Here is a 57671-nt window from a genome sequence, read left to right on the forward strand (position 1 = left end):
GAGCCGTATTTCAAAGATTTTTCGGAAGTTCATCCGGGATGATTATTTCTTTCATTTGTCTTATCATCTGGATATTTATTCCTTTCTTTTTAAGCAGCAGGATTTTTAAAAAGAAAGATTTTTGATTATTTTTTTGCTGAAATTCAGGGATAATTGTATCTTGAACAGAGAATTTTATCTCATTAATTTTTTCTTTTTTTTACATCAACTCACTTAAACTTAATTACAGGAAAGTATGGAGTGGCTTAAAAATTTCACGTTACCTCAATCAACTGAACACATTGAATTGATCGGATATATGTTAGTAATTGTCATGATGCTGTTCATTGTATTCAGCAGTATAATTTTATGGGGAACTTTAATCTCAATTTATCTGAAGCGGAAAGCAAGCAAAGATCTGGATGTTAAATATGAACTACTTTCAAAAGATATTATGGATACAGTTCTGTTCAATAAAATGACAGGGATTATGTTTTGTATTCTTCCAGGCATCACTGTAATCCTTATTTTAGCACAACTATTTCAATCCCAGAATAATCCCAACCTTAATTTTCTTATTTATTCGCTGGTGCTGTTAGTAATTGGTTTGCTATTTATCTACAGTTATAAAAATTCGTTTTACATGTTCAAACAGGTTGATATTAATTCAGGATTGGCTGGTTCGATACTTTTGTTTTTCTCGTTATGGTTATTTAGTGCAGCAATGACAAGTTCTATATACACTGAGTCTTCTTTAGCTGCTGCTGAATCAATAAACCTGTTCTCTGGTGTTGTACTTTTCAGATTTTTATTGTTAATACTTATTTCGCTTGCTGTTACAGGAGCTATTTTATTATTTAGAAAATACAACATTAAAAAATCTAACGCGGATACCAATGAAGATTACTCGTCGTCTGCTGTACAACTCTATTTAAAGATTACATTCGCAGCAATAGTCAGCATACCATTATTGATATTTATTAACATGATATTGCTGCCCAAAACTTCATTATCAGGAGCTTTCTTCTTTTATTTAATTCTCAGTGTCGTGTTTTTATTCATAGCTTATCACTTACTTTATCAGTTGTACAAAAATGCAAACAAAACATTCGCAGCATATTTACTTGTGTTACTGGTACTTTTTGTATTAATCAATGCTTTGAGCGATCAAATGCTTATTGCAGGTTCAAACAAAGTTCAATACACAATGCTCGCAGCAAAGTATGATGATTACCTGGCTGAATTAAAAGGAAGCGATAAAGTTGTTACCATCAATGGTGAAGAACTTTACTCTGTCCGATGTGCATCTTGTCATACTTTTGATAAAAAATTAGTTGGTCCACCGCATGACGAAGTAATCCCAAAATATTTTGGAAAGGAAAATCAGCTAATAGCTTTTATTAGAAATCCTGTTAAAGTTAATCCTGATTATCCGCCGATGCCCAATCCAGGTTTAAAACCAGATGAAGCTAAAGCTGTTGCAGATTATTTATTATCAAAAGTAAAAAGTGATTTAGGAAAATAATCTTGATTTTTTTTGATGATAAGATTTTTCACATGAATAAATGCTATCATGATATCAGGTTAAAAAGTTTATTCATATTTTAAGAAATACTAATAAACATCTGAAATAATTTACGTCATAATATTAATATCCAAGAGTAAAAAATGGCATTCTTTGAAAAGCTTAAGTTGTGGTTAGATAAAAACAGTGATCTGGCGTACGGTCTGATCAGAATATTTTTAGGTGTTGCATTATTTGTTCGTGGATGGATACTTGCTTCAGATCCTGCAGCCATAACCAGGCTTGCTGAGGAAGATAGAATTTATTGGTGGTATTCGTACATAACTGTTGCGCATATTATTGGAGGATTTTCACTTGCAATTGGTTTGATAACCAGACTCGGATCGCTGCTTCAGATTCCGGTGCTTTTCGGTGCAGTATTTCTTGTTCATCTTAAACAAGGATTACTTTCGGTTGGTCAGTCGCTTGAACTTTCAGCGCTTGTGCTTGTTCTCTTACTTATATATTTTGTTTTCGGCTCTGGTGGCTTATCAGTTGACCGTAGAATTTCAAAAAGAAAATCGGGTGATAAACCTCTGCAGAGCAGCAGTTAAAATATAAGTTGAATATATATCTATAGAGAAATCAATAAAGATTCTAAAGAGACACTCAGAAAAATTTCAAAAACTAATACTAAATATTTTAACGACTGAACATTTCACAAATTGTTAAAATAAAAATTTAATGGATAGTGAATTAAAAAAAATAATATCTGAACTGAGTCAATGGGGGAATTTGAATTCAGCAAGTCAATTCCTTCTAAAGAATATATGCAAGCTGAACGATTGGGAGTATGGTGAAATCTGGCTTCCTTCAAAAGATGGAAAATTTATGGTCTGGACTGGCTTCTGGAGTAAACTTTCAAAACACTTTGAAAAATTCTCCAAGTTCAGTTCGGTTCACAAGTTTGCAAAAGGAATTGGATTAGTAGGCAGAACATGGCAGCAAAAAAAAGTAATGTGGATTGAAGATATTTTTTTAAATAATAATTTTCTCAGAACAGAGGTTGCTTCGAAGAGCGGATTAAATTCAGCAGTGAGTATTCCATTCCTGCAGAATAATAATGTGTTGTTTATTCTGTGTTTTTTTATCCGAAATCTTACACCTGCCGATCAGGAAAAAGCAATTAAAATATTTGAATATTCAGAGCAAATAGGAAATGAAATTTCTGGGTTGAGTTAATCTATTTGATTACCTTGCATTTATTCCTGAAGCATATCTTTCAACATCAATAATTCTGACCACTTCATTTGTAGCAGTTTCCACAAATGCCACATTTGAGATTCTTTGTTTTCCCACCGGATTATATCTTGGTTTATATCCATTCATCTCATTTGAACTTGTAGCAACAACATATTTGCCGTCAGATGTCAAATCAATTCCCCATAAATCATGAAAAGCATGATGCGAGATTTCATTTTCAATACTCCAGTTTGTTCCATCTTTCTTGATGACCTTAATTTTTCCTTCATGGAATACTGCAACATAAATTTTGGACCCGTCGGGTGTAATTGCCATCTGCATCGGATGATCGCCCATAGATAAACGTGCTGCTTCCTGACGCGATTGAACATCATAAATAATTACATAACCTGATCCCTTGCAGGAAACATACAAATATTTCCCATCGGGAGATATGTAGGCATGAATAGGTTCATGAAAGGGTGTTTGTCCGGGTGACATTAAAATTGGGTCACCATCGAAGTCATTTAAATTTGTGTCATATATATATATTCTGTCCCACTTCATATCTGCAATAAGCAGTTTGTCATCAGGTGTAATGGCAAGAGCGTGCGGTACACCGGCAATTGGCAAGCTTATTTCAGAAACCAGAGTCATAGTTGCCAGATCAATTTCGTACACACCTGTTATTGCACCTGGAGCGAGCGGAGATTTGGATACAAAAAGTTTTCTTCCATCACTACTGAAAACTATCATACCGGGGAATTCCAATCCACTTACAGTTCCGACTATTTGATAAGTGTTTATATCAATCTTAAGTATTTTACCTGCTGCAACAAGCCCGACATATAAAAATCCATCTTTTCTTGTGATGTGATCGGGATGATCAATGCTTGCCGGATTTAGATTAACATCAATCGTTCTTTTAACAAGTTTGTTTTGTAAATCAATAACTGACACTTCATCACCAGCCTGATTACAAACGAATATTTCATCATTTGAAGATAAGTATGGAACTTCACCTGAAAAAGATTTAGCGCCATTGTTTATCCAATCTCTGATTATGTTGATTTCATTGTCAGATAACTTTGGTTTGTTATAAGGCATTCGGAATGAAGAATTTTCAACATCTCCAATAACTAATCTATAAAGTAAACTACGCTCAGCATTAAATGGAATTACAGCCTCCCCTCCGTATTCATCAGCACCATGAAAAATATTTGATGATTTTTCATGCCCTGTTGTATCACCAAAGTGTCTTCCGGAGGAACCAAGTATCAACTTTGACCACGATTCAAATGAAAGATTGTGTTCCGGTTCAGTACCGGAATGACAGCCAGATTGCGCACAATTTTTTGCGAATATTTCTGCAACCTGGTATGTCTCAAATCCGTTAAAAGTATTGTCAACTATGGGTGGTGGATCAGAAACGGAATCACAACTTGAAAAAAATAATAAAAAAAAGACAATAAGTGCCGACAGTAGATAAAAATAATTATTTCGTTTCATCAGTAAATGCATTTAGATTATCGTCAATATGGTAATAATGACTAATTTGAATCAAGTCATTCTCTTGACGCAAATAAATTATTTTGGATTAATTATGAGCAATCGACAAGTGAAAATTAATTCAGTTGTCATAATTTTTCGGTGAGAGATCTTTTATTCTGAAAAATACATCTTCAAGTTCCTTATCGTCAACTGCATTATCAATCATTGGATAAAGTATGTTTTCCTCCTTAAGATTATGCTCGCTAAGGACTTCAAGTAATCCTTCTTCAAGTTCATCTGTTTGAGTATTACCATTTTTCAGATATGTGAAAATTTCATTTAAATAATTCTTTATTTCTCTGTGTTCCATTTTCATAACTGCGGTTGGACCTGTATCAGCCATTCCGGTTTTGCTTTCGAACAACGGAAATAAAATCTCCTCTTCCCATAAAATATGTTTTTGTAAATCTGTTTTAAATTCAGAAAAAATATCCATTGCTTTATTCTGATCGGAATCTCTCAGCTCTTTAAACTGAATATATATGTCATCCAATCTGTCGTGATCTTGTTCCATAAATTCTGAAATAGATTTCATTATTACTCCTTTGTTTTTGATTCTTATTAATTAACGATGCTGAAAAAATTCAGCTTGACAAATTCATTCTCCCTCTAACAAGTTCAAAGTCTTCAGGCTTATTCATATTTAGAAACATACCTTCTTCGTATCCGTCGTATTCATTAGCGATGTCTATAATTTCAGCATCAAGTTTTTGAACAAGCTGTAAAACTTTACATCCACACTTTTGAGAATTGTTAATCTCAAGTTTATCATCTTCAATAAGTTCAACTATTTCCTGTAAATCTTGTTTTGAATAGAGACCACACAACTGCTGAACGAATCCATCTGCTTTTGTAATCGTAATTGACTTATTGGTTTTATAATTGATGATGAATTCAATTACACCCTTATTCACAAACGGTATATCGCAGGAGATGATAAAATTCTTATCTGTAATCGAATGAGCTAATCCTGAATGTATGCCGGCGAGTGGACCAACATTTTTATAGATATCTTCAAACATTTCTATTCCAAGAAATTTGTATTCATCAGGAGTATTTGTTATGAGTATCACACGATCAAACAAACTCTTCATCAGTTCAGTAGTTCTTTCAATCATCGTCACTTCACCGACCTTAAGAAAAGATTTATTCAAACCCATTCGTTTGCTTTTTCCGCCGGCGAGAATTATTCCAGTTATATCTTTATACATTCTATCATTTCTCCTTTTTGGGGATTCATTCGCTCTTCTTCAATTATAATCAGACAATTTGCATTTGCAAGCTGCATCATATCAGCAGATGATTGTGCTTCTGAAGCTTTTACAAAGTATTTTCCTTTTTCTAAATTGAATCCCAAACGACCGCGAAAGAAATTTCTTTTATCATCTTTTTTAATAATTGATTCAGTTAATTCTGCCATAACAGAGTTGTCTGGAGTAATCCCAAAAAAATTCAGAATCGCAGGTTTGATAAAAATTAAAAAATTCACATAAGATGAAACCGGATTTCCGGGAAGTCCAAAAACCAATTTCGTCTTGTTTTCTTTTTCCCAAATACCAAATACGATCGGTTTGCCCGGTTTAATGTTAACTTTCCAGAATTTAACTTCGGTACCAAACTCGATTAATAATTCTTTAAGATAATCATACTTGCCAACGGAAACGCCGCCTGTTGTAACAAGGATATCAATATCGCTGTTAAACGCGTCTGCAAGTTTCTCACGGATTTTTGCTTTGTCATCTTTTACAAATCCAAAGTTTAACGTCTCCATATTACATTCATTCAATAAAGAAATAACCGAGTAAAGATTGGTCCCTCGAATTTTATCTTCAGTAACTTTACCATCAATATCAATAAGTTCATCACCGGTTGAAAACACTCCGAATTTAATTTTACGGTAAACTTTCACTTTCGATTTTCCGCATGCACCAAGTAATGAAATTTTATTGGAAGTGATTAATTGATTTTTTTTAAGTGCCAGTATTCCTTCTGATAAATCTTCTCCTTTTTTTCTGATATGTTGACTTTCCTTAATTGATTTTCCATCCGCAAGCATTACAAATCCGTTATTGGTAATTGCATCTTCAACGGGGAGAATTGCGGAAGTATTTTCAGGAATTTTGCCTCCAGTCATTATCAGAACAGCAGATTCATCATTCAGCGTGAATCGATTATAATTTCCGGCTGAAATTTCTCCAATGATTTTCCACTTTTTGATGTTAGGATTAAACCTGATTGCAAATCCATCCATTGCTGAGTTGTGAAAGGGAGGTTGGTTGATATCAGAATAAACATCATCAGCCAAAATTCTGTTGAGTGAATTCAGAAGATCAACTTCTTCAATTTCAAGTTTTAATTTTAGAAATTCATTTTTTACAATTTGATATGATTCTGTGTAAGAAATCATTTTAATCTGCTATATTAACTTCATCTGAAACGTAAATCGTACCACCTTTAATTACTTTTGCAAAAATACCTTCGGTTGGCATAACACAATCACCAACTTTAAAATAAATAGCACACTTTGTGTGGCATTCCTTTCCTATCTGCGTAACTTCAAGTTCAACTTCTTTTCCGATTTTAATTTTATTACCGACGTGTAAACCGGGAAGATTGATAAATTCTGTTGTAATATTTTCCGCAAAAGCACCGGGACGAAGTTTCGGTAAACCTTTTTCACGCATCGTAGTAATGCTTTCCATCGCAAGAAAACTTACCTGTCGATGCCAGTTTCCGGCGTGTGCATCTCCATCGATTCCATATTCTTCAATTAATTGTGCTGATGAAACATTTGATTTAGGTATTCCTTTCTTTTTACTTGTTGAGATAGCAACAATTCTTCCAGATTGAACATGATGTTTATTGAATAGTTTTTCATTTATGATGAAAGTTTCCACTCTTTCCTCCAGTCTTACTTAGTAATTTTATTTCCTTGATCGTAATTGATTTATCTAATGCTTTGCACATATCATAAATTGTTAAAGCTGAAATGCTGACAGCGGTCAGTGCTTCCATTTCTATTCCGGTTTGAGCTATAGTTTTAGCTAATGATTTAATTTCAACGGTATTTTTCTTCTCATTGAGATTTAATACAACATCTATAGAAGAAATGAAAATATTGTGGCAAAGTGGAATTAACTCAGATGTTTTTTTTGCAGCTTGTATGCCTGAAATTTTCGCAACTGCTAGTACGTCACCTTTTTGGATTTCATTGCTCTTTATTTTATCAAATACTTTTTTTGATACATGAACTTCAGCAGATGCTTCTGCTGTTCGCACAGTTTTTTCTTTTGATGAAACATCAACCATTTTTGCTTTGCCAGATTTATCTGTGTGAGAAAAGTTTTTCATCCACCAATGCTCATCATGTTGTTATAATTCATTTCTGCAAGTTCTTCTGCTTCGGGATGCTTGTACCATTTTTTCTTTAATGAATTTGAAATTACTTCTGCAATTATTTCATCTTCAATAGAATTATCACTCAGCATAATCTTTAAATCAATATCTTCCACAGAAGAAAACAGACAGAGTTTTATTTTTCCTGATGCGGTTATTCTCAAGCGATTACAACTATCGCAAAAGTGATTAGAAACTGAACTGATAAAACCAACTTTGCAATTCGTTCCTTCAACTGCATAATCTTTTGCAATTTTTCCTTCCTGAACCACACTCACTAATTTATATTTAGCTTCTATACGTGATTTCATTTTCTGCCACGGAAGGAACTTTTCATTATCCCAATTATTCCCGCTGAAGGGCATATATTCAATGAACCTGATATTAATATCGGTATCCTTAAAATAATCTATGAAATCAATAAGCTCATCATCATTTATGTTTCTGATAATAACAGAGTTTACTTTTACATTTTTGAAGCCTGTGTTCATTGCTATATTGATTGAGCGAAGTGTAGATTCAAACATGTCGCTCTCGGTAATCGCTATAAATTTTTGTCTGTTTAATGTATCAAGGCTGATATTCAGGGAATCCAATCCACATCTGTACAGAGATTCAATTTTATCTTCAAGGCAGGTTCCGTTAGTAGTAATTCCAACTTCAAAGGGATTTTCTTTTTTAAGAGAACACAACATATCAAAAAACTTGACTATATCTTTTCTGATTAATGGTTCTCCGCCTGTAAAACGAATTTTCTTTACTTCAAGATCTTTTACAAGAATTGTAATTAATCTTATTAATTCTTCATAACTAAGAATATCTTTTTTTGTTAATGAAGTATTAAACAACTTAACAGGATTACAGTAAATACAATTAAGATTGCATTTATCAATTAAAGAAATGCGGATGTAATCGTGGATCCTACCGAAGCTATCAACCAGTTTCATATTCTTAAAAAATTATTAGTCCAATAACAGCAGCAATGAGAACTACAAAAGCCGGATGCATTTTGAATGTAAGAATTAATGCTGCTCCGACGACGAGCATTAAATAAGCTCTCCAATCGGTTCCACTTTTAATTGCGTATTGATACATTATTGCAACAATCATTCCCACTATTGCATATTTAATCCCACTAAAAGCTTTATTAACGAATTCATTTTTTTCATATAATGAATAAAAATATGCAGTAAATAATATCATAATAGCGGGAGTAAACAGGTTACCTAAATTTGCTGCAACAGCACCGAGTATTCCACCGGTTTTGTAGCCTGTGTATGTGGCAAACTTAATTGAAATGGCTCCGGGGAAAATTTCGACCATACCAAGTACTCTTAAAAATTCTTCTTTTGAAAGCCAATGATTATTAGTTACAACTTCGCGTTCAATTAGTGGTAAAAGTGAATAAGCACCACCAAACGAAAAAGAACCAACTTTCAGAAACGAAAGGAAAAGTTGCAATAATGTTTCCATTATTTAATTCCAGTAATAATATCGTCAATCCAGCTTAATGCAGCCATCATAGATGGAAGCCCGATGGTAGGAAGAGATAGTAAAGCAACATGTCGCAATTCATCAGTAGAACAACCGGTAGCAATAGCTTTACGGGCATGCGAATGAACAGCGCCTTCGAGTCGTGCACCGGTTGAGATAGCAAGTTTTATTAATGCTCTCGTTTTTTCATCCAGTGGACCTGCGGCGTGAACTGCATCTCCCATTTTTTCATAAGCTTTTGCAACATCGGGATGATCTTCAGTAAACTTTTTAAATCGTTTTGGAATTTGCGACATTGTTAACCTCCTTCATCATTTATCTAAATATTATTTTTCGTTGTAATTTAAATGCAAAACTTTTTCATTTTCGTTTGTGATCGCATTCTTTGGAATCATTCTTAAGAAATCACCGTACTTCATTGGTTCTTCAAGTCTGCAGGACCAGACAAGCTGTTCTTTTCCGTCCTTATCTTTCCAGTAAGTAATGTCCGGGCATCCATCGCACATACTCTGATCACCATTAGCCATCAGATCAGGTGGTTGTATAATTAATATTGATTGCAGATGTGCTTTCTTAAAAATTCTGAACGGATTAACAGCAAGATATTTCAGATAATTTTTCAGAGCTTTCCTGACACCTTTATCGAAAAGTGATAACACAAACATTGTTGATCTTCCCATTGCCAATGTTTTTGGAGATGCATAGCTTAAGTATTTGTCATACTTAAAATGATAGACGGTCATTACCAGTTCCATAAACTTTTTACCAGTGTAGCCGAATATTTTATTTTTATTTCCGATTCTTTCAGAAAGAAGCCATTTGTAATCATCAGCTTTGTGAGTTCCATTTAAAAATGCGGATGGTGCAAAGTCAGGAAATCTTTCCCTGATTTTCTCCACAATCATCGGTGATTTTAAATCAACTACTTCTTCCTGCTCTGAATGATAATGTATGTCTGTCCAAACAATCCTTTGATCTCCAATATAAAAATTAAAGGGTGTATTTGGTGTAATATATCTGAACAGAATGAAGACCATTGTATCAACTATATCAATATGTTTTTGCGCCCAGGCAACCAGTTCAGGAACATACTGAAGTGTATCTCCATAAACAGTTGAGTTGAAAGAGCAGGCAATTCCTCCTTCGGCAGCAAGCATCTCAGCATAATAGAGACGAAGCTCGTTCAGTTCAACTTCATTTTTGTCTTTCCATTTCTCTTCTCTGCCTCTGCCTTGTTTTGAATCTATATGAAAAGTAAACCCGAACACGCCTGCTTTTTTAAGATTGTGAAGCAATTCTTTTGTAAGAGCAATTCCATTTGTATTTATTATTGGTTTGAGTCCTCTTGATTTTATATGCTTTACTAACTCAATTATGTGAGGATAGACTAACGGATCGCCACCGGCAATTGAGATACAATCTGATTTTCTTTGTGACTGGAAAAAATCAAGTTCGTGCTTTACCTGTTCCAAAGATTTATGAGAATTTTTTATGTTCTTCCGGTAGCAGCCATAGCAGCTAAGGTTACATTGTGAAGTTGGTTCAAGCCAGGTAATACCGTTATCCGGCATTGTCCATGGCATGCGGTAAAGTGATTCAACCGGGAAATATGGTTTACTCATTTGTTTGCCTCTAATTTTAAAGAATGATTACTATTTAAATAATATCTTAATGCAGTAAAATTAATCATCACCAAAGCATTGAAGCAAGTACAATTATTAGAAGACCAAGAGTGAGGTTAATTGTTGCTAAAGTGTGAAGAATTTTTTGTGATTTTATAAACTCAGCCTGAGGTGCTTCGCCTGGCTTTGGCATCGATCCTCTAAGTTTCGGTACGATGCGTATTGCTATTATCAATCCTACTGCGATTACGCAAAGGATAAGAATATGTTTTGCAGTCAATATAATTCCTGATTGAGAAGAAGTGTTTAAAAGCATTTCCGCAGGTGTTTTCAAGTATCCGGTAATAAGAAGAATTATAATGCTTATCCAGGCAGTGATAGAAAATTTTTTTGAAATGATACCCATAAGTTTCCCACTTTGCTGTGCATCAATTAATTTTAAGGATGGAAGTAAAATCAAGTGCATATAAATCATTCCTCCTATCCAGACAGACGTTGCCAGCAGGTGTAAAAAATTTATAATTTGATTTGCCATATTATTTTGCTCCATTCATTTTTGGTTTAGAAAATTTTAAAAAATTAATGTGGCGAAAAACGATCCATATTTGAACTCATTTCTGCAAATTCATTATTGGTTAAATTTAACTGAGCAAACGGAAACACAATTTTATCTTCTCTGAAAATATGTAGCCGCAGCATTTCAACCATTTGTTTACCTTGTTCGAGAGCTATGTCAAGAATTACAAGACGTGAAGACTGATCAGGTAATCTTCCGGCAAGTCCGAACATTGTAAAAGTGATGGCAGCGATCTGAATAAATTTTATGTGATCATCTTCCAGCATATCAACTGCATTTGTTTTCTCAGGACCTGTACTGTGTTCGCCTTTTTCAATATAACGTTGATTAAGAAGAGGGAATAAGAATTTTTCTTCTTTTAAATTGTGTGTGCGAATGTTGTTATCAACAAACTGAAAAAATTCCGAAAGGGCTCCGCTTACTTCTTTTTGAGCACTGAATCCATTTATTCTGATTTTGTTAAGTGTTTCTTCGAACATATCCAGTTTTTTAAGACAAGCTTTATGTTCATCCATAAAATTTTTAAGAACACTATTCATCTGTTCGTACTCAACCTCATCTAATGCCGGAGGTGAAAATGCGTCTGGCGGCTCCATCGGAGAATACTCTTCCGAGCTTTCTTTTTCAACAAATCTTTTAATTGGATCAGAGTTTTTATCTTTATTCATATTGATATTTTTCCTTCTCATTAAATGATGCAATAAATATAGTCATTAAACTGAAATAGTAAAGGTTAGAAAAATTCTCAGTTTAATTTTCTCAACATCATTTTTTTAATATATTTCTTTTGAACATTCCTTCTTTATTCATTAATTTAACTTAACGAATGAACAACAATAGTAGCATCTCCGCAGAAGGCAGTCACTTTATTAATAAATTGCGGGAAGTAGTCAAAAATCTTCCTCCAGCATATTTCGCTATGGTGATGTCCACCGGTATTATCTCAATTTCTCATTTCATGCTAAAAGTTCATATAGTAGCACATATACTGTTCTGGCTGAATATCGTATTCTATATTTTACTTGGGATATTGAATATCCTGAGAATACTGTTTTATCGTAAAGATTTTTTATACGATATGATAGATCATCAAAAAGGTCCGGGATTCTTTACTATTGTTGCCGGTTCGTGTATTCTTGGTAGTCAGTTCATCATAATCTATAATGATTACTCTTTTGCTTTTGCGTTATGGATAATAGGAATAATTCTTTGGGTAATATTCAACTATACAATTTTCACAGCTTTAACTGTAAAAGAAAACAAACCGTCGCTTGATCAGGGAATAACCGGTGCCTGGCTTTTAGCTGTAGTTGCAACCCAGTCAATTGCAGCGCTAAGTACATTAATTGCAGCACACCTTGAACAACCTTACAAATTACAAATGAACTTTCTGGCTCTGTGTATGTGGATGTGGGGAGGTATGCTTTATATCTGGATGATCTCACTGATTTTTTATCGTTATACATTTTTCAAACTTTTTCCGGGAGATCTTTCACCACCTTACTGGATAAATATGGGTGCGATGGCAATATCTACTTTAGCAGGATCTCTGTTGATATCAAGTACTCACCATGCACCTTTTTTAGAATCGCTAATTCCTTTTGTTAAAGGTTTTACAATTTTCTACTGGGCAACCGGAACGTGGTGGATACCAATGCTTTTTGTGCTTGCTATCTGGCGACATATATACAAACGATTTCCACTCAAATACGATCCTTTATATTGGGGTGCGGTGTTTCCTTTAGGAATGTACACTGCCTGCACATTTCATATGGCAGATTCAATGGACATCTACTTCCTTGAAGATGTACCGAAATATTTTATTTATATCGCGCTAACTGCATGGCTTGCAGCATTTATTGGATTTTTACATTCTGTTTATGATCAATTCAACAGGTTTATATCCAGAAATGCAACGCAATAAATGTAATTGTTGCCAATGACATCTTAATAAATAAATCAAAGAACAATAAAAATTTTATTTTGCTGTTTCGAATTTTTCCTGAAGCTCGGGTGATTTTTGATTCAACATTCTTGTTACAACTTTATGAAACCAAATGTAACACGTAATAGAAAGCAATAGCATTAGAAACCAGCTTGATGTCCATACACCGAGTACACTCAATAAATATCCAAAAATAATCGGGCAGAAAAAACCACCTAATCCACCGAGAACTCCTACCGTACCGCCGACCACACCAACTTCATTTGGAAAATATTCCGGAATAAATTTATAAACTGCACCCATTCCGATTCCCCACGTCATACCAATTAAAAGAACAAATCCTGTAAAAATCCAAACATTAGCCTGGAAAAATATTCTCGATACACCTCTTGCTAAAAGTTCACGTTTATTAACTTCATCACCAACTTTAACTGCAGCTTCGTGCCATGCTTCAATCTTGGGAAGAACTAAAGTAGCATTTGCTTCGTGATAATATTCAGCAGCCTTTTTAATAAGAGGATATTTTTGATCGTCTAAAACTATTTCATTCTCATTAACAGCAGTAACTACACCGCTTTTGATAGCTGTAACACCTTCACCGGGTGAGTAAATTTCCATCCTCGGAAAAATTAATAGAAACGCAAAAACGATTGATGCTCTGAATACATAATACATAACTTTTCGCGCACCAAATTTATCAGCAAGCCATCCCCCAAAAGCGCGGATAAGTCCTGCAGGTAAGCTGAACATCGCAGTTAAAATACCTGCGGTTACGAGAGTCATGTAATAAGCGTTCACATAATAAGGAATCAACCATTGCGAATAGGCAACAAAGCATCCAAAGACAAGAAAATAATACAAACCGAAACGCCATAGTCGAATCTGCTTAAGTGGATTTAATAATTCATTAATTGATTTTTGTTTTTCAGGAATTCTGTTCGTCGTAAAAATGAAAAATAAAATTCCCATTGCTACCAGAGCAGCGGCATAAATTTGCGGCAGCGTTCTCCAGCCTTCCACATTATTGCCGTGATTAGTTAAGTAGTCAAGCAGTTTTGGAGCAAAGAATGCAGTTAAAGCGGTTCCGGCGTTTCCAGCTCCAAAAATTCCGAGAGCTGTACCTTGTTTATTCTTTGGATACCAGAGCGATGTAAAAGCAATTCCGCAAGCGAAACTCGAACCCGTTAAACCAAAGGCGAAACTTAACAAAGCAAATATTGTATAATCATTTGCATAAGAAAGAAGGAACATTGGTATAGAGCAGAAGAACAAAAGAGTTGTAAAAATAATTTTTCCACCGAATTTATCTGTCAACATTCCAATCGGGAATCTGAAGATTGCGCCAGAAAGAATCGGGATACCCAGAAGCCAGCCAACCTGAACACTGTTCCATTTAAAGATGTTGTAGTCCACAAGGAATGTAACAAGTACTCCGTTCAGTGTCCATGCAGCAAAACAGATTGTAAAAGCAAGTGTGTTGAAGAAAAGTATCTGGTGAGATTTAAATCCTGCTTTTTCTATCATCACATTTCAACTAATTATTTTTAATAATTGTATCTTTAATTAATTATTCTTTGGTTTAGTAACTGCCCAGATTGAACGAGGGTTGCGAATTTTTTTTCGGTTCCAATACCAGATAACTTTCTGATATGGTCTCCATAAATAACTTAAAGGAGGAACGAGCAAATGAACCAATCTTGAAAAAGGAATTAATAAAACAATAAGAAAAGCAATTGCGATGTGTAGTTGAATTACCAGCGGCAGATTAGTTACCGCAGTAATCTGTGGATCAAGTGTAAAGATTGACATAAGATATGGTGAAAGAACAGCGGCAAACCATGAAGAACCCCAGCGATAACCATAAGCAATCCACAATCCTAAAAATATTTGACTGAGAATTAAAATTTCTATTATCAGATCCATTTTAGTTGAAACCATCTGGATTCTGGGATGAGTTTTCCTTCTTATTATCAGAAGAAACATTCCCACAAATGCACTTATACCAAAAATGAAAGCTGAAACTTCAAGTATTAATAATCTTACCGGCTGATCATTCCATAACAATACTTCTCTTGGAAGCAGAAATGCAACGAGATGTCCGAAGAATAAAAATATTATTCCATAATGGAACGGAACTGAGCCAAAAAATAATTTTTTACCTTCCAGAAACTCAGATGATAAGGAAGAGAATTTAAACTTTGTTCCTCTGTATCTGTAAACTGTTCCAATGAGAAATACTGTAATTGCAACATAGGGCAGAGCAATAAAAAGAAAGTTATAAAGTATGTTCATAGCTGTTAATTATTTTGTTATAAAAATTATTCTTTAGTTAAAGATGAAATCTTTTCGTTAATCAATTTCTATTTCCGTTTTAATTGATTTGGTAAAACTATTCGAACTTAGTTCATTGTTCGGTTTAATATAGTTGAAATCTTTTTTAAGGATTTCGTTAATGGCAGTTAGCGGCTTCAGATATATTCTTCCGTAATCTTCTGACTGATCAATAATTGTTTTGTGCTGCCTTTTATAAATTTTATTTTTCATATTGACGCTCTCAGCGTTAAACTCGCTGATAATTTTGTCAAGAGCCGGAATAATTATTATCTCAACAAGCTCATTTCGTATCTCTGCATTTTGCATTCTTGGAATCAGTCGAAGCAGATTTGCGAGATTATCTGCCAGTTCATTTCCGCAATCATTTCCAGCTTCCTGATGTTCTTTATTTAGATTGACGAGCAGTTCACCTCTTTTGTAGTCATCACCGAATAGCACATAACCAATATCTAGAGTTGTAATTGCCTGCACATCAAAAGTTCGAGTAAATAATTCTTCCCACTTCCACTTTGAAACAGTTTTTGTAAATTCAAAAAAATCATTCATGACTTCAGATACATCGGGATAACTTTTATCCAGCAAATTATGAAGCTCATCTATTTTACTTCGGACTTCTTCATTTGGATATGTGAAAACGGATGCGAACAATTTATAAATTTCAAATGTTGAGTTCATTGCTTAATCCATCTGGTTATTTATGACAGGGTTTGCCGATGCGTTAAAATCATTAACCCATTTTTTAATTAATTCTTTATCCTCTGCAGTTAATACAGCGTCCGGATGAAGCGGAATGTAAATAGACATTGGCATTTCACCCTTTTCGATCTCTTCCCAAATTTCTTTTATTTTTTTAGCACGTCGTTTATCTGAGTATTTATCCCATTCAGAAAAGTTTAATTCATCTCTGCCTTTAACAACATCTTTCGATACCAGCCAGGAAACCGGGGCAATATGGCTGTACCAAGGCCATACAGTTTCATTAGAATGACAATCATAACAGCTTCTTTGCATGACTGATTTTATTTCTTTTGGAAAATTTAATTCACCAGTTACGGGCGGATTCGTTTTCTCAACTGCAATAAATTGTATTGCAATAAAGACGATTAGCAGACCTAATAAAATTCTATATATTATTTTTTTTGAAATTTTGATTTTCATATAGCACTTTTTTCATCCCTAATGGACATCTTATTGTTTAATAATAAATTAAGAACAGAAAATAATAAACTAAACACCTCTGCTCGGTTTTTCCAGGAATCCAAATCCAGTTGAGCCTTTCACATCAGCAGTGTTTTCGATCATTTCAATTGCCAGTTCACGATGTGCAGGAGGAATAACAAATCGTTCATCAAATTTAGCGAGCGATGTTAAAGCAAAAATTGCATCTGCTTTATCTGATGTTAATCCTGTATCAGTCAAAGCACCATTTGCTTTTTCTGCACTAATATCACCAACAGTTACACGTCTTCTGTGAATTCTGACTGCCATTAATTTTTTTAATACTTTCTGAATTTTTGAAGTATCGCCGGCACTGAGAAGATTTGCCATATATTGTAATGGAAATCGTGATTGATCAATAGTTCCCCATAATTCTTCCGTGCTTGTATCATAAAGCCAGTTGTCATCCCACTTTTTGGAAATCGGATCAAGTTTATCCAACTGCTCTTTATTTTTCTTTTCACTTAATGACGCCATAACCGGCAGTAGAGGTGGAACATAAAACAACATTGGCAGAGTTCTGAACTCTGGATGAAGAGGTAATGCAAGTCCCCATTCCTTAACAAATTTATAAACTGGTGAAAATTGTGCAGCGTGAATTGTTGAATCTGCAACACCGTTTGCTTTTGCTGAAGCAATAACTTCTTCGTCAAAAGGATCAAGTATAATATTCAACTGGCTTTCAATAAGATTTTCATCACTTGCTGAAGCTGCTTCATTTATACGATCGGCATCATAAAGCATAACGCCAAGATATCTTATTCTTCCAACACAGGAATGCATACACGCAGGAGCCAAACCTGCTTCGAGTCTCGGGAAACATAAAATACATTTTTCGGATTTACCTGTACTCCAGTTGTAATAAGATTTTTTGTAAGGACATGCAGTAACGCACATTCTCCATGCACGACAAACTTTTTGATTTATCAGAACTATTCCGTCTTCACCTCTTTTATAAATAGCACCTGACGGGCACGATGCAACACAAGCAGGATTTAGACAATGATTACAAATTCTCGGCAAGTAAAAGAATGCCATCTGTTCAAGCTGGAACATTGCTTCCTGTTCAGCGGGTGAAAGGTTTTCAAGATTCGGATCTTTTCTTGCATAATCAGGAGTTCCGCTAAGATCGTCATCCCAGTTTGGACCAGCTTTAATGTCTATCGGCTTACCTGTAATAAGAGATATTGGTCTTGCAGTTGGCTGATCATCCTGTTTTGGAGATTCAATCAGGTCAAGATATTTGTAAGTCCATGGTTCATAATAATCATCGATGACAGGTAAATACGGATTGTGAAAAATATTTGTTAGTCCTTTTATTTTTCCTGAACCTTTCAATGAAATACTGCCATTATTCTTTTCCCAGCCGCCTCTATATATTTCCTGATCTTCCCATTTTGAAGGATAACCGGTACCAGGTTTTGTTTCTACATTATTCCACCACATATATTCCGCACCTTTTCTGTCAGTCCAGATATTTTTGCAGGCAATAGAACAAGTGTGGCACCCGATACATTTATCCAGGTGAAATACCATTGAGATTTGTGATCTTACGTCCATAATTTTTTATTTATTATTTATTATTGATGATTTTTTTGCAATTGAACAGAACAGAGAGATGACATCTTTCTGTTCATGAAATATCTCTTCGATCTTTAAATAGAGACTTTGATTTAAATTTCCTTATAGTAATATCTAAAGATGTCATCTCTCCACATCTTTTTTCATAAATTAAAACACCACTTCATCCATCTTTTTAATTACAACGTGAGTATCCCTGTTTGGAGCCGTCGGACCCCAGTAATTAAAATGATAAGTAAACTGTCCATAGCCACCTGCAAGCAAATTTGGTTTGAGATGAACACGGGTAAAACTGTTATGTCCGCCAGCCCGTTTGTTTCCTCTCACTTGTGATTTAGGAATTCCAACTGTTCGTTCAGGTACGTGATAAACAATGCAAACACCTTTTGGAATTCTGGTGCTCACGACTGCACGGGTGCAATACACTCCATGATCATTATAAACTTCAACCCAATCATTATCATTTATACCAAGCTCTTTTGCATCAGCTTCATTTATCCAGCAAGGTTCACAGCCTCTGGATAAAGTGAGCATACGAAGGTTTTCCATGTAAGTAGAATGAATATGCCACTTACCATGTGGAGTTAGGCAATTAAATATTTTTGCTTTTCCTTCTTTCAGCGTTTCTCTTAAATCGCCGTAAACTTCCGGAGAAGGCGATGGTTTATAGGTTGGAAGATGTTCACCAAAAGCTATATACATTTCGTGATCAAGATAGATATGTTGTCTGCCTGTCAAAGTTCTCCAGGGAACTAATCTTTCAACATTGTATGTGAATGGTGCATAAGCTCTTCCATTATCCATAAGCCCTGACCATAACGGAGAATTGTTATATCTTCTTGGCTGAGCTTGAAGGTCTGCATAATTAATTTTTACATCCTTACTTCCTTCGCCAAGATCAACCAAAGTTAATCCTGTTTTCTTTTCAGCATTCTGATAAGCACGTACGGTTAAATGACCATTAGTTAATGTTGAAAGATGCAATACAGCATTTGATGCCCAGACATCTTCTTTTATTGATGGATATGATTTCCCATTAAATTTTTCAGTTTGAAAGTGATAAGATGTAATCATTTCATCATACTCTTCTTCACATTTATAACCATTGCCGTGAGCATTAAGTCCATTAGTTTTTATATTTTCCCCGAGCGAGATGTACTTTTTGTAAAGTTGAGTATAATCTCTTTCAACAATTGCAAGCTTGTGCATTGTTTTTCCGGGAATTGCTTCACATTCATTTTTATACCAATCTTTCACTGAAGGCTGTGTTATTTCGTCAGCACTATCATGTGAAAGGGGAGAAGCAACAATATCTTTCAGCGGTTCAGAAAAATGTTTTTCAGCAAGCTTGCTCGTTGAAAGTGCGATTTCCTTAAAAATACCCCAATCAGATTTTGCTTCCCACACAGGAGCGATTGCTGCGGAAAGTGGGTGAATGAATGAATGTAAATCAGTGCTGTTTAAATCTGCTTTCTCATACCACGAAGCTGCCGGCAGAACAATGTCAGAATACAATGCAGATGAATCCATTCTGAAATTAAGATCAACTACCAGATCCATTTTTCCTTCGGGTGCAATGTCATGCCATTTTACTTCCTCAGTTTTCTGATCGTTCATATCAACTGCAATGAGATTCGAATGTGTTCCCAGATAATGTTTAAGAAGATATTCGTGTCCTTTCATGCTGGCCAGTACTGCATTTCCTCGCCAGATATACCACACACGCGGATGATTAATTTCAGCATCAGGATCTCCGGCTGCATATTGAAGTTCTTTTGATTTTAATTTTTCAAGAACATACTTTTTAATATCGTCATCGTTTTTTGCGCCGTTGTTAACTGCTTCTTTGCATAACTCAAAAGTATTTTTATTAAACTGCGGATAAAAAGGCATCCATCCCATTCTGACTGATCTGAAAATCTGATCAGCGTGATGACCGCTTGTCCATTCGTTCTCCGGCAGTTTATTATATTTTGAAAAATATCCATCATAACGATATTGACACGTGTTGATATAATGCCAGATAGGTGCTTGTTGAAGTCTTACGGCTCCAACCCAATCTCTTGCGAAAGCAATAGTTCCCCACGAATCAACAGGAGCTAATTTTTCCTGACCAACATAATGATTGAGTCCACCGCCGTTTTTACCAACACAGCCCGTTAACATCAACGCCATAATTCCTGCACGATAAATCAGATTATTATGATACCAGTGGTTAACTCCTGCACCAATAATTATCATACATTTGCCTTGAGTTGCTTCTGCTGTTTTTGCCCATTCTCTTGCAAACTGAGTTACTGTATTTCTGTTTACACCGGTGAAAATTTCCTGCCACGCTGGAGTGTATGAAGAATCTGTGTCATTATAATCAGCAGGATAATCTCCTTTAAGATTTCTACTGACACCATATTGAGCCATTGTAAGATCATAAACTGTTGTAACCGGAATCTTCTTACCTTCAATTGTTTCTATATATTTAACAGGAACTCCTCTCATCCGCTTTTTATCTAATCCGAACTCAGTGAATTCAACCTGCAAAACTTCATCGTTATTATTTATTAATGAAAGAAGAGGGTTATAAGATGAGTTGTCCTCACCATCTTCAAATTTCATATTCCATTTGCCTTGCGTTTTATCCCATCGGTGACCCATACTTCCTTTTGGCATCACCAGCTTTCCGGAACTTTCATCAATATTTAAAAATTTCCAATCACCGTTTTCAGCATCTTTATATTTCGAAATTCTGTTAGCTCTTACTAATCTTCCTGCTTTATATATATTTCCTTCTTTTTCTATCTCAACTAAATAAGGAGAATCAGTGTATTTCTTTACATAGTTGATGAAGTACGGGGTTTGCTTTTCAACATGAAATTCTTTTAATATTACATGAGTAACAGCCATCCAGAAAGCGCCATCACTTCCTGCATGAAGTGGAACCCATTGATCAGCATATTTTGATACCTGACTGAAATCAGGTGAGAAGACAACTGCTTTTGTTCCGTTGTGACGAGACTCAGCGAAGAAGTGAGTGTCAGGTGTTCTGGTCATATTTAAGTTCGCACCCATCACAGCGATGAATTTAGAATTATACCAATCAGCACTCTCACAAACATCTGTCTGCTCACCCCAGACTTCGGGTGATGCATTTGGCAGATCACAATACCAATCATAAAAACTTAAATTAACTCCGCCGAATAGCTGAAGAAATCTTGCACCTGAAGCATAACTCAGCATTGACATTGCAGGAATTGGTGAGAATCCAATTACACGATCAGGACCATATTTTTTTGCTGTGTAGATATTTGCAGCAGCAATTATTTCTAATACTTCATCCCATGTAGCTCTTCGGAATCCACCTTTGCCCCTCGCTTTCTGATATTCTCTTCTTCTTTCTTTGTTGTTTTGAAGATTTTCCCATGCAAGTAAAGAATCACCAGTTTTATTTTTTTCTTCTCTGTAAAAATCCAGGAGAGTTCCGCGAACTAAGGGATATTTAATCCGAAGTGGACTATACAAATACCACGAAAAAGAAATTCCTCTCTGGCATCCGCGTGGCTCGTATGGTGGTAAACTTCCTTCAAGCAAAGGATAATCAAGCTGTTGAGTTTCCCATACGACTATTCCATCTTTAACGTGAATCTGCCAGGAACAACCGCCGGTGCAGTTAACACCGTGAGTGCTTCTTACAATACGATCGTGTTGAAAACGATTCCTGTAAAACTCTTCCCATTGTCTTGTTTGTGGTGATATTAAATCTTTAATCCAGCTCATAGAAAATTTCTCTTTGGTTTAATTAACTGTTAGATTGATTTCAATTGTCTTTTATAAATAGAATGATTTACACTGTTTCTTTTTCTTTTCCGCCATATTATGGTATAAAATGTAATCAGTACAACTACACCCAGAATCCCTGCATACAAAAATCTTTCCTGAGGAATTGCTGGTTCTTGAATTGATGAAACAAAGTCTGCATTTTTTAAAAATGCTGTAAGATAAAAAGCTTCATCATCAGTTACGGGATGATTTACAAATGCAGCGTTCATCACCGGGAAAGGTGAACTTAAAATGATTGAATGAACTCCCTGCGCTCCAAGTCTTGTAAAAGCTTGTGTTAAATCCAATGCAAGTAAACCTCCGCTCATCAGTTCATCATTGACTACGTTGTGGCAGGAGATACAAGCGGGACCGCCATTTGTTAATTTCTGTTCACCAGAAAATAATTTTCTTCCGATAGTAAATTCATTATCACGTGCCTGATCCAGAGTTAATCCGGAACTTAATACGATAGGTTTTGAAACATCTGCCAGTCCACCAACAGATTGCTGAGTGATATAACTCAAAACATCTTTAATTTCTGCATCAGAAAAATTCTGATCGGGCATAATTGTTTTATTAAATGCATTAAAAAGTGAGTCTGCATATTTATCACCGCTGTTAATCACGGTTTGGGAAGATTTTATAAATTTTAACAGCCAGCTTTCTGGTCTAAGATCTTGTATGTTTATTAAATCTGGTCCGACTAATCGTCCTTTGCCGATTGAGTGACATGCCTGGCAGGTGCTTTTGAAAATTGTTTCGCCGCGGTTTTGTGAGTTCGTAGTATTTGAGAATAAGATAAAACTCAACGCAACAATGATTACAAATAATGAGTTTTGTCCTGAGTTCTCCAGAGGAAATAGACGCATTTAATTACCTATTGTTAAGTAAAAAAAGGGATTTGTTAATTAAATCTATAATCAGATTATTTACTCTGATTAAACTAAAGAATTATTGTTTACTAGTCAAGAGTTAATTGCAAATGAGAACAAAAATTTTTTATAGATAATTCAGAAAAGTTCGGAACTTTGATGATTGAACATCAATGAAACGAGGTGATTAGAAACTGTTTTCTGCCTACCAAACTGAGTAATGGCTTTTCAGAAAAATGTGGTCAACAGTTTATTGCTGTTTACATGACTTTGATTGCTGGGCAGGATTTAAAAATTCAATCCGAAAAATATTTCTGTGCATTTTCAAAGTCAGTCTCGGTATCAATATCGAAATTAATTCCTTTGTCATTTACAGCACAATCAATTCCTTTGAACTCGTGTAATAGATGACTGAGTATAACATCCCCGGTTTCATTTATTATTCTTTGCTTTATTCTTTTTGTAATCAGAACAGGATGCCCTCTTTTTTTTATTCCCGATTCATTCCCGCTGAAGCTGGGATAAATTATATCCGGTTTTGTTTCGGTTGTTTCAAAACAATCAATCATCTTAATATAAGTTTCAGACTTTACAAAAGGAATATCAGATAAAGCAATAAATATATTATCAGCAGTAACGTTCTCAATTCCCTTTTTAACTGATGAAAACATCCCTGATAAATAATTTTTATTCTCAACACAAATTAAAGGGAAGTTATATTTATTTGAGAACTCATCGGTTAACCGCAGCAATTTTTCAAAATTATATCCACCGACAATAATCACTTCGTTGCATACTTCAGAAAGAGTTTTTAAACTGTAGAACAAAAGAGGTTTATTGTTGAGCAGAATTCCCGGCTTCCATTGCTTCATTCTCGATGAAGTACCTGCAGCTAATAATACAGACGAATAATTTTCTTTTTTATTCACCTTTGAATTCAACTTTTTTGCCGATTGAACTTAATCCCAGCAAAGCATCTGAAGTGGAAAAAATATTTTTCAACTCTTTTAATTCAGACTCGCAGCCTCGCGCTTCATCAATAAGTTTTTCTGCAATCTTCAGTGCAATTGGAGCTTTTCTCTTTATTGTCTTCACAAGTTTATCAGCTTCTTCTGCGGGCAAATTGCCATTAACAGATTTTTCGTCAAGAATATTCTGAACAGTATTGCTTTCAAAGAAATTAATTATGTTCTTCCAATTACTATTCTCTGTCGGATTACTTTTCTTTGGTGCCGGTAAAACTTTTTTACCTTCAAAAAGTTCAAACATTTCATCAACGGTAATTACACCGTCCACCAATCCGATTTCAACTGCTTCAGATGCATTTAACATTTTTCCCGTATAGATAAGATATTTTGCCAGTTCTTTGCCAATTTTCTTTGCAGCTCGCTGCGTACCGCCAAGACCCGGATAAATTCCAATTCCAGTTTCAGGAAAAGCCAGTGACGCATTTGGCAAAGCAAGAATAATATCAGCACACAATGCAAGTTCAAGTCCGCCACCTAATGTGAGCCCGTTCAATATTGCAACAACATTTTTAGGAGAACTATCAATCTGTTCAAATACTTTTTGACCAAATTTTGTGAACGATTCTATTTTGGGAATGTTATTGCTGGTAATGTTTTGAATGAAGAATTTGATATCTGCACCTGCAACAAAAGCTTTTCCCGTTCCGGTTATAAAAATTGTTTGAATGTTTTTATCTATATTGGCTTTTTCAAACCTATCAGCTAACTGCTTCATTACATCTTCATTCAATGCATTCATATCTTCAGGTCGTGTCATAGTTATCACTGCTCTGTTGCCGGAAGTTTCAATTTGAACATATTCAATCTTTGAATTATCAGAAGTAAACACAGCAGGCAACTTCATTTCATATCTTTCAGCAATCAGGCTTGCAAGATGATTTACCGTTTGTGTGCCGTACTTTTGCATAAAATCTATCGGACCATATTTCCACTGCAGACCAATTTTAGCACCACGGTTCAATTCTGCTGCTGAGCATATTTTTTCTTCGAGTATCTGTAAACAAACAAAAAAGACCACACCGAGCATTCTTTCTTTTATTATTTCGTCAGATGCGTCAGAATTTATTTTTTCATTTATTTCGATGTTCCAGTTCTTACCGCTTTCTGCCTGATGTTTTAACAGGTTTGACGGTTTATAAAAATTTCCAAACTGTTCAAGAGTTTTCTGAGCATGATAAGCAATCTTAACTCCCGTTGCATTCATCAACGCAAAAGGACCCATTCCGATTCCGAATAATTTCATACAAACTATATCAATTCTGTTAGCATCAGCGATTCCTTCTTCATACAAACGAACAGCTTCATTCAGCCACGGTACAAAAAAACGGTTAACTGCGAATCCATATTTATCTTTGGTAACTATTGGATCTTTACCCGATTTTACAGAAAAGATTTTCATAGCTTTAAAAGTTTCATCAGAAGTTTTATCACTTGGGATTATTTCAACCAGACGGTTCTTTGCTGCGTGATAAAAATAATGCATACCGATAAATCTTCCGGGTTTACTTACAGCTTCAGATAATTCAGTTACTGAAAATGATGAAGTATTAGTTGCAAGTATTGTATCTTCAGTCACGATATTGCTTAATTGTCTGAACAAATTCTGCTTAACATTAAAATCCTCGAAGACAGCTTCAATAACTAAATTGCATATTGATAGATCATTTAAATCAGATGTGCCTTTAATCAGATCAAGAAATTTTTCCACTTGTGAAGATGTAAAAAGTTTTCGTTCAATTCCTTCCTGAAGAGTTCTTTTAATTCCTTCGATGCCTTTTTCAACGAATTGCATCTCGCGGTCAGCAAGAAATACATTAAACCCTTCCTGTGCAAACTTTTGAGCCAGTGCAGAACCCATAGTGCCTGCACCGACTATTCCAACATTATTTATTTTTTTCATAGAATCTTTTTATGATTATAGAATTATTGCAAGAGACATTTTGATAAAATTTTAAGAGATCAGAGTAAAATATCAGTTGTTTTTCCAAAGAGGTTTTCTTTTTTCAAGAAAAGAATTTATTCCCTCGTTTGCATCTTGTGTTTTCATCAGGCTGTTTAAGTACATCTCTTCAAGCTGAGGTAACATTTCCTTTAAATTTTTATTGAATGAAGAACGTGCTGCTTTAACTGCATAACGAAGTGATGAGGCACTTTTGCCGGATATATTTTTTTCGATCCAAACATCAAGTGATTTATCCATTTCTTCACGTGATTCAAAAACTTCATTTATTAGTCCAATATTTTTTCCTTCTTCAGCAGTAATAGATTTACCGGTGATGAGCAGTTCTTCCGCAAGTGCATTACCAATTTTCATCGGTAGCAGTAAAGAAGCAGGAGGTGCAAAAACACCGAGTAAAATTTCGGGCTGACCAAGCTTTGCTGATTTGTCTGCAAAAAGAAAATTACAGACAAGAGCAAGTTCAAGTCCACCACCAAGACACTGACCAGAAATTTTTGCCAGAACCGGAATTGAAAGATCAATAATTAAATAAAATATTTTATGAAATTGTTTCAGCATTGCGGCAGAGTTTTCCTTTGTATGTTCTTCCACACTTGCGCCAAATGAAAAATGTTTTCCCGAACCTTCAATTGTAATAAGCTTCAGATCTTTTTTCCCTGCAAAGGAATTGAGCAATTCAATTAATTCGCTCATCATTATTTTGTCAAGTATATTTCCTTTGCCATCATCGAGAATAATGCGAGCAACGGAGCTATTGTGAGAGTATTCTAATTTTATCTTGTGCATGAATATGTCGGGTGTTTAGTTTTTAATTATTGACTAGCTTGAGTTTAATTTTTTATCCTGCAGGTGTATGTTTCATTCTGCAACGTCATATATCAGATGCAACCTGAAGGTTTCGACTACATGAAAAATATTATCCAAATTATTTATTCTGATAATACGGCGAAATTGCTTTTATCAAATCATCATTCCATTCATGTCCTTTTGCAAGAAGTTGTCGCATCTTAATAAAATCAACTTCTCTGCTGTCTTTTGGTCCATCATTAAAAGCTCTAAAGCCGGCTTTTGCTTCCGTCATCATGTTAAGTGCAAGCCAATCCCTGTTGCTTTCTTTATTCTTATCCCAATATTCTAATTTATGCTTCCTGATTGAATTCAAAGTTTTACTTAAACAATTAGGCATCAGGTAAGCAAGTTTTGTGCAAAGATTTTCGACACATTTATCAAGCAATGACAGATCTACTTCACCAGTCTTTAAAACTTCTTTGGCTTTTTCCGCATCTTCACCTCTCTTAAAAGTTCCATAGATTATTTCGCCATTTTCATTCAACCATTTATCTGTGTGAACAAGAGGATTTGGAATAAATTTACCATTAACTTTTAGTGCAGAAACTATTTCGGTCAGCAAACCATTTCTGAATGCTTCGTGAGCAGACCATGGATCGCAAACTGTGCATGAATAAAATGCTTTTTCAACTCCAACAAACAGAGGTAGAAAATCTGTTGAACCACCATCAGGGGCGCTTCCATGTTTTGGACCAGCTTGACCGAATCTTGAAAGATCCTGAGCAATTGAAAAATCACATGCCATTCCGATTTCCTGTCCACCGCCAATCCTCATTCCATTTACTCTGTTAATAACAGGTTTATCGCTCATTAAAATTGCGGAAACCATATCGTTGAAGAGCCGCATATATTGTTTATACTCTTGCGGATTTCCAGCGTAGTATTCAGCATATTCTTTTGTATTTCCACCTGTGCAGAAAGCTTTGTCACCAACAGCAGTGAAGACTATTGCAACCACGCTTCTGTCATTTGAGGCTTCTCTGAATGCAAGGATAATTTCTTTTACAGCCTGTGTTGTATATGAATTATATTGCTTTGGATTATTAATAATAATCCAGGCATTGAACAATCCTTCGATCGGTTTAGCGGAGTGATCGAGACAGGATCGTTTTTCGAAAATAATTTCTTTGTATTCAACAGGTGTTAAATTATGATCTATAAGCATAGCCTAATCCACATTTAGTTTATAAAATATTTTTTGACTGATGTTACGCAAAAACGTTTATTGTTCACAGATGATATCTTTTTTTGAAAATGAAATCAGATATAAAGGTTATCCTCATTTATAGGTTAGTCATTTATTTCATTGAGTAAAGATCTCATCTCTCTGCTTTTGTAATCAGCTTAGTAATTAAAATCAGGAACCAGTACAGACCGTTTTGTATATTTATGTTCAAGAGTGTTCTTAAAAACTTCATTAATTTTTGAAAGAGGAAAAGTTTGAACAAACTGATCAATTTTTAACTTATCATTTGCAACCAGTTCAAGAACTTCGGGATATAATTCTGGTTTGCATCCCCAGGTTCCGATAAGTGAAGCATCAAACGCCATCAGGTTACTTAATCTTACTTCAAGCTTATCGAGAGTAAATCCGACTATCGAAAGCGTTGATGCAAAACTTAAAAGAGCAAATGCAAGTTCCTGTCCTGCTTTTGTACCAGACATTTCAAAAATCTTCCAGCAGTATTCGGAAACATTTAATCTGTTTACAAATTCTCTGAGTTTTGATTTTATAGTTTTGATATCCAGATCTTTAATATTCAATACAACATCAGCATCGTTTTGTTCTGCGATTTGAAGTTTGGCGTCATTAATATCAAGAGCAATAACTTTAGCCCCCAATATTTTTGCAAGAAGGACTCCATAAATTCCTATTCCACCGACACCTAAAATTATTGCCGCATCACCTTCTATTAATTCTGATTTTTTTATTACCTGATAAGGAGTAGTAACAGCATCAGCAATAACAGCAAGAGTTTCGAGAGAATATTTACTCAGAACATTTTCCGGTACCTCACACAAAAACTTTGAAGGAACTTTGATATGAGTTGCAAATCCGCCATCAAAATCATTTCCCGGCATCAACTGTTTCTGACATATATTGCTTCTGCCTCTCCGGCATAATTCGCATTCACCGCAAGGCAGCACAGCCGGAATGATTACATTTTTGTTCAACCATTTTTCAGAACCGCTGATTACTGTTCCGCTGATTTCGTGACCTAATGTAAGAGGTAAAGGATGGCGTACTTTTACACCATAATGCCAGAAGCTGATATCAGTATGACAAACACCACAGCCTGCAACTTTCACAAGCACCTCACCTTCTTTAAGCTGTGGGAACGAATTTTCTGTAAGAACAAATTCGCCATTTTGTTCAGTCATTTTATAAGAGAGAATTGAATTGTCCTTCACTAATGTTCTTTCTTTTTCTATTATAAATTTTCGTTTTGAAGAAGCACTGCAGTTCCTTGTCCGCCGCCAATACATGCAGAAGCAATACCGTATTTAACTTTTCTGTTCAACATTTCTCTTGCAAGTGTAAGTGAAATTCTCAATCCGGTTGCTGCCAATGGATGTCCGATTGCAATTGCACCTCCGTTGACATTTGCAATATTCCTGTCAAAATTTAATTCGCGTTCGCATCCAATAAATTGTGCAGCAAATGCTTCATTAATTTCAATCAAACCAATATCATCTAATTTTAATCCGGTAATTTCAAGAAGCAATCTGATTGCAGGAACCGGACTCAATCCCATAATTTTTGGATCAATACCTGCTGAAGTGGAAGCAGCAACCCTTACCAGCCGCTGTAGTTTTTTTGATTCAATAAAATTTTTATGAGCAACCACAACCGAAGCGGCACCGTCAACAATACCGCTTGAATTGCCTGCAGTCTGAATTCCATCTTTCCCAAAAACAGGTGGAAGTTTGGATAGTTCTTCAGAGGTTGTTGATCTGACATTTTCATCAACAGAAAAGTTTTCAGATTTTTTAGGAAGTTTTACTTTTCTAGGTGATAATCCTTCAACTTCAAAAGTTGCAGATGAAATATTTATTATTTCATCTTTGAAGAAACCTCTTTCAATAGCTGAGTTGGTTCTGCTGAAAGACCGGAAAGCAAACTCATCTGCTTCACTGCGAGTAATTCCAAATTTCTTTGCCACATTTTCAGCTGTGAAACCCATTGCGCATCCTGCAGCAGTATCATTCAATGCTTCCCAAAGCATATCTTTGAACTCAACTCTCCCTAACTGATAACCCATCCTGTTTCCGAAGCTGACTGTCGGCGCTAATGACATACTTTCTGTTCCAGCACACAAAATAACATCCGCTTTTCCAAGTGTAATTTGTTCGGCTGCGGCAATTATAGTTTCAAATCCTGATGCACAAATTCTCTGTACCATTATTACAGGAACTTCTGTCCGAACACCTGAGTAAAGAGAAATGTGTCTTGGCAGGAAGTAAGCATCGTACGAGCTTTGTCCGATATTAGCAACTATAGTTTGATCGATTTCTGAGGGACTTACTGATGATTTTTTCAATGCTGCTTTACACGCAAAGATTCCCAAATCGGTTGGCGAAACGGTTGCAAGAGCACCAGCTAATTTACCAAATGGAGTTCTTGCACCACCAAGCAGATAAATATCATCATAAACAATCCCGATTCCTTTTTCTTTACTGTGGTATGATTTCATCCTACAAACAGATCTTTCTATTTTACATTATTAAAAACTTTTTTCTGTGTGCTGATTCCATCTTTGTCTCCGGAAGTTTTTGCAAGAATGGATGCACCCAATGCACAAATAAACTGCGGATTATCGGGCACAACAATTTCTGTATTGAATTTTTCTTCCATAGCATTCTTTAAATAAGGATGAAACTGTGCAACGCCGCCGATGAGATAAATTTTCAGATCTTTCTCCATTCTGATTTTTGAAATTCTGTTTACGATTGAAAGATAAATTCCTTTTGCTACATCTTCAACCGGTACATCACTGAAGAGCCATTTCATTATTTCGGTTTTAGCAAACACTGTACAAAAACTGTTAAGCTCATTACTGAATTTAGATTTAGCTGCAAGTTCACTCATCGCTGAAACATCAATCTCGGCTCTTTCTGCAATCTCTGTTATAAATGTACCGGTCCCTGCAGCACATTTTGTATTCATATAAAAATCAATCACTTTACCATCATTAGCACTTCTGATGACTTTTACATCTTCACCACCCACATCTACGATTGTTTTTTCTTCATTACATAGAGCAGATACACCTGCAGATGCACAGTAAATTTCTGTCTTTGTTATATCAGCAAAATCATTGTGTTCACGTCCGTAGCCTGTTGCACAGGTTTTTTTAATCTGAAAGTTTGAGAATATATAATTTTGAATTTTTTCTTTCTCCTTTTTGTCCCGGCTAAGAGTTCTGATAACATTTTTATACATAATGTTACTGGAAGAATCAGTGACAACAAACTTCATAAATGATGAACCTATATCTATTCCGAGATAATGCTTATTCATCAGTCTGGTTTCTTCTTACTATTTATAGCATTCAGAACTTTTTCCGGAGTGATCGGGAGCTCAAATATTCTCACACCAATTGCATCTGCAACAGCATTTGCAATTGCTCCTAGAATCGGAAGAGTAGCACCTTCACCCACTTCCTTTGCACCGAACGGACCATTCGGTTCATAACTGTCAACAATTGAAGTATCAATTGCCGGTATGTCTGCAGAAGTTGCAATCAAATAATTATGCAAATCCCCGTTGAGCAGCTTTCCTTTTGAATTGAAAACCTGATCTTCAAGCAAAGTTTCGCTCATAGTCATAACAATTGCACCTTCAATCTGTCCTTCAACAGCCAGAGGGTTGATAGCGGTTCCGCAATCATGAGCATCCCAGAAATTAAGCACTTTAACTTTTCCTGTTTCCATATCAACCTCAACTTCACAAACAGAAGCCGAGAAAGAAAAAGCCGGGGATGTTCCCACAGTTGCGCCTTTATATTTTCCTCCAAGCCCTTCTGGTGGTGAGTAATGACCACGTCCAACAAGCGGACCTTTCTTTGAAAAGAATTCCGCCGCCACTTTATCCCACGGAACAAAATTTTCTGAGTTATTTTTTTCATAAAATTTATTTTCACGTGCTTCAATTTTTTCTTCACATACATTTAATAAACCGGAGGCAAACGGAAGAATCTGTTTTCTTACTTCATCGCCAGCCATTTTAGAGGCATTGCCTCCCATTAGTGTAACCCGGCTTGAGTAAGCCCCGAAACCTATTGGAGTTAAATCACTGTCGGCAGCAACCACACTTATTTTATCAAGAGTAATTCCCATTCCTTCTGCTGCTGCCTGTGCTAAAACAGTATTTGATCCCTGACCTATATCTGCATCACCGATATATAAAACTGCTTTGGAACCATCTTCTAAAACACGAATGATTGCATTGGAGTGCGGAAATTGTGATCTATAAATAGGATAACCTGCACCTGATACAAATCCACCACATCCGATACCAATTCCTCTTCCTTTTGGAAGTTTGCCTTTCTTTTTATCCCATCCTGATTTTTTTCTTGCCAGTTCAAGGCAAGCTTTTAATTCGCAGGAATGAATATCGAGATCATTACAAGTTCGCGTTTCCGGTTCCATTGCATTCTTTAAACGAATGTCAATATGATCCATACCAATATCATCAGCAATCATTGAAAGCAGAGACTCGAAAGCGAAACGAGGATGGGGCGTTCCATGACCGCGGAAAGCTCCGCATGGAGGAAGATTTGTATTTATTCTGTAACCGTCATATTTGTAGTTAGGCATTTTATACAGAGTTGGCAGCATTGAACCAGCATAATAAGTTGTGACGACTCCGAAACTTGAATAAGCTCCGCCTTCGAGAATAACTTTTTGCTGAACTGCAGTAATTCTTCCATCTTTTTTTACACCAATTTTCAGATCAATATATTGTTTGTGTCTGCCTCTGCCATACAAATACATTTCCTCTCTGTTGAAACGCATCTTAACAGGGCAGCCGGTTTTTTTTGCAAGAAGAATTGAAAGAACTTCCAGCATGTTTGTGGCAGCTTTTGCGCCGAAGCCGCCACCGCAGTTTGTCATTATTACTCTGATATTTCCAAGAGGCAAATTAAGTATGCGAGAAAGCTGATGATGAACATAGTGAACAACCTGTGTGGAAGTGTATAGTGTAACTCTTCCGTGTCTGTCCCATTCAGCAATAGCAACGTGTGGTTCCATTGAGTTCTGATAAGTTCTGTTGCCAATAAATCTTTCTTCTCTAACATAATCTGCTTCGGCAAAACCTTTTTCAACATCACCAAAGTGATGATTAACACTTGTGTTAATATTATTTTCAAATTTATCATCGAACAGACGTGGTGCACCATCTTTCATGGCTTCAATCGGATCGAATACAGCAGGCAGCTCATCAAAATCTACTTTAATTAATTTTAGAGCTTTGCAGCAAGTTTCTTCATCAACTGCAGCAACAGCAGCAATCACATCACCAACATATCTTACTTTATCAATCGCCAGAACATTTTCATCGTAGCGGGGCGGTGATGTTCCGTATGTAATTTCAGGTACATCGGCGCCGGTCAGTATTGCTTTCACTCCAGAAAGTTTTAAAGCTTCGGAAGTATCTATTGATTTAATTTTTGCGTGAGGAAGAGGACTTAAGAGAAGTTTTCCAAAAATCATATTCGGAAGAACTATATCATCAGTATAAATTGCTCTCCCTGTTGCTTTATCAGGAGCGTCCAATTTCGGGAGTCGTTTTCCCACAACTGAAAGATTCATTGCAGATTTTTGCGGCTGATATTCAATTGGTTTTGGTTCTTTTCCATCAAGATATTCAACAGCAGTTTCAACAGCTTCAATAATTTTTGTATAGCCCGTGCATCTGCAAAGGTTTCCTGACAACGCTTCTTTAATTTGTTCTTCAGATGGATGTGGTGTTTCATCAAGAAATGATTTCGTTCTTATTACCATTCCGGGAGTACAGTAACCGCATTGTATCGCACCTTTTTCAACAAATGCTCTCTGGATAGGATGAAGATTTTCACCATTGGCAATGCCTTCAATGGTAGTAATACTTTGTCCTTCTGCCTGAATTGCAAGAACCAAACAAGAGTTAACTGCTTTACCGTTTAGCAGAACTGTGCAAGCGCCGCAATCGCCCATTTCACAGCCAACCTTTGTTCCTGTAAGCCGAAGTTCTTCACGAAGTAGTGTGGCTAAAGTAGTTACGGGCTTTACAGCCACTTCATATTCATTACCATTAACTTTAATTTTTATTAATTGTTTCAATGTCTTCTATTATTTTTTTAAAGATTTTTTTGCACGATTTATTGCTTCAATTAGTGTCCGTTGTGAAAGTGTTTTAACAAGGTTTCTTCTGAAATAAGCACTGCCTCTTATATCATCAATAGGCAGAGAATCTTTTTTTACAGCTTCACCAACTTTATCAAGCAGCATTAAGTTTGTTTCGATCTCATCAATTTTCTCTCCATTCAAAATATCGGAAGCTGATTTACTTACAACAGGTGTTGGTGCAACAGCACCGACAACAACCATAGAATCAGCGACAACATTTCCATCAATTCTAATCATAACTGCTGAAGAAGCAACAGAAATAGATGCGGCTTCTCTTAAACCAAACTTGAGAAAACTTATTCCTGATCCGGCTTTAACTTTAGGTATGATTATCCGGGATAATATTTCTCCTTTTTCAAGTGAAGTTTTTTTGTGATTCAGGAAGAAGTCTTTAATTGATATATTCCTTTTACTCCGGACAGAAACCACTTCGAGATTTGCATTACCAGCAATTAAAACAGGTGCCATATCACAGCAGGAAGCACCCGTGCAAAGATTTCCACCTATTGTTCCTGTGTTCCGTATCTGGTCACTGCCTATTTCCTTCGCAGTTTCTGAAAGAACAGAAAAACTTTTTTTAATTAATGATGATTCAATTATTTCGTTGTGGGTTACAGCAGCGCCGATATACAGATTCTTATCATCTTCATTGATAATTTTTAATTCACTTATTCCTGAAAGTGAAATCAACTCATTGTTATTACGCAGCTCTTTTTTCATTTCGACGAGAACATCGGTGCCTCCTGCAATCGCAGCTCCGTTTTCAGACTTCTCAAGAAGTGAACATGCTTCCTGAAGATTTTGAGGTTTATGGTATATAAAATCCGGCAAATACATTTAATTTATTATTTATTATTTATTATTTATGATTTATTTTTGAAGATATATTATGTGATTCACATTCCTTCGCTGACAAGTTCTTTACTGATTCCATCTTTAATGTTGAAAGCATTTTTATGTGAAATAGCTTTAACAAGATTTGTGAATGTCAGATTTAATGGTGTTCTGATGTAATGTTTTTTCCCGAACTCAACAATTTTCCCGTTCATAAAATCAATCTCTGTTTCTCTTCCGCTCAATAAATCAACCGCGAGAGAAGGGAAGTGATCACCGGCATTTTTCAGATATCTGATACAAAGCTTAACAAAGTTATCTCCGAACTTAATATCCTCAGCTTTGCCGACTTCCATTGCCTCTAAAATTAATTGTTCAATTATCACAAGAGTATCGGGATGAGCCATCGCTTCTCTCATTGTTAATCTTGAAATCGCACAAAGAGGACTGAGTGCTGCATTAAGAATTGTTTTTTCCCAGACTTTATCTTCGATACTAAAAGAATCAAGACATTTTGTTTCAAGATTTACTCCTGTAAGTTGATCAGAAAGCCACTGAGCCGTTTCTGATTTTGAATCATCAATCGAAGCGATATAATTCGGCGGATTAAAAAAAGTTACATTCACTACATTCGGTGCGTTAAGATTTCCCGCAAAATTAATCACCATCCTAAGTATGTTGGAATCATTAAACAAACTATGGTACATCCTTCTTATCTCAATACCATTTTGAGCTATCAGTAAAAGTGTATTTTTTATTTTTTCTTTTTGAATCTGCTCCATTATTGAATTAACATGATAGGCTTTAACAGAACTTATCAGAACATCAATATCATTATTCAGCATATCATCAACAGATGAATAAACGTGATTAAAGTATAACAGCTTTTCAATTCTGCCTACCAGTTCAATTCCGCTGCTTCTTATCAGGTTGATTTTTCTTTTTTCAACATCGCAGATGTGAACATCACATCCGGCTTCTTTAAAATGTGTCGCGAGAGTCAGACCAACCGGACCTAATCCGATCACACCAATTTTATATTTTCCTGCATCCATAATAGTTAAACCAATTGTTCAATGAATGTTTCTATTTTAGTTGTTGTTTGTCCTTCAGAAAAAAATCTCAGATCACATAAATCTCCTTCAATAACAAGAGTTTCAACATTTGCTTCTTCTCTTAAACGATATGGCATTCCAAACCGGGCATTGGAATTATTAAAGCACGTTTTTGCGTCGTGAAAAATCACGCCGTCAATTCTATATTCTTCAATAAAGTGTTTTAACATTTCAAGCTTTACTTTTTCACTTCTGTTAATAAATATTTTAGAATAGGCAAGTGCAGTTGATTCGAAAGGATTTTTTTCATCGAAGTCATCAAATATCCAGCTATTGCAGTAAGTAGATGCAACAACCGCAGTATTGTTTTCTACGAACAGGTTTGATAAAAATCTCAGCTTTCCCCAGATAGGCATTCCTTCCCAATAAACACGGCATCTGTCTTTGCTGATAAATCCGGTATTTGTTTCTATGTTGGTGCTCAACTCCTCAAGTAAATACTTGTAATAATCTACGGCAGTTTGAGTTCCTCTTAAAATTACAATCGGACCCATGTGTATTACACCGTCAAAAAAACTTATTGGAGGAGGAGAATGTTTTGCCGTTTCCAGAACTTTTCTCCAAAGCGAAGTAGCTTCTTTGCTCAATCTTACAGTTTCTCTAAAGCTGTCCAGATCAAATTTTTTACCCGAAGTTTCTTCACAAACAGGTATCATATCTCTATACTGATTTGCAACATCCTCAATGTCAGATTTTTTTATTTCGCCGAGATATCTGGGAGGATGAATTCCTGCGATCTGACATTTAAACTCATTGCTGAAATATGTGAACCAATCCTGAACTTCCCGGCACTGATTTGTTGAGTACACTATCAGGTCTGGTTTGGGAATCGAGTCAAGTGAATAATGTTTTGAAAGTGGAGTTTGTTTATGAAGATAAGCACCGATATCCGAAGTTAAATATGAGCAGATGTCATTCGAGTAACCGAGCTTTGCAGCAGTTGGTATGTAATCGCCTGCAGTTCTGCTTGCACCGAGCAATGCACCATGATTTTCGGGGAAGTAAACTTCAAACCCAAATGATCTGAGAAGTTCAGCCGGACCAACACTTGTGCACCACGCAATTTTTTTATTGTGATTACCTAATGACTGATAGTAATCACTCATCAACTCCCTCAAAACTTTTGTTGCTTTTATTTCATACATAAAGAAAAATACCCTGATATTTTATTCATCAAGCGGAAGTATATAAACATTGCCTACCACTTTCACATCTTCTCCATAAAGTTTTTCGATATGAGATTTATAAAATTCTTTAACATTATTCGGTGCAAGTTTTAGTGAAGGAGTCAATGTTTTATTTTCTATAGAAAGCTCATCATCAACAAGCATTGCTGCTTTTATCCAGGAAAATTTCTGATTCATATTGTAGTTTAATTCTTTCAGACAATGTGAAAGACATCCCGAAAGCTCGGAAATACCTTCCGGACAGTTGCACTCAGGAAAATCTCCATTAACATTATTTGTTTTATCAAGTAGTCTATGGTTCGGAAATAATAAAGCAACTGGATAATTTCTTCCTTTACCTTCAACAAGAGCATACGAGATATACGGACATTTTTTTAAGATGCTGCTTTCAATTCTTGTCGGAATAACTTTTTCTGCATTGAGAAGTTTGAATATTCTATCCTTTCTTGTAATCAAACGCAAACCGGAATCGGTGATCTCACCAATATCACCGGTGCAGAACCATCCGTCATCCGTAAAAATATCTTTATTAGCCAGATCATTTTTATAGTAGCACTTCATTATGTTCGGACCTTTAACGAGTATTTCGCCATCTTCCGCAAGCTTAATTGTAACACCGGGAATAGGAAAACCGACAACTCCGGGTTCTCTTTTAATTTCCGGATCGGTAAGTGTACAGCAGGGTGATGTTTCTGTGAGTCCATATCCTTCAACAACAGGAATTTTTCTCATTTCAAATTCATCGGAAATTCTTTTGGGAAGCGGCGCTGCAGCAGTAAAAACAAATTTTAATCCGGGATGAAAAAATTCTTCTTCAGCTTTTTTATCTCCACCAATCAAATCTATAATTGCCTGATAGATAAGTGGTACACTAAAAAAAACAGTTGGTTTTATTTCTTTCCAGTTTTTAAGTATTTCAGCCGGGTCTGTACCGAGACTCGATTCAAGAGTCATCGAAGCACCGTTATATAACGCTCCGAATATTTCAAAAATTCCACCGAAGCTGTGATGCCAGCGCAGATAACTAAGGAAGCGATCATTCGCATCAAGGTTAAGAGTAACTTGTATTGCAGCCTGCTGAGATAAAATATTTTTGTGTGAAAGCTGAACACATTTTTCATTGCCCATTGTTCCTGATGTGTACATATTCAGACAGATATCGTCAGGATGTGTATTAAAGTTCAGGCTGGAAGCAGAATTCTTATTTTCATTCAGAAGCTCAGAAAACGGATGAAGGTTTTTATGTTTTAATCTCCGGCTGGTAAGTTCTGCTGAACTTAATTCATTAAAAATGAAAATGTGTTTTAGCGGAAGCTCACGTATTATCTTGTCCAATTGCTCAGTGTTTCCAACCGTTAAAAACTTTGCATCCGAATGCTGTATTAATTGTTCTGCTGTTTCACTACTGTAGTTAAAGAAGATGGGAACTGCAACTCCGTCTGCAGCCATAAGAGCAAGTTCAAGTTCAAGCATTTCAAATCTGTTACGTGAAAAAATCACCATTTTATCGCCTTTGTTAAATCCAAACTTTTTTAAGTTTGATGCGATATTGCAGATATCAGTATATAATTGATTCCAGTTTAACTCAATGTATTTTTCATCTCTCTTTTCTCTGAAGACAATTTTATTTCCGAATTTATCAGCATTTCTTCTGAGCATCTGCGCAATATTGGGAACCACTTCTCCCAATTTTGTATTGCAAATCATCAAGTTCGAATCAGAAATAATATTTTCGTTATCTTTTTTCATTTGAAATATTGAAATCTCCTAATGGACAACGGCTTCATTTTTTTCTTTGAGTTTTAAATATCTGAAACCACCCCAGAGTGCCGCACCAACTGCACCCGCGTAAATTGATTCGGGATAAGCTGTAAATTCAAATTTATGTTTACTCTCATTTGATAGCTCTCTTATTGCTTCCACCATTCCTTTGTTCATTGCCATTCCGCCGGTAAGAACAATTGGTGAATCAGCTTTTAAAGAACTTAACAACCGAACTACTCTGTTGGCTATTGAAAGATGAATACCTTTTATTATATCCGGTGTTGCAATTCCTCTTGATACCATATTAATTACATCGGTTTCCGCGAGCACAGCACAAATACCGGATGGAGTTTCCGGCGCAGCAGATTTAAGTGATATATCGCCAACCTCTTCAATTGCCAGACCAAGGTAACGCGAAATATTTTCAATAAATTGTCCTGAGCCAGAAGCACACTGACCTGTCATTTTATAATCAAGCACTTTACCTTTATCATTTACCTTTATAGCTCTGACAAACAACGCTCCCATATCAACAACAGTTCTTGCATCTGTATTAAAGTAAAGTCCGCCGCGTGCGTGTGTTGTCATACTGTAGAAATGTCCGGTTTTTTTCTCAACCATCTCGCCTTCGCCTGTCGAAGCGATGTATGATATATCATCATAATCAAGATTACTCTTCTTCAACATGAAATTTACAAGTTCATCAGCCACGTCAACTGGATTTCTCTTCCTGATTTTTTCAGTTTTACTCAGAATAATTTTTTGATCATCTGCATAATCAATCAATACGGCTTTTATGTAACTGCCGCCAACGTCAATTCCAAGCGTTAAAAATTTGTTATTCATATTAGTTGATGCTCTCCTCTATTTTTGGAGTTTTTTTTGAGGGAAGATTTACATTCATATTTCTTCTTGCAAACATTGCCCCTCCTAACGCTCCCATAAAAATTGAGTCTGGGTGAATATTAATTTTTATTTCAGTACCGTAGCTATCTCTTACCATATTTGTTATATATTTAAGAACAGCCTGATTTCTTGCAACACCGCCGGTAAAAGTAAATTCATTTCTTACTCCACCCGATCTTGCGATTAACGACATTGCTCTGATGACAATAGCTTTGTGCAAACCGGCGAGAATATCTTCCTTTTGTTCACCAACATTCAGGAGTTCTCTTACTTCAGCACCTGCAAACACTGTGCAAGTTGAACAGATATTAACTTCTTTTTGTGCTTCGAGTGCTACCGGTCCGAGTTCGTTTAGCGAGAGACTAAATTCTTCGGCAATATAACCGAGATACCTTCCACACCCTGCGGCGCATCTGTCATTCATGTGAAAGCTGGTAACCAATCCGTGTCTGTCAACCTGAATTGCTTTTGTGTCCTGTCCGCCAATATCAAGAACGGTTCTTGTATCAGGGAAAACAGCGTGAGCACCAAAAGCATGACAAAGTATTTCAGATTTAATGCAATCTTCAGGAAATGGAAGCAGAGCTCTGCCGTAACCTGTTCCTACCATATTTGCAATGTGTATATCCATACTCGCAATGTGTTCAATATGCTCTTTTAAAGAGTAAGAGATTGATTCATATTTCCCCGCAAGTAAATTCAGTTCGGGGTCAAAGTGAACATCGTTACTTTGTTTTGGAAGAGTGCTATACCTGCCGTTTAGCAAATTTATTGATTCGTGCACCAGTTCAACAAAATCGTATTCCACCATTTTATTTTCGACAGGAGTAATGCTTTTATCAAATAACAGCATCAGGGTTTCAAAATAATCTTTATCGAACTTCTCAACCTGTTCGTGATATTTTTCACTGATAATATCACGGAAGAACTGACTTTTTGAAGCAAGGTTTCCTTCCAGATAATCTTTTCTAATAAGCGGAGCCACATTCTTAATAATCTGATCTATAAAACCTGATAAAACTTTTTTGTTTTCAGATGCAACGGATGAATCAATTGATTCTTTCAACTGAATATGAAGAGTTTCAAGTCTTCTTTCGAATTGAAGGTAATGAAATATGGATTTAATTTCCTCAAGATATTTTTTGTTTTCAGGATGAGAAGTCAACTCCGTTCCGAGTTTTCTTTCAAGAAGATTGAATCGTGCATCAAAAATTGCTTCGAGGCGGGCAACATCTGCTGCGACTTTATAATTTGCACGCGTGTTTGTTATTCCTCTGCCAATGATTTCATCTTTCTCATCTATTATCACTGCTTTGGAGGTTGTTGAACCAAGATCCACGCCTAAATAATATTTATTCATAACAAATAACTTTTTATTGTTGCATAATAATTTTTCTCTGCTCAAGCATCTGGAAAAATGATTCCAGCCTGTTTTTTATATTCGAATATGAAAAATACCTCGGATCAACCAGGTCTGACTCAATAAACCCGACAGGTATCTCAAGTTTTTCTTCAAGTTCTCTCATCATTAACAGTTGACCTGCAGAAAACGAATTACAACTCTTAATTGAATTAATTAAAAAACCATCTGCATGATAATCGGTAATACATTTTGCAAGAAGATCAACCCTTTGATTCAGGTTAAGATTTGTGTAGCAGTTCATACAATATTCAGAAAGACTTTCGAGCGGTCTTTCAGCGTCGTGTCTGAAACCCAGATCGTAAACACCTCCAACTTTTGTATAAGAAGAAGCAACAATTACGGCACCCATATCATAAAAAAGTTTCCAGAATTCTCTGAAGCTTGTCCAGTTAGGCGGACCTTCAACAACTAATCTGTATTTCTCTTCCTTTATTTCGCCTTCAGGAGTAACAGGACCCAGACCCTGTGCAGATCTTTCCAGAATTTCTTTATAAAGTTCATTGTAATATGTTACTGCTTCTGCTGTTCCTCTGAAACCGATATTGATTGGTCCGATGTAATAAACTCCTGCAAAATAAGCATCAATAGGCGAAGGAACATTTTTAGGTGTGTCGAATATTTTTACTATCAGATCTTCTGCTTTAACAGAATTATTTAAAATTTGCTTGAGCTTATCTTCATCGTACTTAATTCCGGAAACCATTTCCATTTTAGGTATCACTTCTGTCCTAAGCTGCTTAACCATATACTCAGTCATCTCGGGAGTAATTTCACCCGCCTGTTGATATGGAGTGTGAAGCATCGCAACCGGAACTCCGGGATAAAGATCCTCAAGATTTTCAAACCATTTCATGAATGTAAAACAACCTGTGTAACTCAACAGAAGCAGATCAGGTGCAGGAATTTTTTCACCTGTAGGTCCAATATTTCCTTTCAACATCATACCAATATCGCATTTGACATAAGTACACACATCCTCCGAATGACCAAACTTTTCTGCTTCATGAATATATTCACCTGATCTTTTTCTCATACCGGACTGAAGCGCATTTATTTCGGGGTAAACAGGAAGCATATCAAACGCATGAATTAACTCTGATAGATTACCCGGGACAAAAGTGTAAACAACTTTTTTCCCTGTTTCTTTTGCAGTGCTTAAATCTTTAAAAAGTTTTGCGATCATCTCTTTTTGAATGATCATACTTTTTTCTTTTTCAACATTTACGCTCATTATTTATCCTCTTTAATAATGGTTTGAATCAGAGTTAAACTAATTCTTCGCTCCAGAGTCTGATTGAATCAGCAAAAGCACCAACCTGTTCTTTTATATTTTTAAACTGACCGGTATTTTCAGCGTATTGAAAACTGACATATCGTACATTTGCATTATCACAAGCTTTTTGAAGTACAGGCAAATCAAGTAATGCAGGATCGCAAAAGCTTGGTGCTGCAAACACAACTCCGTCTGCTTTTCTATTTTTTACAACCTGCAATAGTCTTTCTTCTTTTGGATTGTCAACATCATAAACCGATGAAGAAAATATGCTCATTGTAAGATATGAATTTGATAAAGCTTCAATCGGATCATTGGAATTGTCAGGAATTTCACCTTTAATAAAACGCGAGCCCAGCATAAAATCATCATCAACAATGTAACAGCCAGCCATCTCAATAGTTTTAATAAGACTTATCGGAGGCTGCTCACAGAAAGCTCCTGACACAACCACTTTTATTTTATCCATTGGTTTAACCGAATCTTCCTGGATAAAATCATAAACCTCTTCTAAAATTTCATTATGCTCTTCAACAGGGATTACTGTACCGGTGCGGATGATATAATAAAAATCTTCTGCTGAAAGTCTCCACGGAAAATCTCGTATGATGTTGTAAATATTTTCAATTAACTTTCTGTTTTTATTGTAAAGCTTGATGGCATTGTTTAGTTGCGTAGTAGTAACTTCAATGTGATTAATTTTTTTTATGTTATTGAGGATAGAATTGATTTCGGTTTTATAGAAGCTACCGCCAATCTGTGGATCAAAGTTTTGCGGAAAGTCGAGATAGTGAACAAAAGTTCCAACCTTGAGTAACTGAAACATCCCGGAAAGATTTCTGATGACATCACAGATAGCAGGGAATGCAAAGCCATCAAATCCTTTAAAGTGTCCGTCGAGCGCAAGTTCAATCACTCCTCGCGGAAGACGGCAAATGTAGGATTGGTAATAAGCATCTCCTTTGATAATCTGCTTTTTGTCTCCTGCACCAAAAATACCAACTGCAAGTCCATTCGATGCATGAACTATTTCTCGTGGAAAGTAAACGGGAAGATAGCCGATTAAAACTCTGTTTTTATCTTCGGACTTCCACGCTTTAGCCCGGTTAAAATTTAAATCAAATGCAAGCTCTTTACATCTATCAATAATTTTAGCATTCGAATTAGAATTGTTATTTGTCATCAGAACCTGATAGAATTTTATATGATTACATGTTTCATATACTGATAAATTACTCTAATTAAGATAAATTTATCCGATTTAAAAACAAAATTTTTTATGTTTCCTGAAAAACTTGCTTTATCTTTTTATTTTTACATTTACTGCACAGAAAATTTGTAATTTGATTGCTAAATGTCAATATAGTAAATAAATAAATTATCATTAAGTAAGAACTATGAATTATAAAACAGCATTAGTTTCAGGCGGTGTACAGGGTATTGGTAAAGCCATTGCACAAAGATTAATTAAAGATGGTTTCTTTACTGTTATTGCAGATCTGAATGAAGAAACAGGGAAGTCTGTTATTTCTGAACTTGGGAAAGATAAATCATCTTTCATTAAGTGCAATGTTAGTGATGAAGAACAGGTTAAAAACCTCTATTCAAAAATTCTTGAAACAAGAAAACAAATTGATGCTGTGATTAACAACGCTGGAGTTATACGTGATAACATGATCTGGAATATGTCATTAGAAGATTTCGATCAGGTAATTGACGTAAATTTGCGCGGCACATGGCTGATGTGCCGTGAAGCTGCTAAAATAATGCGCGAACAAAAAAGCGGAAGAATTATAAATATCTCATCGAGAGCTTGGCTGGGAAATAATAGGGGGCAATCGAACTACACTGCATCGAAAGCTGGAATTGTTGGGCTCACAAGAGTTCTTGCTTTAGAACTGGGCAAGTATAATGTAAATGTTAACGCAATTGCACCTGGTCTGATTGATACTCCTCTCACACAAAATCTTCCGCAGAAAGTTCTTCAGGATTTGATTGAAGCTCAGCCAACAAAAAAAATGGGTAAGCCGGAAGATGTCGCAAATGTCTGTTCGTTTTTACTCTCTAAGGAAAGTGAATTTATAACCGGACAGATTATACACATTGATGGAGGAAGAAGTATAGGAAGTACTATATTTTAAATTAAACTTTCTCAAAAATCATTGAAGCACCCTGACCAACACCTACGCACATAGTTGCAAGACCGGTTTTCACATTTTCTCTCCTGTTCATTTCCCAAAGAAGAGTTGTAATAATTCTCGCACCAGTACAACCTAACGGATGACCAAGTGCAATAGCGCCGCCGTTAACATTTACTTTATTATCATCCAATTTTAATTCCTGAATACATGCAATAGACTGTGAAGCAAAAGCTTCATTCATTTCAATCAAATCTAAATCATTAATATTTATACTTGCTCTGCTTAAAGCTTTCTTTGTTGCAGGAACCGGACCAATTCCCATAAAAGCCGGATCAATACCGGCGACAGCCATCGCTTTCACTTTTGCCAGCGGTTTGAGACCGTGTTTCTGAATTATCTTTTCAGAAACGATTAATAAAACCGAAGCACCATCATTTATTCCTGAAGAATTACCTGCGGTAACAGTTCCGTTTTTTCTGAATGCAGGTTTTAGGTTTGCAAGTTTTTCTTTCGTTGTATCAAGCCGCGGATGCTCATCTTTATCTACAATAATTGTTTCTTCGTTCTTGAGTTGAGCGGGAACAGGAATAATCTCATCTTTAAATTTTCCGTTATTAAATGCCGATTTATATTTCTGCTGTGAATTGAAAGCAAAATCATCCTGTCGCTCTCTGGAAATTTTCCATTTTTCAGCAACATTCTCTGCAGTTTCACCCATTGAATATGGATAATACAAATCATTTAATTTTTTATTTGGGAATCGCCAGCCGATTGTGGAATCATAAATCTCAACATTTCTATCAAATGCATATTCAGATTTTGGAAAAACAAACGGCGCTCGTGACATACTCTCCACACCACCTGCTATAAAAACATCTCCGTCACCAGCCATAATTGCTCTCGATGCATCCATAACTGATTGCATTCCTGAAGCACATAAACGGTTAATAGTCACACCGCCGATATCAACAGGAAGACCTGCAAGCAGCAAAGCCATTCGAGCTATGTTGCGATTGTCTTCTCCGGCTTGATTAGTACATCCAAGCAAAACATCTTCAATAAGTTTAAAATCTATTTCAGGATTTCGGTGCAATATTGATTTGATAAGATGAGCAGCTAAATCGTCCGGTCGAACACTGCTTAAAACACCACTGTATCTGCCAATCGGAGATCTTACAGCATCAATTATATATGCTTGTTTCATTCTTGATTACAGTTTGGCTGTCCGGATTTTTTATTGTGTGATAGTTTAATCTGAGATGAGGTGCTTCTTTGTTATTAATTACTGCCATTATCTCTGCCATAATTGAAATTGCAATCTCACCCGGAGTATTTCCGCCAATATCAATTCCGATCGGTGCATAAAGATTATGGTAGGATAACTTATTCCCGTATTTTTCATTCAGATAGTGAATACATTTCTTAACCTTCAGCTTTGAACCTATCATACCAATGTATTTCATTTTAGGATATTGTGTCAATAACAATTCAAGTATTGGAAGATCAAATTTATAGCACTGAGTAACTAAAACAGCAAAGCTATTTTCATTTAGTTCAAATTGAAATGGTGCAGGAGGATATTCTATCAGATGCTTTCTACCTGAAAAGTCAGGCATTTGATCCAGAACATCTTTTCTATTATCAAAAAGTTCAGGAAAAAATTCTTGTTGTGCGGCAAGAGAAGCAACTGCCTCACCGATATGTCCGGCACCAAAAATATAAATTGTTTTTTTATTGCTGATTAACTCATAAAAAAGTTCAAGTTCGCCGCCGCACCAGGCAGGTAGCAAAAGTTTTGTAAAATTGGGATTGGAGTTATCTATTTCAGGGGCTTCTCGATCAACAAGTTGAATAATTTCGTTTAAACCAGACAGTGTTCCTTTAAATAATTCTTTGCACTTTTCAATTGCATGAAATTCTACAGGACCGCCGCCTATCGTTCCGGTCGTTCTTCCTTCATTGTCCACAAGCAACTTGAAACCAACTCTGCCTGGAGTTGATCCCTTTGTTTTTGTAACAGTTACCAGTACAGTCGGTTTATTTTCTTTTATACGTTCAACCAGTGTTTGAAATACTTCCATCATTCACAAATTCTTTTAATTAATTATAATTAAGTTAAACCGAATTGACAAATTTGATACATTATTATACCTACTTTTCATAATAAAAATATATTAACCTCGTTAATTCATAAAAGCAAACAACCTGATAGTATCTGTTCAATTTTTACTGAAATAAATTATTGTTCTTTAATCAGTTTCCCATCAAAAAATTAAGATAATTGTTTGAATTAAATCTAAAGTGTGTTATACTTCTAATAGAAATTGCAGAATGTTCAATTCTATTATGAGAGTGAAATATTTTAACTTGACATTGAGGCGAATAACTGAGGTTAATCTATATGAATTAATATTAGGTGTTCAAAATGAAGAGTATGAAGTAGTAACCAATTTCAGAATTTGTAATAAATATATAGTGTTTGACTACAAACTTTTTTCATTTTTTAGCTATTGCTCTGCTTCATTGACATTTTGCAATCAATTATCTATATTTAATCAGATAATTTTATCTGATTTTACTATATGACTGTAATATTCTCAAAGAAATGTGAATACGGAATGCAGGCAATTCTTTACCTCGCAGCACAGGAAAAAAATACTCTGGTTTCTGCAGAGGAAATTTCACGAGTATTGAAAATTCCGCGTGAATTTATTTCCAAGATACTTCAAAGTTTGCGCGATAGTGGATTGATATCTTCAACCAAAGGGAAGTCAGGTGGTTTCTCGCTTGCCAAGCCAGCATCAAGAATTAAATTGATAGATGTTGTTGCTGCAATTGACGGACTTGAAATGTTTGATACTTGTGTACTCGGTTTTGCGGATTGCTCACCGACTCATCCCTGTCCCGTTCACCACATCTGGGGTCCGTTACGTAATCAGACTTACGATATGCTCACTTCCGAAACGATTGACAAGTTGGGAGAAAAAACGTTGAACAAGATCAAAAGTTTGTAAAAATTTTTTTATGATTTAATCAGACTAATACATCTGATATATGAAATTTAATGATAGCAAATATGAAGGAATTCAGGATAATGTCATTCCAGCTTGTCTGGAATCTGACACGAAAGATTCTGGAGTCGCTTCACGCCCCAGAATGACAGATGCCAATAAAATTAATGAAAGTGATGTCATTCCGACGCTGCCTGTACGGCAGGTAGGTTCATTTCAGGATATTCCAATAGAATATAGAACCCGAAACAAGTTCGGGATGACAAAGAAGAAGATTATCAAGAACAAAGAAAAGGGAATTCAGAAAGTAAGATTCATTGTGCAGATGGCATTTGCAATTCTTTGTATCTGGATTGGTGTTGAGTTCTATCAGTTCATTCAATACCTGGAAACAAATGGTGCTTCAGTTTTTTCATCACGCCCACCCGGAGTTGATGGCTTTCTTCCAATCAGTTCCTTTATGAGTTTTTATTTATTTCTGATGACAGGACAAATTCACTCGGCACATCCTGCAGGATTTTTTATTTTCTTCGCGATTGTTCTTGTCTCAATAGTTTTTGGAAAAGCTTTTTGCAGTTGGCTCTGTCCTGTTGGTTTTTTATCAGAACTGATCGGTGATTTTGGAAAAAAAATTTTTGGTAAAGATTTGAAGCTGCCAAAATTTCTGGATTATCCGCTCCGAAGTTTGAAATATTTATTACTCGGATTTCTCTTTTACTCCGTTATATTTTTAATGAGTACAACTGCACTTCAGGCATTTCTTGATAGCCCGTACAATCTTGTTTCTGATGTGAATATGTATTATTTCTTTGCAGAAATTTCAAGATTCTCTTTGATAGTGATTGGAATTTTGTTCCTGCTTTCAATTGTGTTAAGAGGATTCTGGTGCAGATATCTTTGTCCTTATGGTGCATTACTTGGAATTACTTCGTTACTTAGTCCAGGCAAAATAAAAAGGAATCCTGTTAGTTGTATCGACTGTGGATTGTGTAACAAAGCCTGTCCGTCATTCATTAAGGTGGATAAAGTGAAAACAGTAATCTCTGATGAATGTACTTCCTGTCTGAATTGCGTTGATGTTTGTCCAGTTGCTGATACACTTCAACTTGAAATGATTCCGGCTAAGAAAAAGATTAACAAAAAATATGTTGCGATTGGTGTTGTCTCAATTTTTATGATTGTTACAGGATATGGAATGATCTCGGGCAAATGGCAGAATAATATTTCGAAAGAAGAATATCTTGAACTTTACCAGGATATGGAGTCATTTGGTCATCCAACCTTGCCTACCGACAGGCAGGCCGGAACAAAAGCAATAAAAAAATTTAATGAAGATGCTTTGAAGAATAATTCAGAAAGCAATTCCGGGAATGATATTAATAAAGAAATCAAATAACTCACAGCCGAAAGCTGATAAGCCTCAGGCTTAAAATTATTAAAGAGGTGAATAGAATGAGTAACCAAACAAAAACCGAAGGAAGCATCTTGCTTACAAAAACTCTCGCAGAAATAGCAAAAGAAAATATCCGTTCTGCAATTGTGTTTGAGGAATTTGGTCTGGACTTTTGTTGCAGAGGCAATCGTACTTTAAAAGATGCTTGTGCAGATAAGGATATCGAAACAGAAAAAGTTGTACTTCGGTTAAATGATTTAAAAGAAAATGGAAATGGTCACATACAGGCTGATGATTGGTCGCTGGATTTTCTTGCTGATTACATTATAAATAATCATCATCAGTATGTACGGCGTATGGTCCCGATATTATCTTTACATGCAGATAAAGTCGCAGCAGTGCACGGGAAAAATCATCCTGAAACAATTCTTATTGCAGACCTTTATCTTGCTGTAAGAGAAGAGCTTGAAATGCATATGATGAAAGAGGAGAGAATTTTATTTCCTCAAATTAAACAGATGGTGTTAACACAAAAAGAAAATGGTCAATTCTCGCCGCCGCCTTTTGGTTCAATTCAAAATCCAATTCGGATGATGGAATACGAACATACAAATGCAGGTGATGGTTTACAAAAGATCAGAGAATTGAGCAATAACTTCACTCATCCGGAAGATGCCTGCAATACATTTAAAGCTCTTTATTCTGAATTGAAAGAGTTTGAGGAAGATCTGCATAAGCATATTCATCTTGAGAATAATATTCTGTTTCCAAAATCTGTTATTCTCGAAGAGAAACTTTTGCAGACAAGCAATTAGTGTTTTTGTTGAAATAAGATTGGATTAAAATTCCGGATGTCTTAATTTGTAAGTGAAATTTACACGGAATATTTGATTGTTATTTTCAAATATGATAAGACATCCGGTGATTTATACAACTCCGGACAACCAACTAAAGGGGCTAATCATTGTTTATGTTATAAGGAAGTATCTGCAGTATTACCTGGGGATTCCATTATCGCTGAAACAAAAAATAAAATAAACTCTCATTTTTAGATCAGAACTGTTAAAACATTTTGCAATGAAAGCTAATTGCAAACTATGTGTGACAAAATCAGATACTCAATAAATCAAAAATAAAATTTTATGAACCCGATAACATTTCTTAAAGCGTTTGCACCACCTGCAACATGGAGATTTGTAGTGCTGGTTTTGATTGGAATTTTTTGCGGGTTGGTTCTATTCACACTTCATGTTGGCAGAGCTACATCATATCTATCTGACAAACCGGAAGCGTGTGTAAATTGTCATGTAATGGCTCCATATTTTGCAACCTGGCAGAACAGCAGTCATGGAAGATTTACTGTCTGCAACGATTGTCACGTTCCTCAGAATAATATTTTTGAAAAATATTTTTTCAAAGCATCAGATGGATTGAGGCATTCATACATGTTTACATTCAGGCTTGAACCTCAAGTTATAAGAATTCATAAGGCAGGCAGAAATGCAGTTCAAAGAAATTGCGTCAGATGTCATTCAGAACAAATTCATCCAATATCTGTAAGAGCGATAACTGCTCAATCAATTCAGGAAGAAGGTCAGGGTTATTGCTGGGATTGTCATAGAGAAACTCCACACGGAAGAGTGAATAGTTTGACATCAACACCATTTGCAAGAACTCCACAACTATCGGCGCCTTATCCGGAGTGGATTAAAGAGATTGTGAAATGAAAATTAATGTTTACTGGGGTTTAATTGGAACTCATCCCAACCCTTCTCTTAAAAAGAGAAGGGCTTATTTGAGGTATAACTTTTAATAATATTGCTGACAGAATTTTTTAGGATTAGTTGTGCAAAGAAAATAATTCTCTCTCATTTTAAGAGAGAGATATAGAGAGAGTTCAATGAGCTTAAGTAATAAGCACAGGTTAGTCGAAATTACCAAAGTTGTTTGTCGTGAATTAAGAAAAAATTCAACAATAGCAGAAAGATTGTTTTGGGAAGCTGTTCGCAATAAGAAATTAGGAAAGAAATTTTACAGGCAATATCCCATCTTTCACGATATAACTGGTAAAGAAACTTTTTTCATAACTGATTTTTATTGTCATCAGGAAAAGCTAATTATTGAGCTGGACGGTAAGTATCATCAGTACAGACTGAAAGAAGATAAAGAAAGAACAAAGATTTTAAATTTTCTTGGAATGAGGGTGATAAGATTCAATAACGATGAAGTTATCAATGATTTGAAAAATGTTCTCAGCAAAATTAATCGAGAATTGGAAGTGAGCAGTTAAGGAAAAAGAACTCATCCCAACCCTTCTCTTAAAAAGAGAAGGACTTATTGGAGCAGTAAACTGGAATTTTCAGAGTTGACAGAAAAATAAATGAACAGTTCTATCGTCATAATAATTCTCTCTCTTCTTAAGAGAGAGATACAGAGAGAGTTCAATGAATTATAATTTTTAAAAGGGTTATTATGAAAACATTAAACGAAATTATAAAAGCAAAACCATGGGTTGCGTGGGTAATTTTTATTGCGACTGTTGTGGTAGTTTTCTTCATAGGTCTTCTCGCTTCAACTATTATCGAAAGAAGGGGTGAAGCACTTTACACCTTGCAAATGCTTAAACCATTAAATGAGTGGGAACCAAGAAATGAAGTTTGGGGAGAAAACTTTCCGCGCGAATATGAATCATACCTGAAAACTCTGGAAACCAATTTTGCAAGCAAACATGGCGGGTCAGTTATGATTGATTACTTAGATAAATATCCGGAACTTGTTGTCCTTTGGGCTGGATATGCATTTTCAAGAGAATATAATCAGGGAAGAGGTCATGCACATGCAATCGAGGACATCAGAAAAATTTTAAGAACAGGTGATAACGAATATTCTCCGCAACCAGCTACCTGTTGGACATGTAAGAGTACGGATGTCCCAAGAGTTATGGATGAAATCGGAGCTTCTGATTTTTATAAAAAGAAATGGAAAGATCTTGGTGCTGAAATTGTAAATCCGATTGGATGTCAAGACTGCCATGATCCTAAAACCATGAATCTAAGAATTACTCGACCAGCCTTGATCGAAGCTTTTCAAAGACAAGGTAAAGATATCACCAGCTTTTCAAGACAGGAAATGCGTTCGCTTGTTTGTGCACAATGTCATGTTGAATATTATTTCAAAGGTGATGGAAAGTATTTAACTTTTCCATGGGATAAAGGTTTCAATGCTGATTCAATGGAAGCTTATTATGATGCAATGGAATTTACTGATTGGACCCATGCTTTAAGCAAAGCTCCGATGTTAAAAGCACAGCATCCTGACTACGAATTATTTATGACTGGTATTCATGCAATTCGTGGTGTTTCATGTTCAGATTGTCATATGCCGTATAAAAGTGAAGGCGGAGTTAAGTTCACTGATCACCACATTCAATCTCCACTAAACAACGTTTCAAATACCTGTCAGGTTTGTCATCGTGTGGAAACAGAAAGATTAATTCAGGATGTTTATGACAGACAGGATAGAATTGAAGAGATAAGAAGAATTGCCGAAAAAACTTTAGCTGCTGCTCACATCGAAGCAAAGATTGCGTGGGAAAATGGAGCCACTGAACAACAGATGAAATCAATTCTTACTTTAATTCGTCATGCACAATGGAGATGGGATTGGGTTGCTGCCGCAAATGCACTTGGATTTCATGCACCGGTCGAAGCTTTGAGAGTTTTGGGAACTTCAATTCAAAAAGGTGAACAGGCACGAAGAGAACTTGCAGCTCTATCTGTAAAAGAGGGATGGAAATATCCTGTTGAACTACCGGATATTTCGACAAAAGAAAAAGCACAAAGATTTATCGGACTAAACCCTGAAAAGATGAAAGCTGATAAAGAAGAGTTTCTTAAAACGACGACAGTTAAGTGGGATGAAGAAGCAAAACAAAGACAGGGATATTTGTACAATTATTCGGAAACAAATAAATAATTCTCTGTTCTGAGTTTCTATTAAAAGTTGGAAATAAAAGAAATAAAATCCCCATAATTGGTAAATCATCGGATAAAATATTAAAGAAAACAAAAATTATATAACAAATTTCCCGGCACTATCATTGCTTAATAACAACTAATTCTATATGTTTGATCTGAGATGATGAAGAAAAAAATATCAATATTGCTTTTAACATTCCTGTTCCTGGTTTCAACAACCGGGTTACCGGTTTCGTATCACCTTTGCCAGATGATGAATGAAAAATCTCTGAGCGAGTGTGAGATGTGCAAAAGCGAAATGGAAGTGATAGAAACAAAATGCTGCAATGAAAAAGCATTTGATAATTCTCTTGTCATCAAATCTGAAAAATCAACTTGCTGTCATGAAGAATTTGTTTACAACAAAGTCGATGATGAGTTTGTTTCAGGTAAATCTGGTGTGAATAATTTTTCGTTTTCAGAAAATTTAACACAGTTAACACCAACTACTTTTTGTCCAATTGATTTTTCAGTCGAAGAATCTTTCTATTGTGATTCTTCACCACCGTTTTTAATCAACTCTGATTTACATATCACCAATTCTGTTCTTCTGATCTGATTCATTCTTATTCCTTTTGTGGATGTAGTGGATAGTTATATCCGCGCATCATCATTTATTAAATAAAATTTTTAAAATGAATTGACAACTGTAATTCATACAGCAGTTGAATATTTTCAGGAAATAAGATGATTGAAAAAATAATTGATTGGAGTGCACACAACAGGTTTCTCGTAATATTCGCTTACCTTGTTATTACTGGATTCGGAATTTACAGCGTCATCAATCTTCCGGTTGATGCGATTCCTGATTTATCAGAGAATCAAGTTATCATTTTCACAGAGTGGATGGGCAGATCACCTGAAGTAATTGAAAACCAGGTTACATTTCCGATTGTTTCAGGTTTGCAAGGATTACCTGATGTAAAAGCAGTTCGTGCTAATTCGATGTTCGGAATGTCTTTCGTGTTTGTAATCTTCGATGATAATACTGATATCTATTTTGCACGTACTCGTGTACTCGAAAGACTAAATACAATCCAGGCACAGCTTCCCGGTGGAGTTGTTCCATCTATCGGTCCTGATGGAACCGGAGTTGGACACGTTTATTGGTACACAGTTGAAGGAAAAAATTATGATCTGGGAACACTGCGATCAATTCAGGATTGGTATATTCGATACAAATTATCTGCAGTCGAAGGTGTCGCTGAAGTTGCGAGTATCGGTGGATTTGTTCGTCAATATCAGGTAGATATTGATCCAGATAAACTTCGTGCTTATAATCTTTCCACATCAGAAATTATCAACGCGATTCAACGAAGTAATAATGAAGTCGGTGGAAAAATTATTGAAGCAAGCGATGCTGAATATTTTGTGCGCGGTCAGGGATATATAAAATCTAAAGAAGATGTTGAGAATACAGTAGTAAGAACAAATCCGAATGGTATTCCTGTTCTGATAAAAAATGTAGCTGTTGTTCAGCTTGGCGGTGATATTCGTCGTGGTTCATTGGAGAAAGATGGTGAAGGACAGGTTGTTGGTGGAATTGTTGTAATGCGAAGCGGCGAAAATGCACGGAATGTTATCGACCGGGTTAAAGAAAAAATAAAAGAAATTTCTCCGGGACTTCCTGAAGGTGTAGAGATTATTGCTTCTTACGATAGAAGTACATTAATAAAAGAAGCTGTCGGTACTCTTGAGAAAGCATTGATCGAAGCATCAATCGTCGTTGCGATTATGGTTGCAATTTTTCTGCTTCACTTCAGAAGTATAGTCAGAATATTAATTGAACTTCCTATTTCCGTTCTCATTTCATTTATCCTGATGTACACATTCGGAATTTCGAGCAACATTATGTCACTTGGCGGAATTATTCTTGCAGTCGGAGTAATTGTTGATTCATCAATTGTGCTTGTGGAAAACGCATATCGAAATCTCGCAAAAGCAATTGCAGAGAAAGGACATCTTACAAGCGAAGAATATAAAAACATTTCTATTATGTCAGCAAAGCAAGTTGGCAGAGCAATTTTCTTTTCTGAACTTATTATACTTGTTTCGTTTCTTCCTGTGTTTTTATTATCAGGACAGGAAGGAAAACTTTTTCATCCGCTCGCATTCACAAAAACTTTTGCAATGTTTGGTGCCGCAATTGTTGTTATCACATTGATTCCTGTTTTGATGACAATGCTGATGAGAGGCAAGTTCAGACCCGAACAAAAAAATCCGACAACAAAATTTTTTATTCGTCTTTATGAGCCTGTAATTCATTGGGTTCTCAAGCATCGGAAGATCACAATTGCAATAAATATCATTGCTTTGTTAATAACAGTTCCGATGATAATTAACACCGGTTCAGAGTTTATGCCGCCGCTCGATGAAGGTTCAATTCTTTATATGCCGGTAACACTTCCAAATGCTTCAATAACCGAGATGAACAGAATTCTACAAGTTCAGGATAAAATTATTAAAAGCGTTCCCGAAGTTGATCACGTACTTGGTAAAGTTGGAAGAGCAGAAACTGCAACCGACAATGCACCGTTAAGTATGATTGAGACAATAATTCTTCTCAAACCAAAAGATGAATGGCGCCCCGGAATTACGAAAAGAGATATTGTAAATGAACTTGATCACAAACTTCAAATTCCCGGAGTAACAAACGGTTGGACTCAACCAATTATTAACAGAATAAATATGCTCGCAACCGGAGTTAGAACGGACATTGGTTTTAAAATATTCGGACCTGATCTGGATACACTTGAATATTATGCTATCAAAGCAGAACAAATTTTAAAAACTGTAAACGGTGCTGCTGATGTTGTTGCTGAAAGAGTTCAAAACGGATATTATGTTGATATTCAAATCAAAAGAGAAATTGCTGCGCGATACGGAATAAACGTAAGTGATTTGCAGGATATAATTGAAACAGCAATCGGCGGACAAAATCTCGGAATTGTTCTGGATGGAAGAATGAGATTTCCGATTCGGATGAGATATCAAAGAGATTTCAGAGATAATATTGATGATTTGAAAAATCTTATTGTTCCTGTTGGAGTTTCTGCCGGAATGAATTCACCAACAATGAATACAACTAATGCTGGAATTAGTTCAATGCAACAATCATCCGGTATGGGAAGTATGGGTGGAAATTCCGGATCATCGCAATCCACAATTATTCAGGAAAATAATTCTGATAATGTTTCTTCGTTACTTAGTGCTTCGCAAAATTCAAACGTCTATCTTCCATTATCAACATTAGCAGATATAAATATTTTAACAGGACCTCCAATGATCAGCAGTGAAAACGGAATGTTGCGTTCAATTGTTTTTATGAATACTCGCGGAAGAGATATGGGAAGTGTAATGACTGATGCAAAAGAAGTTATTGAAAAAGAATTAAACCTGCCTGCCGGATATTCTTATACCTGGAGTGGTCAGTACGAAAGTAAAATGCGTGCTCAGCAGACAATTGAAATTATTATGCCGGTTGTATTCCTGATAATTTATCTGCTGCTTTTCCTTACTCTGAAAGATTATGTTGAAGCCGGAGTAGTGATGCTTTCAGTCCCTTTTGCATTAATTGGAGGAATATACATGGTTTATATTCTCGGATATAATTTTTCTGTTGCAGTTTGGGTGGGATTTATAGCTTTGTATGGAATTGCAGTGGAAACTGGTGTGGTGATGGTTGTATATCTTCATGAATCGCTTGATAAAAAATTAAGAGCTCTTCAGAAAGGTGAAATAACTGAGATCACCAAAAATGATATTTATGAAGCAACAGTTGAGGGATCTGTTCTAAGATTAAGACCGAAGCTGATGACTGTTGCAACAACAATGATAGGCTTAGTTCCTGTTATGTGGGCAACGGGTACTGGTTCAGACGTAATGAAGCCGCTTACTGCACCAATGATCGGAGGATTACTTACTTCAGCAGTTCATGTTCTGGTTGTAACACCAATTCTGTTTGCAATTATGAAGGAGCGTGCACTTAAAAAAGGTAAACTACAAATTTCAAAAATGGCTGGTTGGATGAAGGAGGGAGAATAAAAATGGTAGATGTTAAATGGAAGATGGGAAATGGAATTTCGAATTTCGAATTTCGAATTTCGAATTTATCATTAGTGTCTTTTAAGTATTTATATAAAAGAGTATTTATTATTCTAATAACAATATTTTCATTTTTCGAAAACAGTTTTGCTCAAAGTGTTGATTCATTGATTAATGAAGCTATGCTGAATAATCCGTATTTAA

Annotated in this window: 52 protein-coding genes (2 of these 52 only partly in view); 15 read left to right on the top strand and 37 right to left on the bottom strand. The window is 35.7% G+C overall.

Annotated elements, in window-relative coordinates:
* From HND39_11170 to HND39_11185, 4 genes are all read left to right on the top strand, one after another.
* Positions 1-125, top strand: partial view of an ABC transporter permease subunit gene (locus HND39_11170; GenBank protein QKJ96794.1) — the final stretch only. It extends 664 nt beyond the left edge of the window; the window shows 125 of its 789 coding nt (coding positions 665-789); its start codon lies off the left edge, out of view; its stop codon occupies positions 123-125.
* 110 nt (positions 126-235) lie between these two features.
* Entirely contained in the window at positions 236-1504 is a 1269-nt protein-coding gene (locus HND39_11175) for a c-type cytochrome (protein QKJ96795.1), read from the top strand.
* A 143-nt stretch (positions 1505-1647) separates the two neighbouring features.
* A complete protein-coding gene (locus HND39_11180) occupies positions 1648-2097 on the top strand; it encodes a DoxX family protein (GenBank protein QKJ96796.1) in 450 nt (149 codons plus the stop codon).
* A 130-nt stretch (positions 2098-2227) separates the two neighbouring features.
* The gene (locus tag HND39_11185) at positions 2228-2725 is read left to right on the top strand and encodes a GAF domain-containing protein (GenBank protein QKJ96797.1); all 498 of its coding nucleotides are present in this window, start codon (positions 2228-2230) and stop codon (positions 2723-2725) included.
* 9 nt (positions 2726-2734) lie between these two features.
* On the opposite strand, the gene HND39_11190 is transcribed toward HND39_11185, so the two are convergent.
* From HND39_11190 to HND39_11245, 12 genes are all read right to left on the bottom strand, one after another.
* Positions 2735-4234, bottom strand: a complete 1500-nt coding sequence (locus HND39_11190) for a beta-propeller fold lactonase family protein (protein ID QKJ96798.1) — start codon at positions 4232-4234, stop codon at positions 2735-2737.
* A gap of 121 nt (positions 4235-4355) precedes the next feature.
* Positions 4356-4811 carry a hemerythrin domain-containing protein gene (locus HND39_11195; GenBank protein QKJ96799.1) on the bottom strand — a complete coding sequence of 152 codons (456 nt, stop codon included), beginning with the start codon at positions 4809-4811 and terminating at the stop codon, positions 4356-4358.
* A gap of 49 nt (positions 4812-4860) precedes the next feature.
* Complete coding sequence (locus HND39_11200) at positions 4861-5487, bottom strand: molybdenum cofactor guanylyltransferase (GenBank protein QKJ96800.1); 627 nt, start codon at positions 5485-5487, stop codon at positions 4861-4863.
* Positions 5472-6683 (bottom strand): molybdopterin molybdotransferase MoeA, encoded by a 1212-nt coding sequence (locus tag HND39_11205; GenBank protein QKJ96801.1) that lies wholly within the window; start codon positions 6681-6683, stop codon positions 5472-5474. The genes HND39_11200 and HND39_11205 overlap by 16 nt, the downstream gene beginning before the upstream one ends.
* Before the next feature lies 1 nt (position 6684).
* Positions 6685-7158, bottom strand: coding sequence for an MOSC domain-containing protein (locus HND39_11210; GenBank protein QKJ97978.1), 474 nt, complete (start codon positions 7156-7158; stop codon positions 6685-6687).
* On the bottom strand, positions 7151-7627 hold the full coding sequence (gene moaC / locus HND39_11215; GenBank protein ID QKJ96802.1) for a cyclic pyranopterin monophosphate synthase MoaC: 477 nt from the start codon (positions 7625-7627) through the stop codon (positions 7151-7153). The genes HND39_11210 and moaC overlap by 8 nt, the downstream gene beginning before the upstream one ends.
* Complete coding sequence (moaA, locus tag HND39_11220) at positions 7624-8619, bottom strand: GTP 3',8-cyclase MoaA (protein ID QKJ96803.1); 996 nt, start codon at positions 8617-8619, stop codon at positions 7624-7626. The genes moaC and moaA overlap by 4 nt, the downstream gene beginning before the upstream one ends.
* A gap of 4 nt (positions 8620-8623) precedes the next feature.
* Positions 8624-9148, bottom strand: coding sequence for a chromate transporter (locus HND39_11225; protein QKJ97979.1), 525 nt, complete (start codon positions 9146-9148; stop codon positions 8624-8626).
* On the bottom strand, positions 9145-9462 hold the full coding sequence (locus HND39_11230; protein QKJ96804.1) for a carboxymuconolactone decarboxylase family protein: 318 nt from the start codon (positions 9460-9462) through the stop codon (positions 9145-9147). Before HND39_11230 ends, HND39_11225 begins: the two co-directional genes overlap by 4 nt.
* A gap of 30 nt (positions 9463-9492) precedes the next feature.
* Positions 9493-10788, bottom strand: coding sequence for a radical SAM protein (locus HND39_11235; protein ID QKJ96805.1), 1296 nt, complete (start codon positions 10786-10788; stop codon positions 9493-9495).
* A 67-nt stretch (positions 10789-10855) separates the two neighbouring features.
* Complete coding sequence (locus HND39_11240) at positions 10856-11323, bottom strand: hypothetical protein (GenBank protein QKJ96806.1); 468 nt, start codon at positions 11321-11323, stop codon at positions 10856-10858.
* Between the two features lie 44 nt (positions 11324-11367).
* Positions 11368-12033, bottom strand: a complete 666-nt coding sequence (locus HND39_11245) for a hemerythrin domain-containing protein (GenBank protein ID QKJ96807.1) — start codon at positions 12031-12033, stop codon at positions 11368-11370.
* Positions 12034-12191: 158 nt separating this feature from the next.
* On the opposite strand from HND39_11245, the gene HND39_11250 reads away from it, so the two are divergent.
* Positions 12192-13289: a C4-dicarboxylate ABC transporter gene (locus tag HND39_11250; GenBank protein ID QKJ96808.1), complete on the top strand. Its 1098-nt coding sequence runs from the start codon at positions 12192-12194 to the stop codon at positions 13287-13289.
* 54 nt (positions 13290-13343) lie between these two features.
* On the opposite strand, the gene HND39_11255 is transcribed toward HND39_11250, so the two are convergent.
* The 23 genes from HND39_11255 to bcrC form a co-directional block, all read right to left on the bottom strand.
* Entirely contained in the window at positions 13344-14834 is a 1491-nt protein-coding gene (locus HND39_11255; protein QKJ96809.1) for a NarK/NasA family nitrate transporter, read from the bottom strand.
* A 39-nt stretch (positions 14835-14873) separates the two neighbouring features.
* A complete protein-coding gene (narI, locus tag HND39_11260; protein QKJ96810.1) occupies positions 14874-15602 on the bottom strand; it encodes a respiratory nitrate reductase subunit gamma in 729 nt (242 codons plus the stop codon).
* Positions 15603-15659: 57 nt separating this feature from the next.
* Complete coding sequence (locus HND39_11265) at positions 15660-16319, bottom strand: hypothetical protein (protein ID QKJ96811.1); 660 nt, start codon at positions 16317-16319, stop codon at positions 15660-15662.
* A gap of 3 nt (positions 16320-16322) precedes the next feature.
* Complete coding sequence (locus tag HND39_11270) at positions 16323-16775, bottom strand: heme-binding domain-containing protein (protein QKJ97980.1); 453 nt, start codon at positions 16773-16775, stop codon at positions 16323-16325.
* A gap of 96 nt (positions 16776-16871) precedes the next feature.
* Positions 16872-18422 carry a nitrate reductase subunit beta gene (gene narH / locus HND39_11275; protein QKJ96812.1) on the bottom strand — a complete coding sequence of 517 codons (1551 nt, stop codon included), beginning with the start codon at positions 18420-18422 and terminating at the stop codon, positions 16872-16874.
* Positions 18423-18593: 171 nt separating this feature from the next.
* The gene (locus HND39_11280; GenBank protein QKJ96813.1) at positions 18594-22214 is read right to left on the bottom strand and encodes a nitrate reductase subunit alpha; all 3621 of its coding nucleotides are present in this window, start codon (positions 22212-22214) and stop codon (positions 18594-18596) included.
* Between the two features lie 29 nt (positions 22215-22243).
* The gene (locus HND39_11285) at positions 22244-23128 is read right to left on the bottom strand and encodes a c-type cytochrome (protein ID QKJ96814.1); all 885 of its coding nucleotides are present in this window, start codon (positions 23126-23128) and stop codon (positions 22244-22246) included.
* 299 nt (positions 23129-23427) lie between these two features.
* Positions 23428-24060 carry a nucleotidyltransferase family protein gene (locus HND39_11290; protein ID QKJ96815.1) on the bottom strand — a complete coding sequence of 211 codons (633 nt, stop codon included), beginning with the start codon at positions 24058-24060 and terminating at the stop codon, positions 23428-23430.
* Complete coding sequence (locus HND39_11295; protein ID QKJ96816.1) at positions 24053-26059, bottom strand: 3-hydroxyacyl-CoA dehydrogenase/enoyl-CoA hydratase family protein; 2007 nt, start codon at positions 26057-26059, stop codon at positions 24053-24055. Before HND39_11295 ends, HND39_11290 begins: the two co-directional genes overlap by 8 nt.
* 72 nt (positions 26060-26131) lie before the next feature.
* The gene (locus HND39_11300) at positions 26132-26905 is read right to left on the bottom strand and encodes a cyclohexa-1,5-dienecarbonyl-CoA hydratase (GenBank protein ID QKJ96817.1); all 774 of its coding nucleotides are present in this window, start codon (positions 26903-26905) and stop codon (positions 26132-26134) included.
* Between the two features lie 139 nt (positions 26906-27044).
* Positions 27045-28133 carry a 6-oxocyclohex-1-ene-1-carbonyl-CoA hydratase gene (gene oah / locus HND39_11305; GenBank protein ID QKJ96818.1) on the bottom strand — a complete coding sequence of 363 codons (1089 nt, stop codon included), beginning with the start codon at positions 28131-28133 and terminating at the stop codon, positions 27045-27047.
* 179 nt (positions 28134-28312) lie between these two features.
* Positions 28313-29380 carry a 6-hydroxycyclohex-1-ene-1-carbonyl-CoA dehydrogenase gene (gene had, locus HND39_11310; protein QKJ96819.1) on the bottom strand — a complete coding sequence of 356 codons (1068 nt, stop codon included), beginning with the start codon at positions 29378-29380 and terminating at the stop codon, positions 28313-28315.
* A gap of 20 nt (positions 29381-29400) precedes the next feature.
* A complete protein-coding gene (locus HND39_11315) occupies positions 29401-30663 on the bottom strand; it encodes a thiolase family protein (protein QKJ96820.1) in 1263 nt (420 codons plus the stop codon).
* A gap of 17 nt (positions 30664-30680) precedes the next feature.
* Positions 30681-31490, bottom strand: a complete 810-nt coding sequence (locus tag HND39_11320) for a hypothetical protein (GenBank protein QKJ96821.1) — start codon at positions 31488-31490, stop codon at positions 30681-30683.
* Positions 31490-34294: a molybdopterin-dependent oxidoreductase gene (locus tag HND39_11325; protein QKJ96822.1), complete on the bottom strand. Its 2805-nt coding sequence runs from the start codon at positions 34292-34294 to the stop codon at positions 31490-31492. Before HND39_11325 ends, HND39_11320 begins: the two co-directional genes overlap by 1 nt.
* A 9-nt stretch (positions 34295-34303) precedes the next feature.
* Positions 34304-35197, bottom strand: coding sequence for a xanthine dehydrogenase family protein subunit M (locus HND39_11330; protein ID QKJ96823.1), 894 nt, complete (start codon positions 35195-35197; stop codon positions 34304-34306).
* Between the two features lie 59 nt (positions 35198-35256).
* Positions 35257-36249 carry a ketopantoate reductase family protein gene (locus tag HND39_11335; protein QKJ96824.1) on the bottom strand — a complete coding sequence of 331 codons (993 nt, stop codon included), beginning with the start codon at positions 36247-36249 and terminating at the stop codon, positions 35257-35259.
* 5 nt (positions 36250-36254) lie between these two features.
* Positions 36255-37454, bottom strand: a complete 1200-nt coding sequence (locus HND39_11340) for a 2-hydroxyacyl-CoA dehydratase (GenBank protein QKJ96825.1) — start codon at positions 37452-37454, stop codon at positions 36255-36257.
* A 21-nt stretch (positions 37455-37475) separates the two neighbouring features.
* Positions 37476-39245 carry an AMP-binding protein gene (locus HND39_11345; GenBank protein QKJ96826.1) on the bottom strand — a complete coding sequence of 590 codons (1770 nt, stop codon included), beginning with the start codon at positions 39243-39245 and terminating at the stop codon, positions 37476-37478.
* Between the two features lie 18 nt (positions 39246-39263).
* Positions 39264-40106 carry a benzoyl-CoA reductase subunit D gene (bcrD, locus tag HND39_11350; protein ID QKJ96827.1) on the bottom strand — a complete coding sequence of 281 codons (843 nt, stop codon included), beginning with the start codon at positions 40104-40106 and terminating at the stop codon, positions 39264-39266.
* Position 40107: 1 nt separating this feature from the next.
* Positions 40108-41526, bottom strand: a complete 1419-nt coding sequence (locus tag HND39_11355) for a benzoyl-CoA reductase subunit A (GenBank protein ID QKJ96828.1) — start codon at positions 41524-41526, stop codon at positions 40108-40110.
* A gap of 13 nt (positions 41527-41539) precedes the next feature.
* On the bottom strand, positions 41540-42820 hold the full coding sequence (gene bcrB, locus HND39_11360; protein QKJ96829.1) for a benzoyl-CoA reductase subunit B: 1281 nt from the start codon (positions 42818-42820) through the stop codon (positions 41540-41542).
* A gap of 34 nt (positions 42821-42854) precedes the next feature.
* Positions 42855-44045, bottom strand: coding sequence for a benzoyl-CoA reductase subunit C (gene bcrC / locus HND39_11365; protein ID QKJ96830.1), 1191 nt, complete (start codon positions 44043-44045; stop codon positions 42855-42857).
* A 214-nt stretch (positions 44046-44259) separates the two neighbouring features.
* Between bcrC and HND39_11370 the strand changes: the two genes are divergently transcribed.
* Entirely contained in the window at positions 44260-45003 is a 744-nt protein-coding gene (locus tag HND39_11370; GenBank protein ID QKJ96831.1) for an SDR family oxidoreductase, read from the top strand.
* A gap of 1 nt (position 45004) precedes the next feature.
* Here the strand turns inward: HND39_11370 and HND39_11375 are convergent, their stop codons facing one another.
* A complete protein-coding gene (locus tag HND39_11375; GenBank protein QKJ96832.1) occupies positions 45005-46207 on the bottom strand; it encodes an acetyl-CoA C-acyltransferase in 1203 nt (400 codons plus the stop codon).
* The gene (locus HND39_11380; GenBank protein ID QKJ96833.1) at positions 46185-47087 is read right to left on the bottom strand and encodes a hypothetical protein; all 903 of its coding nucleotides are present in this window, start codon (positions 47085-47087) and stop codon (positions 46185-46187) included. Before HND39_11380 ends, HND39_11375 begins: the two co-directional genes overlap by 23 nt.
* A gap of 498 nt (positions 47088-47585) precedes the next feature.
* Here HND39_11380 and HND39_11385 point away from each other — a divergent pair, with 498 nt between their 5' ends.
* From HND39_11385 to HND39_11425, 9 genes are all read left to right on the top strand, one after another.
* Positions 47586-48017 carry an Rrf2 family transcriptional regulator gene (locus HND39_11385; GenBank protein ID QKJ96834.1) on the top strand — a complete coding sequence of 144 codons (432 nt, stop codon included), beginning with the start codon at positions 47586-47588 and terminating at the stop codon, positions 48015-48017.
* Between the two features lie 256 nt (positions 48018-48273).
* On the top strand, positions 48274-49410 hold the full coding sequence (locus HND39_11390; protein QKJ97981.1) for a 4Fe-4S binding protein: 1137 nt from the start codon (positions 48274-48276) through the stop codon (positions 49408-49410).
* A gap of 56 nt (positions 49411-49466) precedes the next feature.
* A complete protein-coding gene (gene ric, locus HND39_11395) occupies positions 49467-50222 on the top strand; it encodes an iron-sulfur cluster repair di-iron protein (GenBank protein QKJ96835.1) in 756 nt (251 codons plus the stop codon).
* Between the two features lie 327 nt (positions 50223-50549).
* Positions 50550-51134 (top strand): cytochrome c nitrite reductase small subunit, encoded by a 585-nt coding sequence (gene nrfH / locus HND39_11400; protein ID QKJ96836.1) that lies wholly within the window; start codon positions 50550-50552, stop codon positions 51132-51134.
* A gap of 173 nt (positions 51135-51307) precedes the next feature.
* The gene (locus HND39_11405) at positions 51308-51697 is read left to right on the top strand and encodes an endonuclease domain-containing protein (protein QKJ96837.1); all 390 of its coding nucleotides are present in this window, start codon (positions 51308-51310) and stop codon (positions 51695-51697) included.
* 179 nt (positions 51698-51876) lie between these two features.
* Positions 51877-53382: an ammonia-forming cytochrome c nitrite reductase gene (gene nrfA / locus HND39_11410; GenBank protein ID QKJ97982.1), complete on the top strand. Its 1506-nt coding sequence runs from the start codon at positions 51877-51879 to the stop codon at positions 53380-53382.
* Positions 53383-53544: 162 nt separating this feature from the next.
* Positions 53545-53982, top strand: coding sequence for a hypothetical protein (locus HND39_11415; GenBank protein ID QKJ96838.1), 438 nt, complete (start codon positions 53545-53547; stop codon positions 53980-53982).
* Positions 53983-54110: 128 nt separating this feature from the next.
* Positions 54111-57467: an efflux RND transporter permease subunit gene (locus tag HND39_11420; GenBank protein QKJ96839.1), complete on the top strand. Its 3357-nt coding sequence runs from the start codon at positions 54111-54113 to the stop codon at positions 57465-57467.
* A 2-nt stretch (positions 57468-57469) separates the two neighbouring features.
* A protein-coding gene (locus tag HND39_11425) for a TolC family protein (GenBank protein QKJ96840.1) crosses the window boundary here: on the top strand, positions 57470-57671 show its start. Its footprint extends 1181 nt past the window's final position; only the first 202 of its 1383 coding nucleotides appear in the window; its start codon is at positions 57470-57472; its stop codon lies off the right edge, out of view.

This window comes from Ignavibacteriota bacterium, assembly GCA_013285405.1.
GTDB lineage: Bacteria > Bacteroidota > Ignavibacteria > Ignavibacteriales > Ignavibacteriaceae > IGN2.

Excerpts from the sequence above, each read along its gene's own strand:
- HND39_11190 (QKJ96798.1), bottom strand. The coding sequence starts at position 4,234 with ATGAAACGAAATAATTATTTTTATCTACTGTCGGCACTTATTGTCTTT.
- HND39_11405 (QKJ96837.1), top strand. The coding sequence starts at position 51,308 with ATGAGCTTAAGTAATAAGCACAGGTTAGTCGAAATTACCAAAGTTGTT.
- HND39_11245 (QKJ96807.1), bottom strand. The coding sequence starts at position 12,033 with ATGAATAAAGATAAAAACTCTGATCCAATTAAAAGATTTGTTGAAAAA.
- HND39_11295 (QKJ96816.1), bottom strand. The coding sequence starts at position 26,059 with ATGAAAAAAATAAATAATGTTGGAATAGTCGGTGCAGGCACTATGGGT.
- HND39_11195 (QKJ96799.1), bottom strand. The coding sequence starts at position 4,811 with ATGAAATCTATTTCAGAATTTATGGAACAAGATCACGACAGATTGGAT.
- HND39_11335 (QKJ96824.1), bottom strand. The coding sequence starts at position 36,249 with ATGGATGCAGGAAAATATAAAATTGGTGTGATCGGATTAGGTCCGGTT.
- HND39_11340 (QKJ96825.1), bottom strand. The coding sequence starts at position 37,454 with ATGTATGAAATAAAAGCAACAAAAGTTTTGAGGGAGTTGATGAGTGAT.
- bcrB (QKJ96829.1), bottom strand. The coding sequence starts at position 42,820 with ATGAGCGTAAATGTTGAAAAAGAAAAAAGTATGATCATTCAAAAAGAG.
- oah (QKJ96818.1), bottom strand. The coding sequence starts at position 28,133 with ATGCTTATAGATCATAATTTAACACCTGTTGAATACAAAGAAATTATT.
- HND39_11235 (QKJ96805.1), bottom strand. The coding sequence starts at position 10,788 with ATGAGTAAACCATATTTCCCGGTTGAATCACTTTACCGCATGCCATGG.
- HND39_11250 (QKJ96808.1), top strand. The coding sequence starts at position 12,192 with ATGAACAACAATAGTAGCATCTCCGCAGAAGGCAGTCACTTTATTAAT.
- HND39_11230 (QKJ96804.1), bottom strand. The coding sequence starts at position 9,462 with ATGTCGCAAATTCCAAAACGATTTAAAAAGTTTACTGAAGATCATCCC.
- HND39_11185 (QKJ96797.1), top strand. The coding sequence starts at position 2,228 with ATGGATAGTGAATTAAAAAAAATAATATCTGAACTGAGTCAATGGGGG.
- HND39_11300 (QKJ96817.1), bottom strand. The coding sequence starts at position 26,905 with ATGCACAAGATAAAATTAGAATACTCTCACAATAGCTCCGTTGCTCGC.
- HND39_11385 (QKJ96834.1), top strand. The coding sequence starts at position 47,586 with ATGACTGTAATATTCTCAAAGAAATGTGAATACGGAATGCAGGCAATT.
- HND39_11280 (QKJ96813.1), bottom strand. The coding sequence starts at position 22,214 with ATGAGCTGGATTAAAGATTTAATATCACCACAAACAAGACAATGGGAA.
- HND39_11315 (QKJ96820.1), bottom strand. The coding sequence starts at position 30,663 with ATGAAATCATACCACAGTAAAGAAAAAGGAATCGGGATTGTTTATGAT.
- bcrD (QKJ96827.1), bottom strand. The coding sequence starts at position 40,106 with ATGAATAACAAATTTTTAACGCTTGGAATTGACGTTGGCGGCAGTTAC.
- narH (QKJ96812.1), bottom strand. The coding sequence starts at position 18,422 with ATGGACGTAAGATCACAAATCTCAATGGTATTTCACCTGGATAAATGT.
- HND39_11320 (QKJ96821.1), bottom strand. The coding sequence starts at position 31,490 with ATGAATAAGCATTATCTCGGAATAGATATAGGTTCATCATTTATGAAG.
- HND39_11380 (QKJ96833.1), bottom strand. The coding sequence starts at position 47,087 with ATGATGGAAGTATTTCAAACACTGGTTGAACGTATAAAAGAAAATAAA.
- HND39_11390 (QKJ97981.1), top strand. The coding sequence starts at position 48,274 with ATGACAAAGAAGAAGATTATCAAGAACAAAGAAAAGGGAATTCAGAAA.
- HND39_11420 (QKJ96839.1), top strand. The coding sequence starts at position 54,111 with ATGATTGAAAAAATAATTGATTGGAGTGCACACAACAGGTTTCTCGTA.
- HND39_11370 (QKJ96831.1), top strand. The coding sequence starts at position 44,260 with ATGAATTATAAAACAGCATTAGTTTCAGGCGGTGTACAGGGTATTGGT.
- HND39_11175 (QKJ96795.1), top strand. The coding sequence starts at position 236 with ATGGAGTGGCTTAAAAATTTCACGTTACCTCAATCAACTGAACACATT.
- HND39_11255 (QKJ96809.1), bottom strand. The coding sequence starts at position 14,834 with ATGATAGAAAAAGCAGGATTTAAATCTCACCAGATACTTTTCTTCAAC.
- HND39_11285 (QKJ96814.1), bottom strand. The coding sequence starts at position 23,128 with ATGCGTCTATTTCCTCTGGAGAACTCAGGACAAAACTCATTATTTGTA.
- HND39_11375 (QKJ96832.1), bottom strand. The coding sequence starts at position 46,207 with ATGAAACAAGCATATATAATTGATGCTGTAAGATCTCCGATTGGCAGA.
- HND39_11205 (QKJ96801.1), bottom strand. The coding sequence starts at position 6,683 with ATGATTTCTTACACAGAATCATATCAAATTGTAAAAAATGAATTTCTA.
- HND39_11180 (QKJ96796.1), top strand. The coding sequence starts at position 1,648 with ATGGCATTCTTTGAAAAGCTTAAGTTGTGGTTAGATAAAAACAGTGAT.
- nrfH (QKJ96836.1), top strand. The coding sequence starts at position 50,550 with ATGAACCCGATAACATTTCTTAAAGCGTTTGCACCACCTGCAACATGG.
- HND39_11330 (QKJ96823.1), bottom strand. The coding sequence starts at position 35,197 with ATGTATTTGCCGGATTTTATATACCATAAACCTCAAAATCTTCAGGAA.
- HND39_11355 (QKJ96828.1), bottom strand. The coding sequence starts at position 41,526 with ATGAATAAATATTATTTAGGCGTGGATCTTGGTTCAACAACCTCCAAA.
- HND39_11265 (QKJ96811.1), bottom strand. The coding sequence starts at position 16,319 with ATGAACTCAACATTTGAAATTTATAAATTGTTCGCATCCGTTTTCACA.
- narI (QKJ96810.1), bottom strand. The coding sequence starts at position 15,602 with ATGAACATACTTTATAACTTTCTTTTTATTGCTCTGCCCTATGTTGCA.
- HND39_11240 (QKJ96806.1), bottom strand. The coding sequence starts at position 11,323 with ATGGCAAATCAAATTATAAATTTTTTACACCTGCTGGCAACGTCTGTC.
- bcrC (QKJ96830.1), bottom strand. The coding sequence starts at position 44,045 with ATGACAAATAACAATTCTAATTCGAATGCTAAAATTATTGATAGATGT.
- HND39_11200 (QKJ96800.1), bottom strand. The coding sequence starts at position 5,487 with ATGTATAAAGATATAACTGGAATAATTCTCGCCGGCGGAAAAAGCAAA.
- moaA (QKJ96803.1), bottom strand. The coding sequence starts at position 8,619 with ATGAAACTGGTTGATAGCTTCGGTAGGATCCACGATTACATCCGCATT.
- ric (QKJ96835.1), top strand. The coding sequence starts at position 49,467 with ATGAGTAACCAAACAAAAACCGAAGGAAGCATCTTGCTTACAAAAACT.
- HND39_11415 (QKJ96838.1), top strand. The coding sequence starts at position 53,545 with ATGATGAAGAAAAAAATATCAATATTGCTTTTAACATTCCTGTTCCTG.
- moaC (QKJ96802.1), bottom strand. The coding sequence starts at position 7,627 with ATGAAAAACTTTTCTCACACAGATAAATCTGGCAAAGCAAAAATGGTT.
- HND39_11345 (QKJ96826.1), bottom strand. The coding sequence starts at position 39,245 with ATGAAAAAAGATAACGAAAATATTATTTCTGATTCGAACTTGATGATT.